Source organism: Pectinatus brassicae (genome assembly GCF_014201835.1).
In the GTDB taxonomy this organism is placed as follows: domain Bacteria; phylum Bacillota; class Negativicutes; order Selenomonadales; family Selenomonadaceae; genus Pectinatus; species Pectinatus brassicae.
In genome coordinates this window covers 1-45,439 of record NZ_JACHFH010000024.1, presented here as the reverse complement: position 1 = coordinate 45,439, position 45,439 = coordinate 1, and the positions used below count along the sequence as shown (strand labels likewise).

Sequence of the window (45,439 nt, the reverse complement as noted above, 5' to 3'; positions counted from 1 at the left end):
CTCAGGCTCATAATGTTTTGTCATGTGTAACATCCTCCGATAGATTGATTTTACCAAACTATCACCGAGTGTTACAACTTTAGTATATCAGGTCACTTATGTTTAAAATATTTATGGGATTTATTTTGGCAACTATAATTTTCATGATGGGAAAAATAGCACATAATATTTATAGTTTTAAATATAACATTACAGAATTTTCTAATGGTGTGTTAAGTTTAGCATCAAAATGCAATGTTGACATTAGTAGCGTAATTAAGTGGTATTATGTATTTTTATTAATATTATGTCCAATATTAATTTATTGTATAAATAAATTAGGTCTGTTTAATTTTTTTAAAGGTAAAATTAATGTGAACATAAATATAAATAGAATTAAAATATCATCGATGGGATTTTTTATTTTTGTCTCCTTATTGTTATTAAATAATTTATATTTTAATGTAAAGTATTCAATGGACATGTTGGGGATGACAATATTGTTGTTATTAGGATTATTAGCATCATATTGTATTGGATATAAATGTAAGGATAAGGAATTATATTCTAAAATATATATTGCATGGTTAATAGCTGGTACGGCATGTAATTATTTATTCATGATTATTTATAATGAATTTTTTAACGCATATGGCTATAAAAGTTTTTATATTGTTTGTTATATAATATTGTTTGCGATAATTGCTTATTTGTATGGTGTTAATTCCCAAAATAATAAAAAGATTTTATATATAATTTTTCCATTGACAATCGTTTCAATTATAATTTTAATTGAAATTGAAGTTATATATGCTTTACGAATCAATAATATATTTTTTAGTGCAAATATATTATTGATTATGACATATATTTTAGGATTTTTATTATGCATATATAGATGGAAAAATTTTAATAATATAAAAAACAAAAATGGAAACATTTTTGTTTATGCAACAATTGGATTTTTATCTCAAAGTCATATGAGAATATTAGGTGCAGTACATAATATAGATTTTTTTGAAGGGGCAAATCATGGTATTGCAATATATGATTTTATCAATAATAATGTTATACCAATTTTAGGGAATTTTGATGCACATATGCTTAGCAGTTCATTGTGGGGAATACTATATTATCTAGTAACTAACGATGCAATAGGAGCCTTATTTATACCATATAGTTATATAAATAGTATACTTATATTTATGTTTTTGTTTTTTGTATTGAGAAGATTTATTACAGAAAGAGAGACATATATACTTATATTTTTATTACCTGCACTAAGGATTTATACACATACTTATTTTTTAGGATTAGGATTAATTCTATATTTTGCTTATTGGATAAAATCAAAAAAAATTTATATGGCAGATGTTATTTATGCATTATTATTTTGGTGTAGTTTTATATATAAATTGGATATTGGAGCATCATTTGGAATAGCATTTATAGTATGTGCAGTTTTATATTTAATAATAAATAAATATTATTCTAGATTAAAAATATTTATTTTATGTCAATTAAGTGTTTTTTTTCTAATGATGCTTATTTTATATTTAATTAGTATTCATTTAAATTTGAATATAGGAATATTATATTCAAATATTATGCCATTAATAACATCTAATCAAAATTGGGCGTATGGAGTGTTAGGTGATAAAATACATGTTTTATGTGTATATTTTATTTTACCTATAATTATAATGGGATTACTTTTTAACAAAATAAAATATACAAAGAAGTCAGTTTATGAGATTTGGATAATAATATATATATATATAGCATACATTTTGAATGTTCCAAGATCTATAGTTAGACATAATTTGATGGAGCATAGTATTATAGGGTATGGTTTAGCTGTTTTACTTTTTAGCTTGCTATGTATTGATAGTCAGAAAAAATATAAAGCTATATTTTTGGCTGTAATATTTACTCTAATAAGCTATTTTATGCAAATTAATATTCAACCATATGCATTTGATTGTTTAAAAATGGTAAACAATCAGATAAAAATATTAAACAATAGTAAAATTACATATGTGTTTAAGCCGATTGAAAAAGATAAAATTTTGATAAAAGATTTAAAGGGATTTTTTGACAATAATCTATCAGATAATGAAACGTATTTAGATTTTACTAATCAAACCTTTTTATATGCTTTTTTGAATAGAAAAAATCCAGTTTATATTAATCAAAGTCCGGCACTAGTTAATGGTGAAAAAGGGCAGGAAAACTTTTTAAAAGAAATAAAAAATAAAGATATACCATTTGTATTAATGCCATATATTGTTAAGCAGGAAGATAGAAGATATTCATGCTTTTTTTATTTGGATAGTGTGTTAAATACAGATAGATACTATCTAATAACAGAATACATATGTAAAAATTATCGTCCTTTGTGTATTATTGACGATATGATTATTTGGTGTAAAAAAGATGAATTTAATACTAGAATAAACCATATTATGAATGAAAAACATGTGAGACTTGTTAACACTTATGATTATAATAAAGCCGAATATTATAATCATGAGTTAGGATTTATACCATTTATATGGTGTAATTATGATAGGAAAAATAGTCAAAACAGTAAAATAATATATGATTTTGAGAAGCATAAAATAGCATCAAATATTTATATCTTAAATGATAATTCAATTGATGAAAATAAAGGAAAGTACATGATTTTACGGGTTGATTCTAAAATAGAAGGAAATTGTGATTTAACAATAGAAAAGAAAAATGCTAAAGAGAAAATTAAGTATAATTTTCGATTAGTAACAGGCAATCATTTTTACAAAATAAGATGTAGTAGTGATATTTTATGGTATGATAAAGAAAAATCAGTTATAAAAACAAATGTTGGAAATATGGCCCAAGTAGAAGAATTCTATTTAGTTAATGAATAAAATTAAAAGTATAGAGGACTATAAAAATTAAGAAAGGGAATGGAAACATAAATGAATATTTTAGTAGGATATACAGGGTTTGTTGGATCTAATATAAATGCCAGTTTTAAGTTTGATAATGTGTACAATTCTAAGAATATAGTAAATGCTTATAATACAAAACCAAACATTTTAGTATATGCTGGTGTGCCAGCAACTAAATTTTTAGCTAATAATGATGAAAATGCAGATTTATTAGTTATAAAAAATGCTATTGAAAACATAAAACAAATAAATCCTCAAAAAATGATTTTAATTTCAACTATTGATGTATTTAAAAATCCAGTTAATGTGGATGAAATGAATGAAATAGATACAGTTAATTTGTGTCCATATGGGAAAAATAGATATTATTTAGAACAGTGGGTGCAAAATAATATTAATGATTACTTAATTGTTAGGTTACCGGCTTTATATGGAGAAAATATTAAAAAAAATTTTATTTTCGATATGATAAACATAGTTCCATCAATGCTTAATAAAGAAAAATATCAGGAATTGGCAGCTAAATCGCAGATTGTAAAGAAAAGTTATGAATTACAAAAGAATGGTTTTTATAAATTTATGGGATATATTGATAAAGGCACTCTAAAAGAGGAATTTTTACGAATAGGTTTTAGTGCATTAAATTTTACTGATAGTAGATCTACATATCAGTTTTATAATCTTAAATATTTGTGGAAAGATATCAATATTGCTTTGAAAAATAAATTAAAAATTTTACATTTAGCAGTTGAGCCAGTGAAAGCTAGCGAAATATATCGATATGTTTATGGGAAAAACTTTTTAAATGAGTTCCTTGAAGAACCTGTAGTTTATGATTATCGAACAAAATACAGCGAGCTGTTTGGTGGTAAGGATGGATATATTTATAAAAAAAAGACGGTACTGGATGATATAAAGAACTTTATCGAGGCGTATAAATTATGAAATTATCAATATCAAATATAGCTTGGAGTTCGGAGTTCGACAATGAAATATATATATTTATGCAAAATAATGGTTTTTCTGGACTGGAAATAGCACCAACACGTATTTTTCCAGAAAAACCATATGAGTGTCTAACAGAAGTAGAAAAATTTAGTGGACAAATAAAAGAAAAATATGGCATAGAAATATGTTCTATGCAGTCTATTTGGTATGGAAGAACAGAACATTTATTTGGAAGCATATCTGAAAGACAAATGCTTATTGAGTATACCAAGAAGGCCATTGAGTTTGCTAAGGTAGCAAATTGTAAAAATATTGTTTTTGGCAGTCCTAAAAATCGGATAATGCAAGATGCATCGCAATATGAACAAGCAGTACAGTTTTTTGCTGAATTGGGACAGTATGCTGAAAGAAAACATACTTGTGTTGCCATTGAGGCTAATCCAGCTATATATGGTACTAATTTTATAAATACTACAGCAGAAGCTTTTAAGTTATGTCGTGATGTTAATAGTGATGGGATAGGCGTTAATGTTGATTTAGGAACTATTATTGAAAATAAAGAAAATTTACAGGTAATATTTGATAATATTGATTTAGTAAATCATATTCATGTTAGTGAACCATATCTTAATATAGTACAAAAGAGAGAAATTCATACTGAACTATCACAATTATTATTTGAAAAAAAATATAATAAATATATATCAGTTGAAATGAAAAAATCCGATATAGAAATAATAAAATCAGTATTAATATATATTAAATCTATATTTGGCTTAAATAATTAAAAGTGAGGGCTTTTTTTGAAATATGAAAATATAAGGGGCGTTCCTAAATTTGAATCCATGGAATACCAGCCTAAAAAAACGAAATATTGTTTATGTATTCCTGTTATAAATGAAGGTGAAAAAATACATAGGGAATTGAAAAAAGCACAAGCGGCTGAAATTGATAAAAAAATTGATATAATCATTTGTGATGGTGGTTCGACAGATAATTCTTTGTCAGAAAAATATTTAAAAAAGTATAATGTAAATACACTACTAAAAAAAAATGATGTAGGAAAGCAGGCTGCTCAGCTACGTATGGGAATGTGGTGGGCATTAGAGCGGGGATATGAAGGGATTATAACTATTGATGGTAATGATAAGGACAATATTGAAGCAGTGCCATTGTTTATAAATAAACTAGAAGATGGATACGATTTTGTTCAGGGATCGCGTTTTATAGCTGGCGGTAGAGCAGAAAATACTCCTTTATCAAGGTATATTGCTGTACGATTACTACATGCTCCTATTATTTCACTTACGGCTGGTCAGTGGTTTACAGACACTACAAATGCATATCGGGCACATTCACAGAAGTATTTATTAGATGAACGTGTTTTGCCATTTCGGGATATTTTTCAGACATATGAATTATTAGCTTATTTATCAGTAAGGGCATCACAGCTGGGGTTAAAGGCTTGTGAGGTACCAGTACTACGGGTATATCCGAAAACTGGTAAGACACCAACAAAAATAAGTCCTTTTAAAGGAAATATAAATTTATTTAAAATTTTAGTGAAAAATTTGTTTAGAAGATATAATCCATAAGGAGTTTTTAGATGAGTTATGATAAAATTATTATTGGGGCAGGATTATATGGCCTTTATGCAGCTGATTTTTGCGCACAAAAGGGTGAAAAAGTTTTAGTTCTTGAGTATGACAAAGCTCCTTTTATGCGTGCAACATATATAAATCAGGCACGAGTACATATGGGATATCATTATCCGCGTTCGATTTCTACGGCAACAAAATCAGCGCATTATTTTGATAGGTTTAACGAAGATTATGGTTTCTGTGTTCATACTCGGTTTGAACAGATCTACGCTACTTCGGCAGCATTCTCATGGACAGATGCCGGACAGTTTAAAAAATTTTGTTGTAATTCAAATATTTATTGTGATGAGGTTAGTGTTGATAAATATTTTAATAATGGTATGTGTGATGGGGCATTTGTAACAAAAGAATATACATATGACGCTCAGATATTAAAACAATACTTTCTTGATAGGCTGAAAAAACACCCTAATGTTACTATTGAATATGGTATACGGATACAAAAAATTGTACAAAAAATTAGCCATTTTGATGTGTATTTACAAGATGGGACAATATATACTACAGATTTTCTTGTTAATGCTACTTATGCCTCAAGTAATCAAATACTTTCTTTGGTAAAGGATGGGGATGAAAATAGCAAAAATTATGAGCCTTTTAAGATAAAATACGAATTGTGTGAAATTATTTTATGTGAAATAAGTGAAAATTTTAAGAATGTTGGTATTACAGTTATGGATGGACCGTTCTTTTCAATTATGCCATTTGGTAAAACAGGTTATCATTCTTTAACAGCGGTTACTTTTACACCGCATGTAACAAGTTACGATAGTTTGCCGCAATTTGAATGTCAAAAAAAAGCTGAAAATTATTGCAGTCCTGGTCAGCTGGGGAATTGTAATGATTGTCCAGCTAAGCCGCAATCAGCTTGGCCTTATATGTCACAGATGGCTAGAAAATATTTAAAAAAAGACTATGAATTTAAGTATAAAGAGTCTCTTTTTTCAATGAAACCAATACTTCAGGCATCGGAAATTGATGATTCACGTCCAACCGTAATAAAGAAATTATCTGATAACCCAGTATTGATAAGTATTTTATCAGGGAAAATAAATACTGTATATGATTTAGACGAGGTATTATAATAATGGATATAAATAAAGAAAAAAATTTTTTATCGGTAGTGGCATATATTCATAATGATGAAAATGATATAGCAAAATTTATTGAAAATATAAATGAAATTTTAAGTAATAATTTTAATAAATATGAAATTATATTAGTTGATGATGCATCAAATGATATTAGTGTAGCCATTATAAAAGAAGCTGTTCAGAAAATAAAATCCTGTACGGTGCAAATAATACATATGAGTTACTACCATGGTAATGAGTTAGCGATGAATGCTGGTGTACAATTAGCTATTGGCGATTTTGTTTTTGAATTTGATAAAGTTAGTATTGATTATGATGATAAATATATAATGGATACTTACAGACGTTCGCTTACCGGCTATGATATAGTTAGTGTTTCACCAGCAGAAGCTAAAAGTAAAGGTTCACAATTATTTTATAAGCTGTACAATAAATTTTCTAATAATCAATATGAATTAAAAACAGAATGTTTCCGTATTTTGTCTAGGCGGGCAATAAATCGTATTTTTTCTATGAGCAAGACGATTCCTTATAGAAAAGCACTTTATGCCAATTGTGGATTGAAACAGGATACTTTATATTATAAAACTAAAAGTCAAACTATTGAAAAAGATAGTCAGGAAAAGCATTATCGTTATAAGATGGCTGTTGATGCTTTAATTTTGTTTACTGATATCGGTTACAAAACAGCTTTCATTCTTACGCTGGTAATGATGGCAATAAGCATCATCATTGCTGCATATACAGCTTTTATTTTTATTGCAGAAAAACCTGTTTCAGGATGGACTAGTATGATGATATTTATGGCTGTTGGCTTTACAGGAATATTTGCTGTGTCAGCAATTATAATAAAATATTTAGATTTACTTGTTGGTTTAGTATTTAAGAAAAAAACATCTACTATAGAATCTATAGAAAAATTAACACATTGAGAAAATATTACAATATTTTGGACTTAAGATTTTATGGAAGGTAAAATATGAATAAAATTGCGATTTTAATTCCCTGCTACAATGAAAGTCAGACAATTGCTACAATGAAAGTCAGACAATTGCTAAGGTGATAAAAGACTATAAAGATGTTTTACCTGAAGCAGATATTTATGTATATGATAATAATTCTTCCGATGGAACAGATTTAATTGCCAGACAGATGGGAGCTATTGTCAGGTATGAATATCGGCAAGGAAAAGGAAATGTTATTCGATCAATGTTTAGGGATATAAATGCGGATTGTTACTTGATGATTGATGGAGATAACACCTATCCGGCAGAGAATGCTCGGACAATGTGTGATTTAGTATTGCAGGGGAAAGCAGATATGGTAATAGGTGATAGATTATCATCGACATATTTTGAAGAAAATAAACGTCCGTTTCATAATATCGGCAATCTTATGGTTCGAAAATGCATTAATATGTTTTGGCATACTAAACAAACAATAGTTGATGTTATGACAGGATATCGTACCTTTAGTCCTATATTTGTTAAAAGTTTTCCAATTCTTTCACAAGGTTTTGAAGTTGAAACAGAAATGACTATACACGCGCTGGATAAGAATTTATTAATAGAAAGTATACCGGTTCAATATAGAGATAGACCATCAGGTAGTGAAAGCAAACTTAATACATATAGTGATGGTATAAAAGTTTTATTTACTATTTTTAATTTATACCGAAATTATAAGCCTTTAAAATTTTTTGGTGTAGCTGCGTTTATAGCTATGATTTTTGCGATGATATTGTTTGCTCCTGTTTTTATAGAATATTTAGAAACAGGATTGGTTCCTAGAGTTCCTACCTTAATTGTTAGTGTTATTCTTATGCTGACAGGTTTTTTATCAAGTGTATGTGGATTGATATTGGATACAATAGCAAATAATAGTAGGAAAAATTTTGAATTGCAGATGAATATTATTAAAATGATGCTTAAATGATGATATTCAAAGTTTTATAGTATAAATAAGTGAGGTCGGATTTTGTATAATATTTTTTATCAATATATTTTATTGCTTGTATTTGTTTTAACATTTTTTGGTATAGGCATGCTTGTTTTTAAAGCATTTTCTATCCGACTGAAATATATGGCAGATAAAATTTTTTACGCGTCTGTGCTAGGCTGTTCATTAGCAATAATTTTATTTACAGCATTTTATTTAACTGGTGTTTATAGCAAATATTTTGTATATATTATGTGTTTAGCAGTAGTGCCGGGGATATATTTTCTTACACAGGCGCGTGACAAAAAAAGTACTATATTGATGACAATTATTTTAGTGTTGTTATTTAAAGTGATGATATATACTGTGTATCCACCAAATGATTTCGATGCAACAATGTATCATTTGCCTATTATTAATCAGCTGGTGCAGAATGCCAATATTGATTTTTCTACAAGCATAAGATATCCAACTTATCCATTTTTTGGTGAGGTTTTTTTATCATTAGGAATGGTATTTGGTGATACATCGGTGAATGTATTATCAGCGTATATTTTATTTTTATTAGCATTAGCAATTGGGAAGGAATTTGTTTATCAAAGCTATTGGAAGTCAATTATATCAGTAGGCCTGTTATTTATAGTAAAGGTTTTGATTAATTTTTCAGGAACAGCGTATATTGATAATATATTAGCATTATTTTTCTTTGCAGCATTTTTAGTATTGAAAAATAATTTTGTAGATAAAAAAAATATACCAATATATTTGTCGGGAATATTTATGGGAATTGCAATTGGTGTTAAATATACAGCTGGTTTTTGTGCAATAGAAATAGGCATTATTTTATTATTGCTGCGCCAATGGAAAGCAACAATAAAATATGCATTACCAGCAATCGTTATTGGTAGTATTTGGTATATAAGAACATATTTAGTTTTAAATAATCCATTATGGCCATTTATGACAAAGATTTTTCAAACTAAACCAGTTTGGACAGAGCAGGATTATTTGCTACAGTTCGGTGATTTAATGAAAAAATACGATACAATCTCAGATCTTTTTAAAGGAATTTTACATGCAGAGGGGGGCATTTCTGTTGTAATTTTTTTAGGGTTAGGATTATATTGTCTTTTGGCAAGAAAACAAAAATGGTTTAAATTATATATTGGAATTATAACAGCATATTTTATAATGTGGTATAATTCAGCACAATATACAAGATATTTGATGCCGATAGTTCCATTTTTGGTACTTATGGCGACAAATGGATATATAGTTTTTATTGATAAATTTAGAAAAAAGGAAAAAATTTATAAAGTTATTGCCAGCCTTATTTTGTGCAATTATATAATTGTAGTAATAAGTTTTGTATATGATTATTCTTTCGATAAGAAAATTATTTGGAAGGATAATATTGTAAAATATCGTATGGTATGTACAGATCGGGGAAAATTTTTACAAGAAAAATTTCCTGCGTATAATGCGGTTGATTATGCTTCAAAACTGCCAGGAAAAACTTATGCAATGCATTTGGAGTATATTAACTATTACGGCAAGGGAAAAGTATATGGGGATTGGTTTGGCAAATACAGGTATGCAGATGTTGATGATTTATTAAATGCAAAAGAATATGAAAAATTAAGCATACATTTAAAAAACTTGAAAATAGATTATCTTTTAGTAAGTAAATCAAATAATATTGTCCCCAATATATATATGAGTGAAGTTTACAATGATAAAAAATATGCTATCTATAAGATAAATTGATAGGATTTAATTATATGAAAAATATAGGAAAAGGCTACGATAAATATGATAAAAAATTGTATTATGCTGTACTCAAAGAAATTTATTAATATTTATCGTGAAATATTAAGTTTCTTATTAGTTGGTGGATTTACTTTTATAATAGACTATGCAGGACTATATGTATTGACAGAAATATTTAATATAAATTATCTTATTTCATCGGGAATATCGTTTACGGCAGCTGTTATTGTAAACTATTATTTATGTGTTAGATACGTATTTAAAAATACAGGAAAAATTGGGAAGAAGGCAAAAGTTTTATTTTTAGGTTCTAGTATAGCAGGATTAGGTTTGAATCAGGTTTGTATGTATTTCTTCGTTAGTGTAGTGGGGATTTATTATATGATAGCAAAATTAGTATCTACTGCGATTGTTACAATGTGGAACTATATTATGAAGAAAAGAGCACTAAAAAATTAAAAAAATTATTTATATAATGTTTTTAGGAGGGTATAGGTGGCAGATAAAAAAAAGATAACAATTTTAGTTCCCTGTTATAATGAAGAGGCTGTACTTAAAGAATTTTATGGTCGTGTGAGTAGTGTAATAAGTGATATAAAAAGCGGTGATTTTTCAATATTCTTTGTAAATGATGGCAGTAGTGATAGAACATTGGAAATAATGAAAGATTTAAATAAAAAAGATAAGAGAGTACACTATCTTGATTTATCACGCAATTATGGCAAGGAAATTGCAGTGATTGCCGGAATTGACTATATAGATGCGGATGCCATGATATTAATCGATGCAGATTTGCAGGATCCACCTGAGCTTATTGAAAAGATGATTGAATATTGGCAGCAAGGGTATGATGATATTGCGGCTAAGCGAAAATCACGGGCGGGTGAAACATTCTTTAAGAAATGGTCATCGCATATGTATTATCGTATTTTGCAGAGTGTGACCCGGATTTCTATTCAGACGGATGTTGGCGATTTCCGGCTGCTTAGTCGTCAATGTATTGAAGCTTTAAAGTCTATGCGTGAGTTTGAACGTTATAATAAAGGCTTATGCAGCTGGATAGGCTTTAATAAAAAAGAAATTTTATATGATAGAGATGCCCGCTTTGCCGGTGAAACGAAGTGGAATTATTTTAAACTATTTAATTTGGCAATAGATGGCATAACAAGTTTCACGATAGTTCCGTTAAGACTGGCTACTATTATGGGATTATTTACGGCATTGGCAGCGGTTATCTATATGTGTGTGATAGTTATAAAGACCATTTTGGGGATAGGTCATACAGTTCCGGGCTATCCGTCACTTATTTCGGCTATTTTATTTATTGGCGGAGTGCAGCTTTTCTGTATGGGAATAATGGGAGAATATATTGGCAGAATTTTTACGGAAAGTAAGGGGCGGCCGCTTTATTTTGCTAAAGAGATGGACGGAAAAAAGATTATTGATTATACAATGATAAAAAATAGTTGATAGATTAATTTCTATCAGCTGTTTTTTATAGAAAATAAAATAAGTTAAAAATTATATTATGTGGAATATTTATATAAAATATTCTAAATATTCCACATAATATATTTACAAAGCTGAATCATAGTGCTATACTTTATTCATAAGTTACATTTTTTATATATTACAAAAGAATAATATTAAAATTTTAGGAAAGTTGGCGACAATATGGATATTGTACAGGACAGAAGTATTATGGCTCTTTTACCACAGTATAGCGATTTGGGCGATGGAACAGTTGTTGTGGACAGTATGAATAAGGATGTTTTTTATTCAATGGGGCAGCGGGCGATGTTACACAATTTATGCAGTCGCTGTTGTAAGGATATTCATTTATTACGGACATGGGCGAGCCAGCTGACCGGACAAAAGATATGGATGCCGCTAGGGATTAGCTATGAACTGGTATTAGTACCACTAAAGATAAGGGAAGCTAAAATTAATGGTGATGCCACAGTGGGATATTTTAATTTTAATTATATTAAGGATATACGGGAAAATAAGGACGAAACAATTTTGATTATGAATGATGGCAGGGAATATATAATTTTGTGGCAGATTAGAACGGTGAGGAAGCATTTGCGTGATGCAATGATTATACATTCACTTCTTATGAAAAAATTGGATGATATGTTGTGGGCAAGGCTGCAAAAAGGGATTTGAAAGTTGATAAATGTATTATAAATAAGATAATAATATAAATTTTATATAGATATAGACTGATAAAATGAATAGAAGGGAATAAACCCTTCCGTCACTGCTTTGCAGTGCCACCTTCCCTAAATGGAAGGCTTATAGATGCAAAAGAAAATAACTTGATATTAAAATCTGCTGTGCGGTATGGTTACGTGCAGCAGATTTTTGTTTATAAAGAGGAAAATGTCATAAATAAATGACATTTTTGCCTTAGTTTTGTCAAATTCTTTTTATATTATATAAACATACCGAAACAACAAACGAGTAAGTAAATCATATAGGGAGGAATTTAATATGTTTAATAATTTATCAAGAAAAAAATGTGCCGCACTTGCACTAGGCGCAGTGATGACAGTCGGAGCAGCATTTCCGGTTTTAAGTGAGGTAGCTAATGCCAATGAGGCAATGACACCGCCAACGCAGCAGGAAATGCATCAAGGTCATCATGGCCATCATCAAGGTGGGCCAAGAATGTTTTTCCCAGGGATTGAACAACAGCTGGGCATCAGCAAAACAGATATGGATAAATACTGCAAAGATGGCACTCGCCCCGATGATGTAGTAGCTGCAGCACTTGTAGCTAAAGCTGGTAATACTTCACTTGATAAGGTGATGAGTTATAAAACTGGTGATAATTCATGGAAAGAAGTTATGGAAAAAACTGGAGTAACTTTTGAACAAGTACGCCAGACACGTGATGAATTAGCTGCTAATGTTATTGCTCAAAAAACTGGTGCTAATAAAAATGCTATAGGTGTTCTATTTAAACAAGGTTACCATGACCGCGATATTATGATGGCAGCAGAGCTTGCTAAACTGTCTTCAAAAGAGGTCAATGAAGTAATAAATATGAAGAAAATAAATAATAGCTGGCATGATGTCGCTCAGTCACTTGGAGTTGACGATTCAGCTGTAAGAGAGGATATGGGGCCTATACAGCATAAAGCTAAATAAAAAACTGAATATAGGATTTGTTATACATTAAATTATCATATATGCCTAAACTGTTATCTAACCCCTATGGATAATAGAATTGAATATAGTGATAAGTTCTTTCTCAGGTAAAAATGCATAAAAAAAGCAAAAGCCGTTAATAATTTGGCTTTTGCTTTTTTTTAACCCTTCCGACTCAGCTGCGCTGAGCCACCTTCCCTTGCTATAGTTTTTTGTGCTTTAGCGCTTATGCTACAGTTCTTTGCACTTCAGTGCTTAGAAATGTAGTAGGCAGAGCAGAAATATAGTACACACAGTGCTAGGGATGGCTTTAAAACCATAGGTAAAATAAACTTAATATATTTTATTGAAAAATTGATATATGTTCATGGTTTAATGGCTCCCATATAGGGGAGCTGGCGGCGAAGCCGTCTGAGGGGTTATTATTAACCAGGTAAAAGAATAACCCTTCCGACTCAGCTGTGCTGAGCCACCTTCTCTAGAGGGACGGCTTTGAGACCATTTTCTACTATTAGTACTACAATAAACAACATAATATAGTTTGTCATTATTGCAATAGTAAAAAATATATGCTATTATAAAAACAATAAAAGGACAGTTGATTTATGCCTCTGGCAAGGCACAGCTTTCCTCAGGTAGATTTAAACAAGTTGAAAGAAAAGCTGGGTCTTAACCAAAGGTCTGGCTTTATTTCATTTTAGTACAAGAAATAATAGCAACGATAAGGATACAGTGATATATACTTTTTCTTTGGCACAAAGAAAAAGTATCAAAAAGAAATATTTCGCTATCATAAATATTTTTGACCAAAATGTCCTGTTCTGATACGGATTTCAAACTCGCTACGCTCAGACAACATAAATCCATACGTATCATTCCAGTAAATTTTTGTCTAGGCCAATGCCTACCAAAATATTTATAAGGCGAAAAGACCATTTTAGACTATCGGGATAGAATATGTGAGCTTTATAAGTTTAGCAGTGCAACTGAGCGTCATAATCGGTAATACCGCGAGAGATTGCAGCAGCAATAGTATCTTGTTTATTAATAAGCAATAAAGCATCGTTATCATTATCAATAAAGGCCATTTCTATTAAAATTGCGGGCATTGTGGTACAGCGCAGTACGGCAAGGTCAGGTCGCTGTTTAATACCACGGTCAGGCAGGGCTGCATCAAAATTTTGCAGGGAATTGATAAGCTGCAGCTGGATAAGTTGTGCTAGGGCACCAGCGTTGCTATTTTTATTATAGCAGAGCGTTTCAGTGCCGCGGGCTTTAGTATTAAAGGCGTTGCAATGCAGTGAGATAAAAATATCGGCTTGCCAGTTATTGGCTATAGCACAGATATTAGGATAATCGGGTGATTCGCCGCAAAGGTTATTGCTTTGGAGCAGCTTAACTTTATGACCAGTGATTTTTAACTTGTGAGCCAGTAAATTACCAATGGATAAAGCTATGTCACATTCTCGCAGTATAAGATGTTCATTTACAGCACCGCTGTCGACATTGGGCATATGACCGGGATTGATAAATATTTTCATAAATAATACCTCCTAAATATGTTTTCATATATATACATGTTGTTAGGAGGTGATTTTACTATTATATATTAAGTTTTTAACCCTTCCGTCATTGCTGGCGCAATGCCACCTTCCCTAGAGGGACGGCTTTAAAACCACAGGTAAAATAAACTTAATATATTTTATTGAAAAATTGATACATATTGATGATACTATGGCTCCCATGCAGGGGAGCTGGCGGCGAAGCCGTCTGAGGGGTTATTATTAGAACAAGGTAAAAGTATAACCCTTCCGACTCAGCTATGCTGAGTCACCTTCCCTGAAGGGAAGGCTTTAAAAGCACTATTTTTACCAGATAGTATTGTTGCAATGGGAAAAAATATATGTTATTATAAAAACAATAAAAGGATAGTTGATTTATGCCTCTGCTAAGGCACAGCTTTCCTCGAGTAAATTTAAAGGTATGAAAGAAAAGCTGGGTCTTATTAAAGGTCTGGCTTTATTTCATTTTAGTACAAGAAATAATAGCAACGATAAGTATACCGAAGCTTATCATTAAAGATAAAACTTGGAATGTACTCATTGTGCCACCTCCCTAAGGAGGAAAAGCCGAATCAACTATCCACAAAATAATTATAACATAGAGAAATAAAACCCTCTATCATAAGCGATAGGCGGTTTTTATTGGAGAAAAGAGTTGTGAAAACCCTTCCTTCATTGCTGTATAATGCCACCCTCCCTATGCTGTAGTTCTTAGTGCTTTAGCACTTTAGAAATACAGTACACACAGTGCTAGGGACGGCTTTAAAACCACAGGTAAAATAAACTTGATATATTTTATTGAAAAAGTGATATATAGTGATGGCCCTATGGCTCCCATGCAGGGGAGCTGGCGGCGAAGCCGTCTGAGGGGTTATTATTAACCAGGTAAAAGAATAACCCTTCCGACTCAGCTACGCTGAGCCACCTTCCCTAAAGGGAAGGCTTTGAGACCATAATAATACAATAAATAATATAGTTTGTCATTAGTGATGGTGGTAATTATTGCAATAGTAAAAAATATATGTTATTATAAAAACAATAAAAGGATAGTTGATGCGTGGTTGCTCGGCTTTCCTCACATAACGTTTGTTTTGAAAGAAGCCGGGCTAATCACAGAGTCGCGGCTTTATTTCTTAGTATTACAACAAGAAATAACAAGTACTATTAGACTGGCAAAGCTTATCATTAAAGACAAGGTTTGAAAAGTAGTCAAGTAGTACCACCTCCCTCCGAAGAGGAAGAACCGAAACATCAACTATCCATGAAAATATTATAACATAGAGAATTAGCACCGTCTATCGAGAGAGAGAGGCGGTTTTTTATTGGGATAAGAGTTGGGAAAACCCTTCCGTCATTGCTACGCAATGCCACCTTCCCTTGCTATAGTTCTTTGCGCTTCAGTGCTTAGAAATGTAGTAGGCAGAGCAGAAATATAGTACACACAGTGCAAGGGACGGCTTTAAAATCACAGGTAAAATAAACTTAATGTATTTTATTGAAAAATTGATATATAGTGATGGCCCTATGGCTCCCATACAGGGGAGCTGGCGGCGAAGCCGATTAGAACCAGGTAAAAGATAATCCTTCCGCTATTGCTTTGCAATGCCACTTTCCCTTGCTATAGTTCTTTGCGCTTTAGCGCTTATGCTACAGTTCTTTGCACTTCAGTGCTTAGAAATGTAGTAAGCAAAGCAGAAATATAGTACACACAGTGCAAGGGACGGCTTGAGATACGGTTTATAAGATAGTATTATTGCAATAGTAAAAAATATATGTTATTATAAAAACAATAAAAGGATAGTTGATTTATGCCTTTGCAGAGGCTCAGCTTTCCTCGAGTGAATTTTAATAGTGTGAAAGAAAAGCTGGATCTTAGCAAAAGGTCTGGCTTTATTTCATTTTAGTACAAGAAATAATAGCAACGATAAGTATACCGAAGCTTATCATTAAAGATAAAACTTGGAATGTACTCATTGTGCCACCTCCCTAAGGAGGAAAAGCCAAATCAACTATCCACAAAATAATTATAACATAGAGAATTAGTACCGTCTATCGAGAGTGATAGGCGGTTTTTTTATTGGAGAGAGAAGTAGGAAAACCTTTCCGTCATTGCTAGCGCAATGCCACTTTCCCTGAAGGGACGGCTTTAAAACCATTATTTTTACCAGATAGTATTATTGCAATAGTAAAAAATATATGTTATTATGAAAATAATAAAAGGATAGTTGATGCGTGGTTGCTCGGCTTTCCTCATATACTGATTAGTTTGGAAAAAGCCGGCTTACACACATGAGTCGGTTTATTTCATTTTATTACATGAAATAATGGCAACTATAAGAATACCGAAGCTTATCATTAAAGATAAAACTTGAAATGTATCCAAAGTACCACCTCCTCTGGAGAGGAAAAACCGAAACATCAACTATCCATGGAAATATTATAACATAGAGAATTAGCACCGTCTATCGAGAGTGATAGGCGGTTTTTTTATTGGAGCGAGAAGTAGGGAAACTCTTCCGTCATTGCTACGCAATACCACCTTCCCTATGCTGTAGTTCTTAGTGCTTTAGCACTTTAGAAATACAGTACACACAGTGCTAGGGACGGCTTTAAAACCACAGGTAAAATAAACTTAATATATTTTTATTGAAAAATTGATATATAGTGATGGCCCTATGGCTCCCATACAGGGGAGCTGGCGGCGAAGCCGTCTGAGGGGTTATTATTAGAACAAGGTAAAAGTATAATCCTTCCGTCATTGCTACGCAATGCCACCTTCCCTAGAGGGACGGCTTTAAAACTAAAAATATTTAAGAGAAGTTTTATTTAATGATTGTATTTTTTTAGGCTAGTGGCATGTATAGAAGTGAAAGGGGGAATGAAAGATGGCAGCAACAAAAACAGAGCAAAGCACAAAGCTTATTGTTAAGGTACAGACCGGACTTACTGCTAGTGGGGAACCAAAGTTCAGTCAGCGTAATTTTGCTTCAATTAATGCGGCAGCAACTGATGACAGTCTTTTAAGTGCTGGTAATGCATTAGGCGCACTGCAGGAATATCCTGTCGGCGCTGTTATGCGTCAGGATGTATGTACTTTAAGTGAAGCGTAAGTAAAAATAAGGCAGCAGAGGAGGTGAGAAAATGGCGGCAACTAAGAAACTTCAGATGGTATTTGCTTTAGAGGACGGTAAAAAATTGACCTATAGCTTAAGTAATCCTAAAGATGGTATTACTAAGGCTGAAGTTGAAGCGGCAATGAACAGCATGATTACCAATAATATTGTTAGTAAAAATGGTGTGGCGGCTTCAACAATTGCGGAAGCTTATGTACGGACAACGGAAAATGTGGAATTAGCATAACGGGATAGAAAACAGGTGCTGCGAAAATAATGCAGCACCTGTTTTGTTAACCCTTCCGACTCAGCTGCGCTGAGCCACCTTCCCTGAAGGGACGGCTTTAAAACCATTATTTTTACCAGATAGTATTATTGCAATGGGAAAAAATATATGTTATTATAAAAATAATAAAAGGATAGCTGATGCTTGCTCGCTCGGTTTTCCTCGAATTTATCATGTTTGAAAGAAAACCGGCTTGCAAATTGAGTCGGTTTATTTCATTTTATTACATGAAATAATGGCAACTATAAGAATACCGAAGCTTATCATTAAAGATAAAACTTGAAATGTATCCAAAGTACCACCTCCTCTGGAGAGGAAGAACCGAAACATCAACTATACATGAAAATATTATAACATAGAGAATTAGCACCGTCTATCGAGAGAGAGAGGCGGTTTTTTATTGGGATAAGAGTTGGGAAAACCCTTCCGTCATTGCTACGCAATGCCACCTTCCCTATGCTGTAGTTCTTAGTGCTTTAGCACTTTAGAAATACAGTACACACAGTGCTAGGGACGGCTTTAAAACCACAGGTAAAATAAACTTGATATATTTTATTGAAAAAGTGATATATAGTGATGGCCCTATGGCTCCCATGCAGGGGAGCTGGCGGCGAAGCCGTCTGAGGGGTTATTATTAGAACAAGGTAAAAGTATAACCCTTCCGACTCAGCTGCGCTGAGCCACCTTCCCTGAAGGGACGGCTTTAAAACCATTATTTTTACCAGATAGTATTATTGCAATGGGAAAAAATATATGTTATTATAAAAATAATAAAAGGATAGCTGATGTGTGAGAGCTCGGTTTTCCTAGAATATGTTTGAGTTTGAATGAAAACCGGCTTGTCACATGAGTCGGTTTATTTCATTTTAGTGCATGAAATAATGGCAACTATAAGAATACCGAAGCTTATCATTAAAGATAAAACTTGAAATGTATCCAAAGTACCACCTCCTCCGAAGAGGAAAAACCGAAACATCAACTATCCGTAAAAATATTATAACATAGGGAATTAGTACCGTCTATCGAGAGTGATAGACGGTTTTTTTTATTGGGATAAGAGTTGGGAAAACCCTTCCGTCATTGCTACGCAATGCCACCTTCCCTGAAGGGAAGGCTTAAAACCAGTATATATTTATATTCATGGTTGTGGCTCGTCTGTAGGGGGACTGGCGGGGAAGCCTTCTATCGAGAGAGGCGGCTTTTTGTTATGACAGAAACTGTTTTAGGTAGTTTAGGGCTTGTTTTTTATTAGCGGCAACAGCTTGTTGGGAAATACCTAATATTTTAGCGGTCTGTGCTTGTGTACAGCCATTAATGATAGTGTATTTTATTATTTTTTGTTGGCGTGGAGGTAATTGATTAACAGCATTTTGCAGTGATAGCTTGCTTACGATATTATCTTCAAAGATGGATTTGTCAGCGATGGTAAGCAGCTGATTTTTTAGATTGTCATCGTTATCAGCAGAAATTTCTCGCTGCCAATTGCGACGATATTTTTTGAATAATGTACGTAGATCACCATAAACTTTAGCTTTGGCATAGCCGGCAAAGGGTACGTGCAGTGACGTATCATAGTTTTGTACAGCTTCGTAAAAGCTTAAAACTGCATGGGCATAGGCTTCTTCATAAATCGTCTGTAAATGATGCTGTCGGGCGGCTTTGCATAGTAAGCCCTGATAATCATGGAAAAGTTTTTCAAAGTTATTTGTTTTATACATATTCTCACCTGTGGTGAGAAACCGGTTTCTCTTGTATTAGCGCTTGTTTTATAATATATGTTTAGAAAATATATATCAAAAACAATAATATAATTAAGAAAACTTAAAATAGTAAAAACTATTATTTAAGGCATGTATATAGTAGGGAGGTGAAAATAATGAACGATTGGATGAATTATGTTGCCAATGGCTATTTCCCTATACTGGTAACGGCATTTTTACTTGTTCGAATCGAAAGTAAAATTGCGGCATTAGACAGTAGTATTAAGGAACTGACACGCATCATAGAAAAACATTCATGAAAAAAGCCTGTGCTGATGTCTTGATGATAAATATTTATCACTAAGACGATAGCACAGGCTTTTTTGGGATATATTATTATAGCGAAACTAAATTTTGTTTAATTGTTTCGTTATGGGCGCTATTATTGGGCAATACCAGGGTGAGTCATTTGTTCAGGAGAAAGAATATGGTTAAGTTTTTCTTCTGGCAGTAGTCCTTTTTTTAGTACAATTTCACGGACCGGTTTGCCGGTAGCATATGCTTCTTTAGCCAGCATAGCGGAGTTTTCGTAGCCGATATGCGGCAAAAGAGCGGTGATAATGCCGACACTGTTATCGAGCCAGGTGGTGCATTGTTTGATATTTGGCTGCAAGTCAATAAGAAGTTTATCGACAAATGTATTTACGGCATTGGTCAGATAGTTCATGGAGTTAAATAAGTTAAAGGCCATTATTGGTTCCATAACATTTAGCTCAAACTGACCGTTTTCTACGCCAAGGCTGATAGCAAGGTCGTTAGCGATGACCTGATAGCAGGTTTGGTCAAGTACTTCGGCAATAACCGGATTTACTTTACCAGGCATTATGGATGAGCCAGGCTGACGAGCTGGCAGTTTTAGTTCATTAAGGCCGCAGCGTGGGCCGGAAGCCATAAGACGGAAATCATTGGCCATTTTTATAAGAACAAGTGCTGTTACTTTCATAGCTGATGATACATCGGCAAAACCATCAGTATTATTGGTAGTATCAATAAGATTATCAGCAGTGGTAAAGTTTTCACCAGTTACTTCGGATAAGGTTTTGGCAACCATTTTTATATATTCCGGTTCAGCGTTAAGACCGGTGCCGACAGCAGTTGCACCCATATTTATGGTATGAACGGAGCTTACGGAATTTTCGATGCGTTTGATACCACGGCGTACAGCAGAAGCATAGGAGCCCATTTCCTGACCTAGTGAGATTGGCACAGCGTCTTGCAGATGAGTACGACCCATTTTTAGGATATCTTTGTATTCTTCAGCTTTTTTATCTAATTCATCGGCAAGATAATTCAATGCTTTGATAAGTTTTTTGCTTTTATGGGAAATACATACTTTTATGCCGGTAGGGAAACTGTCGTTGGTTGATTGAGCCATATTAGCATCGTTGTTAGGGGAAATGATGTCATAGCGGCCTTTTTGTTCACCAATTATTTCTAAAGCACGATTTACGATTACTTCATTGACATTCATATTGATAGAAGTTCCAGCACCGCCTTGGATAGGGTCAACAGGGAATTGGTCGAGCATTTTGCCGGCAATTATTTCATCGGCAGCAGCAATAAGGGCATTACCGGTTTTTTTATTTAGTCTGCCGGTAGCAATATTCGCTATGGCAGCAGCTTTTTTTACTTTAGCCATTGATTGAACAAAATCATGATCTATTGTTTGTCCGGTGATATGAAAATTTTCTATAGCGCGAAGAGTTTGAACGCCGTAATAAACGTTATCGGGTACCTCTAATTCACCTAAAAAATCATGTTCTTTTCTCATCTTAGTTCACCTTTCTTATGTTTATCACTATGATAAAATTTTGTAATATTCAATAAGATATTTTGTATGTTGTATACAAAATACATTTTACACTTGTATTGTATAGCATAATTTTAAAAATAGCAATAAAAACTTTTTAGTATTTTATATATTAATTAAAACTATTTAAAAAAGCCTATCAAATTCATCCATGGCAGGCCAATAGCCAGCCAGACAATTATATGCAGGGTAGAAACAATAAAGCCTATTTTCCACCATTGTCCCTGCGGCATATAGCCGGCACCAAAGAATATCGGTGTTACACCACAGCCGTAATGGGTGAGGAATGAGCAGCTATTAGCAAGAACACCAAAGATAATAAGTACACCAAGAGCAGTCGCACCAGCAGCAATTAATATTGTGGAAAAAGCACCGAATAATGCCATAATATGGGCACTATTGCTCGCCAAAGCATAGTGAAGATAGACATAAATAATTGATAGAATGATAAGCATCATCAGCCAGGAAATATTGCACATATTGCTACTGATATGTACGGCAAGTGCCTTCATCAACCCTAATTTAGCTAAATAGGCAGCCATATTTACCAATACACCCATCCACATAAGCACATCCCAGGCACCTTTTTGGTTAAGGACATCATCCCAAGTAAGAATGCGGGTCACAAGCATAGCACTTAGTCCCAGTAGTGCTATAAAAGCTGAATTAATGCCATGAATACAGCTGGTAGCCCATAATAACAGTGCTGCAATAAAAATAACACAGAGAATTTTTTCGGCAGTAGACATGGGTCCCATTTCTTTTAAGTTATCAATGGCCAGCTGACGTGTTTTAGGAGTAGCTTTTAATTCTGGGTTTATTAACTTATATAATAACCAAGGTGTGAAAATACTTAAAATTATGCCTGGAACAATACAGGCTAGAAACCAGTCAGTCCAACTGATTGTTACATGGAATAATGTCTGGCTTAGTGAAGCGGCAAGTGCGTTGTTGGAGGCACCTGTAAGAAAAATACAGGCAGAGGTTATAACAGCACAGTAAGCACTGAATATTAAGAATGCACCTGTGCGTTTATTTTGTTCCTGTCCTGGTTCGGAGCCAATTGCTGAACAAATACTGCGCACTATAGGAAATATTATGCCACCACCGCGTGCTGTATTCGATGGTGTAAAGGGCGCAATAATGAAATCAGCAGCGCTCATTACATAGGCGACACGCAAAGTACTGCTGCCAAAGCGGCTGAGTAATTTATAAGCAATGCGTTTGCCGAGTCCTGTTTTTATAAAACCTTCAGCAAACATAAAGGCAGAAACAATCAGCCAGATGGTAGTATTACTAAAACCAGCCAGGGCTTCACCGGGTTTTAAAACATGGAAAAGTACTAAAGCTGTGCAGGCAATTACCGCAGTAGCACCAATTGGCAGCGGCTGTAAGATAAAGCCGGCAATAGTAGCGGCAAAGATGGCTAAAAGATGCCAGGCTGTCACATTTACTCCTGCAGGAATAGGACTAAACCATATTATTAACCCAATAACGATACAGATAAGACCGCGCAAAAATAGATTTTTGCCAGTAGATGATTCACTATGAGCCATGGGGAAAATCCTCCTTTAAGATTTTTATATGTAAAAATAGCTATTTTTATGCATTAATAAAATCTATGATTTAATTTATATATTATATATATTATGGCGACTATAAAATCCGACAATAATCTACAAATTTTTTTGATAATTTTAATAATTTATTTTAATTACAACGATTTATTTTAAAATAAATAGAAAATATGATAGAATCATATAGGATTTTCGTGTTGCGCTAGTTAAGGTCGGAAGGGTTAACCCCTCAGGCAGCTTTGCTGCCAGCTCCACACACACTGTGTACTATATTTCTAAGCGCTAAAGCGCAAAGAACTATAGCATACAGGGGAGCCTTTCATGCAACTAAAATTCAACTAGCACAATGCGAAGAAGTTATATATAATTTTAATATGATTGATTTTGAGGTGTTATCGTGTTTTTTCGAAAGCAGAATAAATGGTTGATTATGCTGTTAATGTTATTGTTTGTGCCATTAGCGGGTGAACTTAAATTTCATCCACTAAGCGGTGATTTTGCCAATTTCCAAGTTAGCCTGGGGTCACCGGTATTTTTATTATTTATATTATCTTTGCCTAAAAATATACTGGTGGCAACAGGGTTTAGTGCAGGAATAGTCGTTGTTTTATTTAGGTCAATATTAGATTATTATATTTTGGAAATTAATTTTATGATGGCAGTTATAAATCACTTGCCTACTTTTTTTTATTATTTTATTTATGCTAGTTTGTTTATGTTTATTAAGCTGGAAAAGGGCAGTATTTACAATAAAGCATTGATGATTGCAGGTTGGTCAATTTTAGCAGAAACTGCAGCCAGCTTTGCCGAATTGTTTGCTAATTGTATTGTTTTTAATTATCCTTTGCTTTTTGTCACTGGAGCTATGGTACTAAAAATAGTTGCTATTGCAGTACTTCGGTGCTTTTTTATTTTGAGTTTTTTCTTTTTGGCCCAAATATATACGATGGAGCTGCGTATGCAGCAGGAACGACAAGAAAAAGAAAAAATGCTTTTATTAATAACTGATATATATAATGAAATACTGCAATTGAAGCGGTCACAGAAAAATGCCGAGAATTTGACACGGGAGTGTTATAAAATATATGAGCAGATCAAGGCTCAGTCAGAGGATAAAGATGATATTTTATCGCAAAAAGTCTTGGCATTGGCAGGAGCTTTGCATGAAATAAAAAAGGATAATCAGCGTATACATGCAGGGTTCATGACACTAATGAATACCCAGCAGGAGCATATAGCAGATTATCTTGCAGTAGATGATTTATTAGATTTTATTGTCAATGTTCATAAACAGTATGGCAAATCATTACATAAAAGAATAAAATTTACAGCCAGCGGTGATAAAAAAATAAAAAAATTACATGCTTATACTTTGCTGGCTCTAATAAATAATATAGTTTCCAATGCTGTTGAGGCAATTACAGCTACTGGCAGTATTGAAATAAAGTTGCAGAGCAAAAGTAGAGAGTTATTAATAGAAATAAAAAACAGCGGCAGTTCCATTCAGCCGAAAAAGCTTGAATTAATATTTCAAGCCGGTTATACTACTAAATTTGCATCTGATGGGACGGCATCCACTGGTGTGGGCTTATCATATGTACAGCAGCATGTAAAAAGTTTGGGCGGTAGTGTAAAAATGGAATCAGATGGAGTTAATGAAGTAAAATGTACTATATATGTACCATTATCAGAGATTGAGGAGAAGTGCTGATATGAGATTTATGTTAATAGATGATGATAAGGCTGTACGCTATATGCTTGAGGATATTATTGAAGATTTTGAACTTGGTGAGATTGTAGAGTCTATTGATAATGCTGTAGATATTGATAATAATTATCTGCATATAAAAAATATTGATATACTGATAATTGATATGCTGATGCCGGTACGCGATGGTGTTGAAACGGTAAAAGCAATAAAAGAGAATTTCACTGGAAAAATCATAATGCTGTCCCAGGTTGAGGATAAAGAAATGGTAGGAAAAGCTTATGCTTTAGGCGTTGATTATTATATAACCAAGCCGATAAATCGCAATGAGGTTGTAGGGGTAATACACACTGCTTGTGAACATGTTAATCTGCAAAATTTTGTCAGTAATGTAAAAGATAATTTATCTAATATATTAAATAGTGATAAAAGCAGTGAGCAGAAAGATAAGCATTCACTGGCTATGGCGGGAAAAGTGATTTTGCGTGATTTGGGTATTGCCGGTGAAAGTGGTGGTAGTGATTTTGTACAGATGTTACAATGGCTGGACAATAATGGACAGCAGGTTGAACAATCATTTCCCGCATTAAAAGAAATTTTTGTACAGATAGCAAAAGAAAAAAACGTTGTCGATATAAAAAAAGAAGTAAAAGCAATGGAACAGCGCATACGAAGAACTATTTTTCAAGCTATGGTAAATATAGCATCATTTGGAAATGTGGATTGTGCTAATCCTAAGTTTGATGACTATGCAGCAAGATATTTTGATTTGGCAGAGATATATGCTGTTATGAAAAAGTTAGAAAAGGAAGAAAAAATTCAGATTTCACAGGTTCATATAAATAGTAAGCGATTTATTCGGACATTATATAGTGACAGTAATAAATAAAAAATAAGCTAGTTATAGCAAGGGGACATTAGATAAAACCCTTTCGTCACTGCTTTGCAGTGCCACCTTCCCTACAGGGAAGGCTTTAAAATAATATACAATATAAAAGTGATTTTGATAGAACTTGTTGAAAATAAGGGTATAGTTGTAAGGCTCCACTATAGGGGAGCTGGCGGCAAAGCCGTCTGAGGGGTTCATGGGAGATATATCTAAGTACAAATAAGAACTATTACATAGTGTAGCTTTGACAATATAGTAAGCACAATAAGAATGAAATGCACATGGATAAAAATTTAAAATTATAAAAACAAAGCCGTAGCGCATTAAAATTATGCACTACGGCCTTATTTTTCAAATATTTATATTAAAATTTTGGTCGGCTGAAAATATTATTCTTTATACAAAAGATAATTCCAATGATAAGTCCGATAAGCGCAGGGATTGTCCAGCCCATACCAATATCAAAGAAGGGAATATAACTGTGATAAAGACCAAGAATATTTTGTACGATGGCACTGCCTTTTATAACAGCAGGTGTGCTGTTTAAGGCATCACCTAAAGCAGCAATGGCAGTAAAAATTGTAGTTATTACATAAATGCTGCGGTCGTGGCGAAATATAGGGGACAAAAATGTCAATATTATCAGTGTTATGCATAGAGGATATAAAAACATTAATACAGGGACAGCCAGACTGATTATTTCGGTAAGACCGACATTACTGACTACAAAAGATATAAAGGTAAAGATAAATACATATTTTTCGTAGCTGATACCATTAGGAAACATTTTATGAAAAATATCAGAACAGGCGGTAATAAGTCCGATAGAAGTTTTGAGACAGGCAAGGGTTACAATAATAGCCAGAAGTATAGCACCAGCAGTACCAAGGTAATGGTCGGCAATTTGAGCCAGCGCAATCCCACCATTGGCTGAAACGGCAAATTGATTGGAACTGTATGCGCCAATATAAGTCAGGCAGGTATAGATAATACACATTAAAACAACAGCAATTATACCAGACTTTAATGCCCCCATGGTCATTTCACTAGGTGTACTAAGGCCGAGATTGCGAAGGGTATCGATAACGATAACACCAAAGACTAGTGAAGCTAAAGCATCCATAGTGTTATAACCTTCAGTAAAACCATGGAAGAATGGCGAAGTAGTATAAGCACCCTGGGCGGCATGCAGATGTCCCTGTCCCATGGGATGGATAAAAGCTACGATAATCAGTACCGCTAAAAACATTAAGAATAATGGATTTAATATTTTACCTATCCAAAGGAGTATTTTATTAGGTTTTAGAGAAAATATAAGTGCAACAATGAAGAAAATGGCAGTGAAAACCAATAGAGCGATAGTTTGATGAGCTGGCTCTATATAAGGAGAAAGTCCAATTTCATAAGATACTGAGCCTAGACGCGGCAAGGCGAATATAGGCCCGATGGTAAGGTTTAAGGCGATAGTAAGAAATAAGGCATAGCCAGGATGTACACGGCTGGAAAGTTCATATAAGTCATCACATTGAGAAAATCCAATGGCGATTACACCAAGAAATGGCAGACCAACACCAGTAAGCAAAAAACCAGCTATTACCGGCAAAATGTTAGTACCAGCCTCTTGCCCCATATGTACTGGGAATATTAAGTTACCAGCACCAAAGAAAAGACCAAATAACATTGAACCGACAAATATGTACGATGATAAGGAAATTTTATTGTAGGTCATTATTACACCTCTTTAAGATTGTTGAATATATTAAATACAGGCTATATTGTACCACAAAAATACACCTATCGTCTAAAGTATAAATTAAAACGATAGGTGTATTGTAATTTTATTTTATTACGATGGTATTGCGGCCATTTTCTTTACCTGAATAAAGTGCAGCATCGGCTCGTTTTAGCAGGTTATCTGCGGTATCATTGACTTGTACAGCTGTTATGCCAAATGTCATGGTAATATGTAATTGCTGCAGATTATATGTCCATATTTTTTCTGCTAATGTCTGACGGAATTCATCAAGCACTGCGGCAGCCTCAGTGACATTTGTTTCGGGCATTAATATTACAAATTCTTCGCCACCCCAGCGTGAAACAATAAAGTTATTGGGAAGTAAGAAGCGCATTGACTGGGTTATGGATATTAGTACAAAATCACCAGTGTCATGACCGTAAGAATCATTAAATTTTTTAAAGAAATCAATATCGGTTATGGCTAAAGAAAAATTTGTATGGTTAGTATTGTAATTTTTAATAAGCTGTTTAAGCTTTTCTAGAGCATAACGACGATTGTAAAGCCCCGTTAATTCATCGGTCATAGCTTTTGTCTGTAACTGCTGATTTAATTTTATTAAATATTTGTTGGTTGCATCCTGCGTGTACTTTATATTAGTTAATTCAGCAATAGTAGCTTGTAGCTGGGCGGTACGCTGATGAATGGTATTTTCTAAATTATTATTTAGATTTTTTATTTCCAGCTCAGCTTTTTTCCGTTTTTGGTAGGTAAACAACAAAAACGCAATAAAGAAAGCCTGAACTATAATAATACTGCAGCCAATGATCAGCCAGTGTTTATAATGCTGCCAAAAAGATAGAGGCTCGAATTTTACTTGGGAATTAATAGGTAGAACTTGAGTGCTTATATTCCAGCGATTTAATTGATTCCAATCAAAAATGTATTCATTAATGGGGGCGATAGTATATGAATTTTTATGGCTGGGATTATTTAAAACATCCAAACTGATAGTGGCTGTTTGCTGTCCTAGCTTATCCCAATGATTTATATAGCCGCCGATAGCACCATTACCTATATAATAGGGGTTGAGTGTAAAAATAGGGAAATTTGTATTTTCCTTTATATGATTGAACATTTGAATTGAGGAGAGGTGTTCATCATGCAGATAGCTGTTCCAGCCTAGGAAAAAGATGACTGTATGGGGTGGAGAGTAGCTGATTTCATGAATCATTTCGGCATAATGCATTTTATTGGTAAAAACAAAATTGACGGTATTTTTATATTTGTTGCTTGATAATGATATATCTTTTATGGCGCGTTTACCAAAATAGGAGTCATTGACAATAACAATAATTTTTTTTGTTTCAGGAAAAAGATTTAAAATAAGTGGAATGTTTTTTTGGTATTCATTGCCAAAGCCTTGTATAGGAATAATATTGGCAGATTTATTATAAGCGGAAATTTTATCACAAGATGGGTCTAAGCATAAAATTTTTGTATTTGGAAAAATTTTCTCCAAATAGGAATTAAAATAAGATAGCAGGTAACTGTCACTAATAATTAAATCTGGTGGGTGCTGCTTGTACTTACTGGCAATATGCCGCGCCATTTCCTGTAAATAGTCAGGCTGCTGTCCAAAATATAAAAGATGAAAATATTCATTGGAGTAGGTAAAATTAATATTTTCATTGTTATTCAAGGTGTTTTTTAAACCGCTAAACCAGTCTGAGGTAGCGGGATAGTCGGCTTCATAGCTATTTAAAATTAAGATATGCTTACTGGAAGCAAAACCGTCAATATTAAAAAAAAGAATATTAATAAAAACAAATAAGACGGTAAAAGGTCGTAATAGGCGTATAAAATACATAAAAAATCCTTTATAAAATAAAAATGACAGAGTTAATATATATATATTTAGTAGTCTAATAATTCTATCGTATATTTCTCTTAAAAGCAATTGTGAAAGAGATTATGTTAACGTAATATTAATGTGTTTTTGTAAATATAGTCTTTGTAGCTTATAATAAAGGATATATAAGTAAAAAGGAGAATAAGTAATAATCATACTTTAAAAGCAGTAAATGTGGGGGAAATATATGAAGATTTTGGTAACAGGCTGTTCAGGACAGCTGGGGTTTGATGTCTGTCGTGAGTTGGATAGAAGAAATATAGCATATTATGGTGCTGTGCGCAGTGATTTTGATTTAACTGATAAAAAAGCGATACAGCAATTTATAGAAGGATATAAGCCTGAGGTAGTTATTCATTGTGCAGCTTATACAGCAGTAGATAAGGCCGAAGATGAAGTGGATTTGTGTCGGAAAATAAATGTTGATGCAGTAAAAGCTATAGCTGATGGCTGTAAGTTAATTGATGCCAAATTAATATATATAAGCACAGATTATGTATTCCCAGGGGATGGCGAAAAATTTTATAATATCGATGATGAAAAAAATCCGCCAAATGTATATGGAAAGTCCAAGCTTGACGGAGAAGAAATTGTAAAAGATTTATTGGAGAAATATTTTATTGTAAGAATATCCTGGGTTTTTGGTATAAATGGACATAATTTCATAAAAACAATGCTGAAATTGGCTGACAGTCATGCTGATTTAAAGGTAGTTGATGACCAGATAGGTTCACCTACATATACAGCTGATTTAGCACCGTTGCTTTGTGATATGGCACAAAGTGAAAAATATGGTACATATCATGCTACTAATGAAGGAATATGCTCATGGGCACAGTTCGCTGCGGAAATTTTTAAATTAGCGGGAAAAAATGTTGAGGTAACAGGTCAGCCTAGTGAGGCTTATCCAACTAAAGCTAAAAGACCACTAAATTCACGTTTAAGTAAAAAATCTTTGGATGAAGCGGGCTTTAAGCGTCTGCCAGATTGGCATGATGCCTTAGATAGATATATAAAAGAACTCAATGGATAATAACCCCTCAGACGGCTTTGCCGCCAGCTCCCCTATAAGGGAGCCTTACAACCAATAGTAATTATATTAAATTTGCATAAATTATTAGTGAGGTTCTAAAAGCAGTCCCTTGCACTGTGTGTACTATATTTCTGCTTTGCTTACTACATTTCTAAGCATTGAAGTGAAAAAAATGGTATACGGAAAAAGCTGTTTTGATGAAGCGAACCCGTGTATGATAATCACCAAAGGCTCCCATGCAGGGGAGCTGGCAGCTTTAGCTGACTGAGGGGTTTGACTTATTATATAACCATTCCGTCACTGCTTTGCAGTGCCACCTTCCCTAAAGGGAAGTCTTTAAAAAACTAAAAATAAGGTTGAATCCATTATTTATTAATGTACGATAGTCTATTTATAACTATAATGATTGGAGAATTTATATATGAAAGTAATTATTTTAGCTGGTGGTGGCGGAACACGTTTATTTCCACTGTCACGCAAGAAACGTCCTAAACAGTTTTTGCATATAAATCAGGATAAATCACTTTTAGCGGAAACTATTGATAGATTCCGCCAGATTGTAAAGGTAACGGATATAGTTATAGTAACTGGTAAGGATTACCTTTTTTCAGTAAAAAGTGAATTAGCTGAATGCAATGCATTAGAGGCGCATATAGTTATTGAAAATGAAGCCAGAAACACTGCACCAGCCATTGTTTTAGCAGCTCAATATTGTAAGGATATTTTAAATAGCCAGGACGATGAAGCATTGTTTATAGCACCTTCTGACCATATTATAAGACCACTAAAAATATATAATGATATAGTAGAAAAAGCGGAAAGGGAAGCACAAAGAGGTAGTTTTGTAGCATTTGGAGCAAAAACAACAAAACCGGAAACTGCTTTTGGTTATATTAGGACAGGTATAAAAGAAGAAAATGGTTTTTATAAAATATCTGGTTTTACAGAAAAACCAGATAAAAAAACTGCCTTAGAATATACAGAAGATACAAAATATTTCTGGAACTCAGGCATGTTTTGTTTTACATGGCAGACTTATTATGAGGAATTGCAGAAATACGCTAATCCTATAGTTAAATATATTGGCAATACTTATGAGGAAACGGCAGCAAATTTTGCTAACATGCCAGGAATTTCTATTGATTATGCTGTAGCAGAGAAAACACAGCGTGGTGTAATGATTCCGCTTGATTTATATTGGAATGATGTAGGCTCTTGGGATGCATTATACGAGGTACTAGAGAAGGATTCTAGCGGTAATGCTGTAAAGGGTGATTGTATAAGAATAAATTGTAATGATAGTTTACTGTGGAGTCAAAGTCGCTTGATTGCAGGGATTGGCTTAAAAGATATTATGGTTGTCGAAACTGATGATGTAATTCTTGTGGCGCAAAAAGGTGAATCTCAATATGTAAGGGAAATAGTAAATACTTTAAAAGCGCGTGGACGGCGGGAAGTTGATGAACATACGACTATTTATTATAAATGGGGACAGGCAGCATTATTAAATGAAGGACCAGGTTATTGTATGAGAAAATTAACAATAAATCCGGGCGGAGTTTTACCAGTAAGAATGCATTATCATCGGGCAGTGCATTGGATTGTAACCAGAGGCGCTGCTTTTATTGGTATTGATGGAGAAAATCGAATGATGCATGGCAATGAAAGTGTATTCATACCAATGACAACGCCATACAGTTTGGAAAATCCTGGAAAAGTGCCTTTGATAATAATTGAAGTAGCCAGCGGGGAATATCTTGCTGATGATGATGTAGAATATATGGATAATACCAAATAGCAAAAACCTCGGATTTTGCTATCCGAGGTTTTTTGCTATTTGCAATCAACGGTAATCCATTTCTCTGCCCATGCTTGTACAGCATGCAAAGTTTGTTCTAAATCGCGGCCCTGCTCAGTTAATGAATATTCAATTTTTACTGGAATTTCAGGATAAACAGTACGATTGACTAACTTCAATTGCTCAAGTTCTTTCATTCTGTCCGCAAGGACTTTGGCACTTAAATGGGGAATTAACTCAGACAGGTCAGAAAATCTTTTTGGACCATCTAAGAGGCATCTTATAATAAGACCTGTCCATTTTTTACCTAATATAGAAAATGCTATTTCATAACGAGGACATAGTGAAAACTTATTCATGATAAATCAACTCCTTCCAATATAATAATAACATATTTACTTGACAAAAGTAAGTACGTATATTATGATACTTACATAAAGTAATTAAAAAATAAAAAGAAAGTAAATAGAAAGAGGCTATTAGTATGAAATACAGCTATTATGAAGTTAGTTTATTGGTTTTAAGACTAGTATTTAATATATTTAACAGCAGCAGTAGCACTTATATTGTCAGGCAGTTATTTGTTTAATATAGATAATTTGCTGCAGAAAAAATTAAATAAAAATTAACTTTACGTTTAAACATTACTAAAACGATGTGGATAATATGGAAAGAATGCCGATTTTTTAAGGTAATTGACTTATTATATGATTAATAATACGGGCAGTTAATCCCCAAATAATACCTTCTGGTGTTTTGTAAACAAAAATAGGCTGTTTAAAAGTTCCCCAGGCATTATGATAACGAGGCGGCAAGCCAATTCTTTTCGCTGGTAGAAATGTAATAATTTTATGGGGTGAATTTATAAAGGGATGATTTTTTACCATAACACTATATTTTTCTGGTGGATTGTTTTTAAAATACGATAACGGTAAAGTAAAGGCATGATCAACTTCATTACTGTCAATTTGGACATCTGCCAGAGTATAATCAGCAGTTCCAATAAATATATCGATAGTTTTGCCAATCGATAAACATAAGGTGTCTAATTGACCAATTATGGAGATGTTTTTAGCGTTAAGACCAAGTTCTTCTTCGGTTTCACGCAATGCAGTATCCTGCATGGAGTTATCTAAACTGCTGTCAAACTTGCCGCCGGGAAAACATATTTCATTGGCTTGGGAAATAAAAGCACTTCGCTGCTGCAATAATAAATGGTATTCGTTATTTATTGAAAGCAGCAGTACAAGTACAGCAGCATTTATGTAATCATCTTTTCCCAAAATACCAGGCACAGCGGGTATTATTTTTTTTATATTTTCTAAATCGCTATTTAACATATGTATAACCTCTGGAATATATACGTATTTATAAAATAACCCCTCAGACGGCTTAAGCCGCCAGCTCCCCTAAATGGGAGCCTGTTGGGATAGAGCGTATATGTAATAGTAGCTAAAATTATAGCATTGAATCAAGTAGTATTTTTTAAGTGAATACTACTTGATTTGGTATATATGGTTTGTAAGCCGTTCCTTGCACTGTGTGTACTACATTTCTGCTTTGCTTACTACATTTCTAAGCACTGAAGTGCAAAGAACTGTAGCAAGGGAAGGTGGCTTGGCGTAGCCAAGTCGGAAGGGTTAAATTAGTGTATGTAAATTTATTCGGTAATAATCAATGCCATAAATACAAGATTGCTGTCACCGGTGTTTTCAATGCCATGATATTCACCATCTGGGCAAAAGGTGGTATCGCCAGACTGCACAGTAATTTCTTTGCCATTATCATTATAAAGGCCGGTTCCTTCAATTATATGATAGGTTTCGTTATTGCCGACATGCTGGTGATAACCGAGCGAGCAATGCGGTTCTAAGGTTACTTTGGCAAACATTTGGCATTTATCTTTCATTTCAGCAGGAGTTATTAAATGCTCGATTAGTATATGGCCTTTACCGCCAGCTTTTTTTTCAGCACGGATGATTTCTTGTTTTTTCATTAACATAATACAACGCCTCTTTACTAAATTTTATTAATTTGTGATAATATAATATATAATATTTCGTGATTGGCGAAAAATATCCTTGTGGGGGAATTGGATTAATGATTTATTTGTTGAAATTCGGGGCGAGTTTTATTTTACCGCCGGGAATTTTTATAGTAATGTTTATGTTGCTGGCTCGATGCTGCTATAAAAAAGGAAAGAGCAGAATTGCTGGGACAATTTTTATTATAACATTTCTTTTGTATGTATTATCAACAGGCTGGGTGGCAGAAAATTTGGTTGGAAATTTAGAAAACATATATAATCCGCCAGCATATCCTACGGGAGATGCTATTATTATGCTGGGGGGCGGAGCTACATTAGATAGACCTGATGTAACAGGGGTTGGAGAATTGCGTAGTGTGCCGGCAAATCGTCTGCTTACGGCAGTTAGACTGCAAAAAATACTGCATGTGCCAATTATTGTATCAGGCGGACAGGTTTATGAGGATAGTGGCAAGGAAGCTGTTATAGCTAAACGTGTATTGATGGATTTAGGTGTGCCGGAGAATAAAATATTAGTAGAAGATAAAAGTCTTAACACTAAGCAAAATGCTGTTTATTCTGCAAAAATTCTGCAGGAGCATTGTTTGGAAGAGCCATTGTTGGTAACATCTGCATTTCACATGCGCCGGGCTGTGCTTAATTTTAAACAAGCCGGTGTTGCTGTGACACCTTATCCAGCAGATTATTTCAGTAATAAAGAGCACGTATTTCATTATAATAAATTAGCACCGTCAGCCGCGGCTTTAGCTGATACGGAAATGGCACTACAGGAAAATCTCAGATATATTGTAGCAAAATATTTAAAGTTTTAATTATAAATTTATTGTAAAAAAAAAATAATTTTGCAAATTTTACTTCTTTATGCTATTATGACTCAGATAATAAATGATTATTTACAATAAAAATATATTGGACTTGGTGAATATAATGACAAGAGATTTGACAGTAGGCGGACCGGCTAAGCTTATTTTTTCTTTTGCTGTCCCGCTGATAATAGGTAATGTTTTTCAACAGATGTATGCATTGGTTGATACATTATTAGTGGGAAGATTTTTAGGAGTAAGTGCATTGGCCGCTGTGGGCTGTTGCGGCAGTCTGATGTTTTTAATGATCGGTCTTGTTTTGGGTTTCACCAATGGATTGGCTATTTATACAGGTCAACGTTTTGGTGCAGGTGATATGGCTGGTGTACGTAAAAGTGCAGCAGCATGTTTGGCGATTTGTATAGTTACAGCGATTATTTTGACGAGTATTGGTATGTTTATAGCAAAGCCGATGCTGCTGTTTATGAATACCCCAGCAGCAATACTGGACAATGCCTATTCTTTTATAAGCATTATTTATGCAGGTACGACGGTAACTATTATGTTTAATATGCTGATGAACTTTATAAGAGCATTAGGAGATAGTCGTACGCCTTTATATTTTTTGATTTTTGCAACGGTTATTAATATATTATTGGAAATCATATTTATATTATCTTTGGGGCTGGGAATTGCCGGTGCGGCTGCGGCAACGGTTATATCTCAGTTGTTGTCAGCAATTTTATGTTTTATTTATATTGCAAAAAAAATGCCGATACTGCGTTTTAAAAAAGAAGATTGGCATATGAATGGAAATTTTATTTGGCAGCATCTGCGTATTGGGATTCCTATGGGATTTCAGGCTTCAATAATTGCCGTAGGTGCGATTATTTTACAGATAGCCTTAAATGGTTTGGGTGAAATAGCAGTGGCGGCTTATGCTGCGGCCCAAAAAATTGACGCTATAGCAATTATGCCAATGATGTCATTTGGCATGGCCATGGCGGCCTATACGGCACAAAATTATGGTGCGCGAAAAATAGACAGAATTAATGACGGTGTAAAAAAATGCATGTTTATGTCTGGGGGCTTTGCGCTAGTTATCGCAGTTATCTTAATAACGTTTGGTCCTGTTATGTTGGAACAATTTGTTGGTGCCAGTGAACAAAAGGTTATAGAATATGGACATTTATATTTAATTATAGATGGAATAAATTATATTGTTTTATCATTTCTATTTATTTATCGTTTTACTTTGCAGGGATTGGGACAAAGTATTGTGCCGACAATAGCAGGTGTTATGGAACTTATTATGCGTGCTGCCGCGGCAATCTTTTTGGTAAAAATCTGGGGGTATACAGGAGCTTGTTTTGCCAATCCCTTGGCTTGGATTGGTTCATGTGTGCCGTTAGCAATAATGTATTATTATACTAAAAAACATATTTTGAATTATGATAAGTTATAGTAAACGTTTAACTTTTCTGCTATAATAGTAATGCGTATAAACTTTTAAAAGGAAATTTACCGTTATATAGAGAATATATATTAAGGTTTTTATGTAATTTTTTAATAAGATATATTTGTTTGAAAAATTAAATAAGAGGGGAATAATGCATAATGGAATTAAAACGTACAGCTTTTAAAGCATATGATATTCGTGGAAAGTATCCAGAAGAAGTAAATGAGGAATTAGCCTATCGTATAGGAAGGGTTTTCGCAAAGTCATTTGCGGCTAAGAAGGTAGTTGTCGGACATGATATACGTTTGTCTGGACCTGATATAAGAGATGCTTTGGTACAGGGACTTACTGATATGGGCTGTGATGTTATCGATATTGGTCAGTGCGGTACTGAAATGATTTATTTTGCTACATATTTTTGGCAGCTTGATGGCGGAATAATGATAACCGCCAGTCATAATCCTAAGGATTATAATGGTATGAAATTAGTACGCGAGGGAGCCCGCCCAATAAGCGCTGATACTGGTCTTAAGGATATAGAAAATAAAGCAATTGCTGGCGAACTTGGTGAAATAGCAGCAACAAAAGGTTCTGTAGAGCAAAAGGACATTATGGCTGATTATGTTGACCATATTTTGGCTTATGTAGATAAAAAAGATTTAAAACCGTTAAAGATAGTAGTTAATGCTGGTAACGGAGCCGCAGGTCCGATTCTTGACGAAATGGAAAAGGCATTGCCTTTTGAGTTTATTAAAATAAATAATGAGCCTGATGGTAATTTTCCTAATGGCGTACCTAATCCCATTTTGCTGGAAAATCGTGTAGCTACAGCTAAAGCTGTACGCGAAAATAATGCTGATGTTGGTATTGCCTGGGATGGTGATTTTGACAGATGCTTTATTTTTGATGAAAAAGGCGATATGATAGAGGGGTACTATATAGTAGGTTTCCTAGCTAAGGCTTTTCTTGATAAAAACCCAGGAGCAAAGATAATTTACGATCCACGCTTGATATGGAATACTATTGAGATTGTTGAAGAAGCTGGCGGAATACCAGTTATGTGTAAAAGTGGACATGCCTTTATTAAGGAAATGATGCGCAAGGTTGATGCTGTATATGGCGGTGAAATGTCAGCCCATAATTACTTCCGTGAATTCACATTTTGTGATAGTGGCATGATTACCTGGCTGCTTGTTTTAGAATTAGTGTCTAAAGCGAATCAGCCATTATCAAAGATGTTGGCTGAACGTATGCAGCGCTACCCGATAAGCGGTGAAATAAACAGCACGGTAAAAGATGGTGCTGCGGTTATGCTGAAAATGGAAGAATTATATGGACCTAAAGGACAGGTTGATAAAACAGATGGATTGAGCGTAGCTTTTGCTGACTGGCGCTTTAATCTGCGGATATCCAATACAGAACCGGTCATTCGTCTAAATGTCGAAGCACGCGGTGATAAAGAATTATTGGATGCCAAAACAAAAGAATTATTAGAAATAATAAGAGCGTAAAAGAAAATATAGGATTGGATTTGTAATTTATGCAGAAAAAGATAAGAAAAGCTATTATCCCGGCAGCTGGTCTGGGGACACGTTTCTTACCAGCGACTAAGGCACAGCCCAAGGAAATGCTGCCAATTGTTGATAAACCGGCAATACAGTTTATTATTGAAGAAGCCATTGCCTCTGGTATTGAAGAAATTCTGGTAATAACGGGACGTAATAAGCGTTCAATTGAAGACCATTTTGACCGTTCTTTGGAACTTGAACTGCAGCTTAAATCCAAAGGTAAATATGAAATGCTTAAGACTATTGAAGAGATATCGAGTATTTCCCTGCATTTTATTCGGCAAAAAGAAGCGCGTGGCCTTGGGCATGCTGTATTATGTGCTAAACAGTTTGTCGGCAATGAACCGTTTGCCGTATTATTAGGCGATGATTTAGTTGATGCGGAAGTGCCATGTTTAGCTCAATTGATAAAGGCTTATGATGATTTAGGCGGCAGTATTTTGGGAGTACAAAAGGTAGCACACGATCAGGTATCTAACTATGGTATAGTTGACCCTGAGCAGGTAAATGACAATGTTTGGCTGGCTAAAAATTTAGTTGAAAAACCAGATATTGACAAAGCACCTTCTGATCTGGCTGTATTGGGTCGCTATATATTAGATCCAGAGATTTTTAAAATTTTAGAGCATACCCAGCCGGGCAGTGGACATGAAATACAGTTGACAGATGCCATTTGTGAACTGGGGCGCAACCAGAAGGTTTATGCCCTTAATTTTGCCGGACGACGCTATGATATTGGCGATAAAGAAGGATTTTTAGAAGCCACTGTAGAGCAGGCGCTAAAAAGACCGGAATTACGTGATCGTTTTATGGCTTATTTAGTGAAATCTATTGGGCCATTATTGAAATAAATGTTCATCTATTAAGAAGAGGGGTATATTAGTAATGAGTTTAAAGCTAGAATCAGGATTTGAATTTGATTAAATGGGAGCCGCACACTCGTGACTTTGCTCGTGAGTTAGGCGACCAAACTAGTCAGTATGTATAGAAATATGCATATAGAGATTGGCAAAAAACCAATCCAATACTGCTTGAAATGCTGGAAACTCCTAAAGACAGTATAGCCACAACGCTAAGATGAAATAAACTCAAACGTGACGGCGACGAAAGTAGAAAAAATATACTGTATGGTGCAAGGTTAAACCCTAAACACTAAGAAAATGGACAATCAGCAGGAAAGCTCCGAACAGGAGAATCCCCAACGACTATTCCTCTTGAGGGAAGTACGGTCAAGCGACCGGAAGTGGGCAGACCTTAACGGATAATGCCGAAGGACAAGATATAGTCTGTGCTTTATGGAAACATAAAGGAGTTCATAAGAGAACCGCATAGGAAGCAGCGAACCTGTGTGAACGACACCTCCCCAATACGACTAAAAAAGAACTTACGATTCTTATATATGTTACTATGAAAAACTTGCTTTTCTAAAGCCTGCATGTTATTTTTAAGGTAATCAGGCGATAATCTTGTAAAGATGAAAAGAAAAGTGAGTACGTTATGGAAAAAGCCTTCAAATTTAGGATATATCCCAACAAAATACAGGAAATACTGATACAAAAAACATTTGGCTGTGTAAGATATGTCTTTAACCACTATCTCGCTATGCGAATTAAAGCATATCAAGATGATAAAACAACACTTACATTTTCCAAGTGTTCAAGAAATTTAACGCAGTTAAAAAAAGCGAACATCTGGCTGAAAGAGCCGGATAAATGTTCCCTACAAAACTCGTTAAAAGACCTCGATACGGCCTATCAGAATTTCTTTAAGCGTAAAAATACTGGCTTTCCTAAATTCAAGTCAAAAAAGAACAGGCATAAATCTTACAAGACAAACTTTACTAATGGCAACATTGAATTTTTGGGAACAAAGATAAAACTTCCCAAGCTGGGTAAAGTAAAAATAAGAGACAAACAAATACCACAGGGCAGAATATTAAACGCTGTAATATCACAAACGCCCGATGGTAAATACTTTGTATCTCTATGTTGCACCGAAGTAAAAAAACCTGTTTTTAAACGAACTGACAACTATGTCGGTATCGACCTTGGCTTAAAAGAATTTGCAATTACATCCGATGGCGATAAATATCCCCGTCATAAATACCTCAAACAGTCACTGGAAAAACTTGCCAAACTGCAAAGACGCTTGTCCCGAAAAACAAAGGGCAGCGCAAACAAAAATAAAGCAAGAATCAAAGTGGCCAGACTACAGGCACGTATTGCAAATCAGCGAAAAGATATGCTGCATAAACTCTCGCTCAAACTTATAGAAAACTATGATGTTATCTGCTTAGAAGACTTACAAGTAAATAACATGCTGAAAAACCACAAACTTGCCCGTAGTATTATAGATGCCAGTTGGTCAGAATTTATCCGCCAGCTAAAATATAAAGCTCAGTGGTATGGCAAAGAAATAATGCAAATAGATAAATTCTATCCATCAAGTCAGATTTGTCATAATTGTGGTTATCAAAATAAAGAAATAAAAGACATTACTATAAGACATTGGGAATGTCCTGAATGCAAATCGCATCACGACAGAGACATAAATGCCGCTATAAACATTCGCAATGAAGGATTAAGAATTTTAAACACAGCAGTGTAATAACATATATAAGAACCGTAGGAACTACGGGGATAGCCTGTGGAGATAATGTAAGACGTGTTTTTTGCGCAACTATCTGTGAAGCAGGAACCCCGCGACTTTAGTCGTGGGAGGTTCAGTATGACAATCTTTTTGGTGATAATGGTGTAACAAAAAATGATGTAGAAGAATTGATGCCAGAGATAAAAAAAGCGCATGAAGCTATGGATGTAATGCGTAAGACCGGTGTTATCCACGCGCATTTATCAAAAGATGGTACCCCAGAAAAAGTATTATTCAGCCAATTACCTTATATTGAAGAAGGTAATCTTAATTCCCCGGAATCAATTGCCCGCTTGAAAAAATTTGGTGAATCAGCACGTAATCGTGTTGATGCTGTTGTTTCACTTGGTATTGGCGGCTCATTCTTAGGCAATAAAGTACTGTTTGATGTACAATGCGGCAGTTATTGGAATTTAAAAACTAAAGAAGAACGCAATGGCTATCCAAAAGTGTTCTTTAGCGGCAATAATATTGACCCGCGCAGCACAAAAGATTTAATTGATTATATAAGCCATGCTGCTGATATGGCAATGAATCATGATAAAAAGAATCCGCACAAATATACAGTAATGCTTATTTGTATTTCCAAGTCAGGTGGTACACTTGATACCATGTCTAACTTTATGGTTATTTATAATGCTTTAAAAGATAATCCTAATGTGGAAATAGAAATTGTTGCTGTTACCGATCCTAATGAAAAGAAACCAACCTTACTTAAGAAAATGGCTATGGAAAATAATTGGGAAAGCTTTGCTGTACCAGATGGTATTGGTGGACGTTTTACTATTTTCTGTGAAGTAGGTTTGGTATTAGCAGCTGTTACCGGTTTTGATATTGAAGCATTTTTGGAAGGTGCTAAGCAGATGGATATTGCTTGCCAAAATGATGATATTTGGCAGAATCCGGCTATGCTTAATGCAGCACTTAAATATATTGCAGCTGAAAAATATGGACGCGATGAAGAAGTAATGATGCCATACGGTGATTATTTGGAATCTGTTTCCATGTGGTATATCCAGCTGCTTGCTGAATCTTTGGGCAAACAGTTTGATAAAGATGATAAAGAAGTTTGCTATGGTCGTACACCAATCGTAGCATTGGGTACACGTGATATGCATTCTCAGACCCAGCAGCATCAGGAAGGCAAGCTTAATAAAATTGTTCAATTTATCCGTATCAATGAATGGGATAATGATATAACAATTCCTAATGCTTTCCCTGAAGCGCAGAAATTATCCGATATTTCCGGTGTAACAATGGGTCAGGCTTTGGAAGTTGCCCGTCAGTCCAATGCTGATGCGCTTACTTCTAATAAACGTTTTAATGCGTTGTTCAGCATGCCTAAACTGGATGCATTTAATCTTGGACAGCTGCTTTATATGTTGGCTATGTCTATAGCTTATGAAGGCGAATTGGCTAATGTTGATGCATTTAATCAGCCAGGCGTTGAAGCCTATAAACGTATTATGGGACCAAAACTTCAGGAAGTAAAAGCACAAAATAAATAATATGAATTAACTTAAAAAGGCTGCCGCACATTAATAAATATGTGTGGCAGCCTTTTTTTGCAATTTGAAAGATATTTATGTAAAAGAGGAGGTACTATGAGGTAGTGATAAAAAAATTTATGTAATAAGTAGGTTAATTCCTCAGGCAATTAAACCTGTCAGTTATCTTGGAGTAGAGCTGTATATTGATTAGAAAAACAATATTAGTTATGATATGGTTTAAAAGCCGTCCCTGTAGGGAAGGTGGCATTGTGAAGCAATGACGGAAGGGTTAAGAAATAAGCTAGTTAACCCCTCAGTCAGCTAAAGCTGCCAGCTCCCCTATGGGGGAGCCTTTGGGTATTAAATAGTAATATGTATGCAGCAGACTCATTATTTTTTATCTTATAAAAAATTCGGTAATAAAAATAAATGATTAAATGTAAATTTATATAAGTTAACTATGGAAAAAGATTATTTTTTAATATATAATGTTCATATTAGAGTTTATTTATAGATGATTTGGGAGTGAATACTTTGCCGGATGAAATAAAAATAAAAGGCGCACGTGCGCATAATTTAAAAAATATAGATGTTACTATTCCGCGTGATAAGCTTGTAGTTATTACAGGTTTATCGGGCTCAGGAAAATCTTCTTTGGCGTTTGACACTATCTATGCTGAAGGTCAAAGACGCTATGTGGAATCATTGTCTTCTTATGCCCGACAGTTTCTTGGACAGATGGATAAGCCGGATGTTGATTATATCGAAGGTTTGTCGCCGGCAATATCAATAGACCAGAAAACAACCAGCCGCAATCCCCGTTCGACAGTGGGAACGGTAACTGAAATATACGATTATCTGCGTTTATTATTTGCTCGTGCCGGTAAACCACATTGTCCTAAATGCGGTAAGCCGATAGCACAGCAAAGTGTTGACCAGATTTTGGATAGTATAATGAGTTTACCAGAAAAAAGTAAATTAATGATTATGGCTCAGGTAGTCCGCGGTAAAAAAGGTCAGCATAAAAAATTATTGGAAGATATCAGAAAACAGGGCTATGTACGTGTCAGGATTGATGGTAATATTATTGATATTAATGAAGATATTGAGCTGGAAAAAAATAAGAAACATACGATTGAGGTTGTTATTGACAGATTAATTGTGCGGGAAGGCATGGAGTCAAGACTGGCAGATTCAGTAGAAACGGCATTGGAACTAGGCGATGACATTGTTTATGTGCAGGTAATCGATGGTGAGTTATTAATGTATAGCCAAAATTTTGCCTGTATTGACTGCGGTATCAGCCTGCCGGAAATTGCACCAAGGATGTTTTCCTTTAACAGCCCATATGGAGCTTGTCCTGATTGTGATGGATTAGGCAGTCGGCAGGAGTTTGATTTGGAACTCGTTATGCCCAATAAAAATATGCCCTTTGCTGATGGATTATTTGCCCCATTATCAAAAAATCCAGCGTCGTATGCGATGTGTCAGATAGATGCTGTGCTTAAAGTATATGGCTATACACTGGATACACCGTGGACAGCAGTAAAAAAGGATGTGCAGGAAAAATTACTGTACGGGACAGGTGAAGAACAGTATAGTTTTTCCTATGAAAACATGTTCGGCGAACTAAAGGAATATCATACAAGCTTCGAAGGTGTAATGCCCCTGTTAGCCAGACGCTATCGGGAAACAAATTCCGATGTGATGCGTGAAGGCTATGAGGCATATATGAGTACAACGCCATGTCCTACCTGTCATGGCGCACGATTAAAGCCAGAAGCATTATCGATAACTATTGGCGAGAAAAATATCAATGAAGTAACAAATATGACAATAGAGGAAAATCATAAATTTTTTGAAGCACTGCAATTGGATGAACGTGATAAAATTATTGCGGCGCAGATATTAAAGGAAATAGATGCCCGCTTAGGTTTTTTGCTGAATGTGGGGCTTGATTACCTTACTTTAAGTCGGGCGGCCGGAACTTTATCCGGTGGCGAAGCCCAGCGAATAAGATTAGCAACGCAGATTGGTTCAGGGCTTATGGGTGTTTTATATATTCTTGATGAGCCGAGTATTGGACTGCATCAGCGTGATAATAATCGTCTGTTAGCAACGCTTAAGCATCTACGTGATTTAGGCAATACCTTAATAGTTGTGGAACATGATGAAGATACCATGTATGCAGCTGATAATATTATTGATATTGGACCGCTGGCCGGAGCTAATGGCGGTAAGGTAGTAGCTCAGGGAACAGCTGAGGAAATAAAACAGGTAGAAGCATCCATGACCGGGCAATATTTGAGTCGTAAGAAGTTTATTCCAGTGCCGCTTACAAGGCGCCAGGGAAATGGCAAATATATTGAAGTGATTGGTGCAGCTGAAAATAATTTAAAAAATCTGCGGGTAAAATTCCCACTAGGTGTTTTGACGGTAGTTACAGGAGTATCTGGTTCAGGTAAATCAACCTTGGTAAATGAAATTTTATTTAAGGGATTGGCAACAGAATTTTATACAGCAAAAGGTAAGCCGGGCAAGCATAAAGAAATAAAGGGAATTGAAAATATCGATAAGATAATTGATATCGACCAATCACCTATTGGTCGTACACCACGCTCTAATCCGGCTACTTATACCAGTATATTTGATTAAATGGGAGCCGCACACTCGTGACTTAAGTCGTGAGTTAGGCGACCAAACTAGTCAGTATGTATAGAAATATGCATATAGAGATTGGCAAAAGACCAATCCAATACTG

40 protein-coding genes and 1 pseudogene are annotated in these 45,439 nt (G+C 34.3%); 26 read left to right on the top strand and 15 right to left on the bottom strand.

Annotated elements, in window-relative coordinates:
- Nucleotides 1-143: 143 nt before the first annotated feature.
- The 12 genes and pseudogenes from HNR32_RS09655 (at nt 144) to HNR32_RS09600 (ending at nt 13,479) form a co-directional block, all read left to right on the top strand.
- Nucleotides 144-2,888 carry a hypothetical protein gene (locus HNR32_RS09655; RefSeq protein ID WP_183862093.1) on the top strand — a complete coding sequence of 915 codons (2,745 nt, stop codon included), beginning with the start codon at nt 144-146 and terminating at the stop codon, nt 2,886-2,888.
- A gap of 51 nt (nt 2,889-2,939) precedes the next feature.
- Nucleotides 2,940-3,857, top strand: coding sequence for a sugar nucleotide-binding protein (locus HNR32_RS09650; protein WP_183862091.1), 918 nt, complete (start codon nt 2,940-2,942; stop codon nt 3,855-3,857).
- Nucleotides 3,854-4,648 (top strand): sugar phosphate isomerase/epimerase family protein, encoded by a 795-nt coding sequence (locus HNR32_RS09645; protein WP_183862089.1) that lies wholly within the window; start codon nt 3,854-3,856, stop codon nt 4,646-4,648. The genes HNR32_RS09650 and HNR32_RS09645 overlap by 4 nt, the downstream gene beginning before the upstream one ends.
- Before the next feature lie 15 nt (nt 4,649-4,663).
- Nucleotides 4,664-5,455 carry a glycosyltransferase family 2 protein gene (locus tag HNR32_RS09640; protein WP_183862087.1) on the top strand — a complete coding sequence of 264 codons (792 nt, stop codon included), beginning with the start codon at nt 4,664-4,666 and terminating at the stop codon, nt 5,453-5,455.
- An 11-nt stretch (nt 5,456-5,466) separates the two neighbouring features.
- Complete coding sequence (locus HNR32_RS09635; protein WP_183862085.1) at nt 5,467-6,606, top strand: FAD-dependent oxidoreductase; 1,140 nt, start codon at nt 5,467-5,469, stop codon at nt 6,604-6,606.
- A 2-nt stretch (nt 6,607-6,608) separates the two neighbouring features.
- Nucleotides 6,609-7,547, top strand: a complete 939-nt coding sequence (locus HNR32_RS09630) for a glycosyltransferase (RefSeq protein WP_183862083.1) — start codon at nt 6,609-6,611, stop codon at nt 7,545-7,547.
- Nucleotides 7,548-7,656: 109 nt separating this feature from the next.
- Nucleotides 7,657-8,550: pseudogene (locus HNR32_RS09625) on the top strand (glycosyltransferase family 2 protein); the annotation flags it as partial.
- Nucleotides 8,551-8,592: 42 nt separating this feature from the next.
- Nucleotides 8,593-10,320 (top strand): hypothetical protein, encoded by a 1,728-nt coding sequence (locus HNR32_RS09620; protein ID WP_183862081.1) that lies wholly within the window; start codon nt 8,593-8,595, stop codon nt 10,318-10,320.
- A gap of 63 nt (nt 10,321-10,383) precedes the next feature.
- Nucleotides 10,384-10,782, top strand: coding sequence for a GtrA family protein (locus tag HNR32_RS09615; protein ID WP_183862078.1), 399 nt, complete (start codon nt 10,384-10,386; stop codon nt 10,780-10,782).
- A 36-nt stretch (nt 10,783-10,818) separates the two neighbouring features.
- Nucleotides 10,819-11,793: a glycosyltransferase family 2 protein gene (locus HNR32_RS09610; RefSeq protein ID WP_183862076.1), complete on the top strand. Its 975-nt coding sequence runs from the start codon at nt 10,819-10,821 to the stop codon at nt 11,791-11,793.
- 231 nt (nt 11,794-12,024) lie between these two features.
- Nucleotides 12,025-12,492, top strand: coding sequence for a hypothetical protein (locus HNR32_RS09605; RefSeq protein ID WP_183862074.1), 468 nt, complete (start codon nt 12,025-12,027; stop codon nt 12,490-12,492).
- Between the two features lie 327 nt (nt 12,493-12,819).
- A complete protein-coding gene (locus tag HNR32_RS09600) occupies nt 12,820-13,479 on the top strand; it encodes a hypothetical protein (protein ID WP_183862072.1) in 660 nt (219 codons plus the stop codon).
- A 974-nt stretch (nt 13,480-14,453) separates the two neighbouring features.
- On the opposite strand, the gene HNR32_RS09595 is transcribed toward HNR32_RS09600, so the two are convergent.
- From HNR32_RS09595 to HNR32_RS14495, 5 genes are all read right to left on the bottom strand, one after another.
- Nucleotides 14,454-15,020: an N-acetylmuramoyl-L-alanine amidase family protein gene (locus HNR32_RS09595; RefSeq protein ID WP_183862070.1), complete on the bottom strand. Its 567-nt coding sequence runs from the start codon at nt 15,018-15,020 to the stop codon at nt 14,454-14,456.
- Between the two features lie 478 nt (nt 15,021-15,498).
- Entirely contained in the window at nt 15,499-15,555 is a 57-nt protein-coding gene (locus HNR32_RS14510; protein ID WP_375782636.1) for a hypothetical protein, read from the bottom strand.
- 612 nt (nt 15,556-16,167) lie between these two features.
- Nucleotides 16,168-16,293 (bottom strand): putative holin-like toxin, encoded by a 126-nt coding sequence (locus HNR32_RS14505; protein WP_221300600.1) that lies wholly within the window; start codon nt 16,291-16,293, stop codon nt 16,168-16,170.
- 638 nt (nt 16,294-16,931) lie between these two features.
- Nucleotides 16,932-17,015: a putative holin-like toxin gene (locus HNR32_RS14500; protein WP_221300601.1), complete on the bottom strand. Its 84-nt coding sequence runs from the start codon at nt 17,013-17,015 to the stop codon at nt 16,932-16,934.
- Between the two features lie 325 nt (nt 17,016-17,340).
- Nucleotides 17,341-17,460 carry a putative holin-like toxin gene (locus HNR32_RS14495; protein ID WP_221300599.1) on the bottom strand — a complete coding sequence of 40 codons (120 nt, stop codon included), beginning with the start codon at nt 17,458-17,460 and terminating at the stop codon, nt 17,341-17,343.
- A 466-nt stretch (nt 17,461-17,926) separates the two neighbouring features.
- Between HNR32_RS14495 and HNR32_RS09590 the strand changes: the two genes are divergently transcribed.
- Together HNR32_RS09590 and HNR32_RS09585 are read left to right on the top strand one after the other, a co-directional pair.
- Nucleotides 17,927-18,151 (top strand): DUF1659 domain-containing protein, encoded by a 225-nt coding sequence (locus HNR32_RS09590; RefSeq protein ID WP_183862068.1) that lies wholly within the window; start codon nt 17,927-17,929, stop codon nt 18,149-18,151.
- 31 nt (nt 18,152-18,182) lie between these two features.
- Nucleotides 18,183-18,401 (top strand): DUF2922 domain-containing protein, encoded by a 219-nt coding sequence (locus tag HNR32_RS09585; protein WP_183862066.1) that lies wholly within the window; start codon nt 18,183-18,185, stop codon nt 18,399-18,401.
- A gap of 249 nt (nt 18,402-18,650) precedes the next feature.
- Here HNR32_RS09585 and HNR32_RS14490 read toward each other — a convergent pair whose 3' ends face one another.
- The 3 genes from HNR32_RS14490 to HNR32_RS09580 form a co-directional block, all read right to left on the bottom strand.
- On the bottom strand, nt 18,651-18,770 hold the full coding sequence (locus HNR32_RS14490) for a putative holin-like toxin (RefSeq protein WP_221300599.1): 120 nt from the start codon (nt 18,768-18,770) through the stop codon (nt 18,651-18,653).
- Nucleotides 18,771-19,296: 526 nt separating this feature from the next.
- Nucleotides 19,297-19,416 carry a putative holin-like toxin gene (locus tag HNR32_RS14485; RefSeq protein ID WP_221300597.1) on the bottom strand — a complete coding sequence of 40 codons (120 nt, stop codon included), beginning with the start codon at nt 19,414-19,416 and terminating at the stop codon, nt 19,297-19,299.
- A 229-nt stretch (nt 19,417-19,645) separates the two neighbouring features.
- Nucleotides 19,646-20,158, bottom strand: coding sequence for a sigma-70 family RNA polymerase sigma factor (locus HNR32_RS09580; RefSeq protein ID WP_183862064.1), 513 nt, complete (start codon nt 20,156-20,158; stop codon nt 19,646-19,648).
- A gap of 158 nt (nt 20,159-20,316) precedes the next feature.
- Here HNR32_RS09580 and HNR32_RS09575 point away from each other — a divergent pair, with 158 nt between their 5' ends.
- Nucleotides 20,317-20,460: a YvrJ family protein gene (locus HNR32_RS09575; protein ID WP_183862062.1), complete on the top strand. Its 144-nt coding sequence runs from the start codon at nt 20,317-20,319 to the stop codon at nt 20,458-20,460.
- A gap of 122 nt (nt 20,461-20,582) precedes the next feature.
- Here the strand turns inward: HNR32_RS09575 and HNR32_RS09570 are convergent, their stop codons facing one another.
- Together HNR32_RS09570 and HNR32_RS09565 are read right to left on the bottom strand one after the other, a co-directional pair.
- A complete protein-coding gene (locus HNR32_RS09570) occupies nt 20,583-21,971 on the bottom strand; it encodes an aspartate ammonia-lyase (RefSeq protein WP_183862060.1) in 1,389 nt (462 codons plus the stop codon).
- 161 nt (nt 21,972-22,132) lie between these two features.
- Complete coding sequence (locus tag HNR32_RS09565) at nt 22,133-23,566, bottom strand: DASS family sodium-coupled anion symporter (protein ID WP_183862058.1); 1,434 nt, start codon at nt 23,564-23,566, stop codon at nt 22,133-22,135.
- Nucleotides 23,567-23,984: 418 nt separating this feature from the next.
- Here HNR32_RS09565 and HNR32_RS14375 point away from each other — a divergent pair, with 418 nt between their 5' ends.
- Entirely contained in the window at nt 23,985-25,298 is a 1,314-nt protein-coding gene (locus HNR32_RS14375; protein ID WP_183862056.1) for a sensor histidine kinase, read from the top strand.
- Nucleotide 25,299: 1 nt separating this feature from the next.
- Nucleotides 25,300-26,184: a response regulator gene (locus tag HNR32_RS09555; RefSeq protein WP_183862054.1), complete on the top strand. Its 885-nt coding sequence runs from the start codon at nt 25,300-25,302 to the stop codon at nt 26,182-26,184.
- 364 nt (nt 26,185-26,548) lie between these two features.
- Here HNR32_RS09555 and brnQ read toward each other — a convergent pair whose 3' ends face one another.
- Together brnQ and HNR32_RS09545 are read right to left on the bottom strand one after the other, a co-directional pair.
- On the bottom strand, nt 26,549-27,913 hold the full coding sequence (brnQ, locus tag HNR32_RS09550; RefSeq protein WP_183862052.1) for a branched-chain amino acid transport system II carrier protein: 1,365 nt from the start codon (nt 27,911-27,913) through the stop codon (nt 26,549-26,551).
- Between the two features lie 109 nt (nt 27,914-28,022).
- Entirely contained in the window at nt 28,023-29,789 is a 1,767-nt protein-coding gene (locus tag HNR32_RS09545; RefSeq protein WP_183862050.1) for a GGDEF domain-containing protein, read from the bottom strand.
- A 229-nt stretch (nt 29,790-30,018) separates the two neighbouring features.
- Here HNR32_RS09545 and rfbD point away from each other — a divergent pair, with 229 nt between their 5' ends.
- Nucleotides 30,019-30,864, top strand: a complete 846-nt coding sequence (gene rfbD, locus HNR32_RS09540; protein WP_183862048.1) for a dTDP-4-dehydrorhamnose reductase — start codon at nt 30,019-30,021, stop codon at nt 30,862-30,864.
- Between the two features lie 421 nt (nt 30,865-31,285).
- Nucleotides 31,286-32,662, top strand: a complete 1,377-nt coding sequence (locus tag HNR32_RS09535; protein WP_183862046.1) for a mannose-1-phosphate guanylyltransferase/mannose-6-phosphate isomerase — start codon at nt 31,286-31,288, stop codon at nt 32,660-32,662.
- 35 nt (nt 32,663-32,697) lie between these two features.
- Here the strand turns inward: HNR32_RS09535 and HNR32_RS09530 are convergent, their stop codons facing one another.
- The 3 genes from HNR32_RS09530 to HNR32_RS09520 all read right to left on the bottom strand — a co-directional run bounded on the left by HNR32_RS09530 (nt 32,698) and on the right by HNR32_RS09520 (nt 34,664).
- Entirely contained in the window at nt 32,698-33,021 is a 324-nt protein-coding gene (locus tag HNR32_RS09530) for a winged helix-turn-helix transcriptional regulator (protein WP_183862044.1), read from the bottom strand.
- Between the two features lie 327 nt (nt 33,022-33,348).
- Complete coding sequence (locus HNR32_RS09525; protein WP_183862042.1) at nt 33,349-34,002, bottom strand: NUDIX hydrolase; 654 nt, start codon at nt 34,000-34,002, stop codon at nt 33,349-33,351.
- A gap of 320 nt (nt 34,003-34,322) precedes the next feature.
- A complete protein-coding gene (locus HNR32_RS09520; RefSeq protein WP_183862040.1) occupies nt 34,323-34,664 on the bottom strand; it encodes a cupin domain-containing protein in 342 nt (113 codons plus the stop codon).
- Nucleotides 34,665-34,762: 98 nt separating this feature from the next.
- On the opposite strand from HNR32_RS09520, the gene HNR32_RS09515 reads away from it, so the two are divergent.
- From HNR32_RS09515 to uvrA, 7 genes are all read left to right on the top strand, one after another.
- Nucleotides 34,763-35,521, top strand: coding sequence for a YdcF family protein (locus HNR32_RS09515; RefSeq protein ID WP_183862039.1), 759 nt, complete (start codon nt 34,763-34,765; stop codon nt 35,519-35,521).
- 115 nt (nt 35,522-35,636) lie between these two features.
- Entirely contained in the window at nt 35,637-36,977 is a 1,341-nt protein-coding gene (locus tag HNR32_RS09510) for an MATE family efflux transporter (protein ID WP_183862037.1), read from the top strand.
- A gap of 152 nt (nt 36,978-37,129) precedes the next feature.
- Complete coding sequence (locus tag HNR32_RS09505; RefSeq protein WP_183862035.1) at nt 37,130-38,482, top strand: phosphohexomutase domain-containing protein; 1,353 nt, start codon at nt 37,130-37,132, stop codon at nt 38,480-38,482.
- 29 nt (nt 38,483-38,511) lie between these two features.
- Nucleotides 38,512-39,390, top strand: coding sequence for a UTP--glucose-1-phosphate uridylyltransferase GalU (gene galU / locus HNR32_RS09500; protein WP_183862033.1), 879 nt, complete (start codon nt 38,512-38,514; stop codon nt 39,388-39,390).
- 646 nt (nt 39,391-40,036) lie between these two features.
- Nucleotides 40,037-41,146: an IS200/IS605 family element RNA-guided endonuclease TnpB gene (tnpB, locus tag HNR32_RS09495; RefSeq protein WP_183862031.1), complete on the top strand. Its 1,110-nt coding sequence runs from the start codon at nt 40,037-40,039 to the stop codon at nt 41,144-41,146.
- Nucleotides 41,147-41,319: 173 nt separating this feature from the next.
- On the top strand, nt 41,320-42,696 hold the full coding sequence (locus HNR32_RS09490; RefSeq protein WP_183862029.1) for a phosphoglucose isomerase-related protein: 1,377 nt from the start codon (nt 41,320-41,322) through the stop codon (nt 42,694-42,696).
- Between the two features lie 516 nt (nt 42,697-43,212).
- A complete protein-coding gene (gene uvrA / locus HNR32_RS09485) occupies nt 43,213-45,333 on the top strand; it encodes an excinuclease ABC subunit UvrA (protein ID WP_231038053.1) in 2,121 nt (706 codons plus the stop codon).
- The last annotated feature ends 106 nt before the right edge of the window (nt 45,334-45,439 follow it).

What these genes read in the sequence shown, in the direction of transcription:
- HNR32_RS14495 (WP_221300599.1), bottom strand. Translation starts at nt 17,460, where the DNA reads ATGTTTCGGTTTTTCCTCTCCAGAGGAGGTGGTACTTTGGATACATTT.
- HNR32_RS09530 (WP_183862044.1), bottom strand. Translation starts at nt 33,021, where the DNA reads ATGAATAAGTTTTCACTATGTCCTCGTTATGAAATAGCATTTTCTATA.
- HNR32_RS09590 (WP_183862068.1), top strand. Translation starts at nt 17,927, where the DNA reads ATGGCAGCAACAAAAACAGAGCAAAGCACAAAGCTTATTGTTAAGGTA.
- HNR32_RS09580 (WP_183862064.1), bottom strand. Translation starts at nt 20,158, where the DNA reads ATGTATAAAACAAATAACTTTGAAAAACTTTTCCATGATTATCAGGGC.
- HNR32_RS09510 (WP_183862037.1), top strand. Translation starts at nt 35,637, where the DNA reads ATGACAAGAGATTTGACAGTAGGCGGACCGGCTAAGCTTATTTTTTCT.
- HNR32_RS09555 (WP_183862054.1), top strand. Translation starts at nt 25,300, where the DNA reads ATGAGATTTATGTTAATAGATGATGATAAGGCTGTACGCTATATGCTT.
- HNR32_RS09490 (WP_183862029.1), top strand. Translation starts at nt 41,320, where the DNA reads ATGCCAGAGATAAAAAAAGCGCATGAAGCTATGGATGTAATGCGTAAG.
- HNR32_RS09605 (WP_183862074.1), top strand. Translation starts at nt 12,025, where the DNA reads ATGGCTCTTTTACCACAGTATAGCGATTTGGGCGATGGAACAGTTGTT.
- HNR32_RS14500 (WP_221300601.1), bottom strand. Translation starts at nt 17,015, where the DNA reads ATGAGTACATTCCAAGTTTTATCTTTAATGATAAGCTTCGGTATACTT.
- HNR32_RS09655 (WP_183862093.1), top strand. Translation starts at nt 144, where the DNA reads ATGATGGGAAAAATAGCACATAATATTTATAGTTTTAAATATAACATT.
- HNR32_RS09595 (WP_183862070.1), bottom strand. Translation starts at nt 15,020, where the DNA reads ATGAAAATATTTATCAATCCCGGTCATATGCCCAATGTCGACAGCGGT.
- brnQ (WP_183862052.1), bottom strand. Translation starts at nt 27,913, where the DNA reads ATGACCTACAATAAAATTTCCTTATCATCGTACATATTTGTCGGTTCA.
- HNR32_RS09505 (WP_183862035.1), top strand. Translation starts at nt 37,130, where the DNA reads ATGGAATTAAAACGTACAGCTTTTAAAGCATATGATATTCGTGGAAAG.
- HNR32_RS09520 (WP_183862040.1), bottom strand. Translation starts at nt 34,664, where the DNA reads ATGTTAATGAAAAAACAAGAAATCATCCGTGCTGAAAAAAAAGCTGGC.
- HNR32_RS09515 (WP_183862039.1), top strand. Translation starts at nt 34,763, where the DNA reads ATGATTTATTTGTTGAAATTCGGGGCGAGTTTTATTTTACCGCCGGGA.
- HNR32_RS09570 (WP_183862060.1), bottom strand. Translation starts at nt 21,971, where the DNA reads ATGAGAAAAGAACATGATTTTTTAGGTGAATTAGAGGTACCCGATAAC.
- HNR32_RS09600 (WP_183862072.1), top strand. Translation starts at nt 12,820, where the DNA reads ATGTTTAATAATTTATCAAGAAAAAAATGTGCCGCACTTGCACTAGGC.
- HNR32_RS09565 (WP_183862058.1), bottom strand. Translation starts at nt 23,566, where the DNA reads ATGGCTCATAGTGAATCATCTACTGGCAAAAATCTATTTTTGCGCGGT.
- HNR32_RS09615 (WP_183862078.1), top strand. Translation starts at nt 10,384, where the DNA reads ATGCTGTACTCAAAGAAATTTATTAATATTTATCGTGAAATATTAAGT.
- HNR32_RS09630 (WP_183862083.1), top strand. Translation starts at nt 6,609, where the DNA reads ATGGATATAAATAAAGAAAAAAATTTTTTATCGGTAGTGGCATATATT.
- rfbD (WP_183862048.1), top strand. Translation starts at nt 30,019, where the DNA reads ATGAAGATTTTGGTAACAGGCTGTTCAGGACAGCTGGGGTTTGATGTC.
- HNR32_RS14485 (WP_221300597.1), bottom strand. Translation starts at nt 19,416, where the DNA reads ATGTTTCGGTTTTTCCTCTTCGGAGGAGGTGGTACTTTGGATACATTT.
- HNR32_RS09575 (WP_183862062.1), top strand. Translation starts at nt 20,317, where the DNA reads ATGAACGATTGGATGAATTATGTTGCCAATGGCTATTTCCCTATACTG.
- HNR32_RS09585 (WP_183862066.1), top strand. Translation starts at nt 18,183, where the DNA reads ATGGCGGCAACTAAGAAACTTCAGATGGTATTTGCTTTAGAGGACGGT.
- HNR32_RS14505 (WP_221300600.1), bottom strand. Translation starts at nt 16,293, where the DNA reads ATGTTTCGGTTCTTCCTCTTCGGAGGGAGGTGGTACTACTTGACTACT.
- HNR32_RS09535 (WP_183862046.1), top strand. Translation starts at nt 31,286, where the DNA reads ATGAAAGTAATTATTTTAGCTGGTGGTGGCGGAACACGTTTATTTCCA.
- HNR32_RS09545 (WP_183862050.1), bottom strand. Translation starts at nt 29,789, where the DNA reads ATGTATTTTATACGCCTATTACGACCTTTTACCGTCTTATTTGTTTTT.
- HNR32_RS09650 (WP_183862091.1), top strand. Translation starts at nt 2,940, where the DNA reads ATGAATATTTTAGTAGGATATACAGGGTTTGTTGGATCTAATATAAAT.
- HNR32_RS09645 (WP_183862089.1), top strand. Translation starts at nt 3,854, where the DNA reads ATGAAATTATCAATATCAAATATAGCTTGGAGTTCGGAGTTCGACAAT.
- HNR32_RS14490 (WP_221300599.1), bottom strand. Translation starts at nt 18,770, where the DNA reads ATGTTTCGGTTCTTCCTCTCCAGAGGAGGTGGTACTTTGGATACATTT.
- HNR32_RS09525 (WP_183862042.1), bottom strand. Translation starts at nt 34,002, where the DNA reads ATGTTAAATAGCGATTTAGAAAATATAAAAAAAATAATACCCGCTGTG.
- tnpB (WP_183862031.1), top strand. Translation starts at nt 40,037, where the DNA reads ATGGAAAAAGCCTTCAAATTTAGGATATATCCCAACAAAATACAGGAA.
- galU (WP_183862033.1), top strand. Translation starts at nt 38,512, where the DNA reads ATGCAGAAAAAGATAAGAAAAGCTATTATCCCGGCAGCTGGTCTGGGG.
- HNR32_RS09635 (WP_183862085.1), top strand. Translation starts at nt 5,467, where the DNA reads ATGAGTTATGATAAAATTATTATTGGGGCAGGATTATATGGCCTTTAT.